The sequence below is a fragment of the Mesorhizobium sp. P2_B5 genome (assembly GCF_056404775.1).
Genome location: NZ_JBFUDJ010000003.1, coordinates 108886 through 165322, shown reverse-complemented (window position 1 = coordinate 165322; position 56437 = coordinate 108886). Strand labels below are relative to the sequence as shown.

Sequence of the window (56437 nt, the reverse complement as noted above, 5' to 3'; positions counted from 1 at the left end):
CGGCGAGCGGTCCTTGGCCTCCAGTCGCCGGGTCTCGATCTTGCTATGCGCCTCACGCTTGTAGCCTTCGACCAGCACGATGTCGCACGGTGCCAGCCGCGACAGGATCGTCTCCAGCGTCGGCTCGTCCTCGCCGCGCAATTCGTGCATCAGCGCCCAGCGCACGCCCGACACCACCGCGACTTCCGTGGCCCCCGCCTGGCGGTGACGAAAGGAGTCGGCGCCCGGCTTGTCGATGTCGAACTCATGATGGGCGTGTTTGACCGTCGACACCGTCCAGCCGCGCCGGACGAGCTCGGTGACCAGCTTCTCGGTCAGTGTGGTCTTGCCGGAATTCTTCCAGCCGGTGATGCCGAAGATGTTCATGGCCCGATGCTCTGCAACAGACGTTCGGCCACTGCAAGATCGTCCGGGTGTTGATGTTGAAGAACGGGTCGATCTCACTGCCGCCAAGAGCGGACAACGGAAACTCCACCTCGACAAAATCATGGCGCTCGACGAAGGCCGAGACCCGCCTGTTGTCCTCGTCGACCAGGAAATGGCGCAAGGCCTGACGCAGCCCGAGCGGCCATAGCGCGAAGGTCGGATGCCGCCTGCCGCTGGAGCTGGCGACAGCGATCGAGCCTGGCCGACCGGCTGCGGCTGCGGCGGCCAGCGTTGCGACCAGATCGGCCGGCAGGAACGGTGTATCGCCGGCGGCGGTCACCAATGCCTCGCACGCGGTGTTTGCCGCCGCCCATTCGAGGCCGGTGAGGATCCCGGCCAGCGGTCCGGCATGGCCTTCAACCGTATCGGCGAGAACCGAAAGCCCGATTGCGGCAAAACGTGCCGGATCGCCATTGGCGCTCAGCGCCAGCGATCCGACCTGTGGCGCCAAACGCGCAACGACATGGCCGAGAAGCGGCCGCCCGCCAAGGGCGAGCAAGGTCTTGTCGCCGCCGCCCATGCGCCGTGACAGGCCTCCGGCCAGGATGATCCCTGCAATGTCTCGGCTCATGGCCCTATATGCCGTCCGGCGCCATGTCGGGTCCAGCGCTTTCGGCCGCGGGCTTCTGCCGGCCGACGACCCGCTCGCGATAGAGCGCGTAGAGGCCGGAGCCGATGATGATGGCGGAGCCGACGATCATCGGCAGGTCTGGGACATCGCCGAAGATGCTGAGGCCAAGCAGGATCGACCATAACAGCGCGGTGTAGCGGAACGGCGCGATGAAGGAGATGTCGCCGGCCCGCATCGCCATGATGATGAACTGGTAGCCGATCAGCACCAGCACCGCCGCCAGCGCCAGCAGCGCCGTGCCTTTGCCCGACATCGGCGTCCAGCCGCCCATCGGCGAAAGCAACACTGCGCCGACAATGGTCATGGCGACCGCGGTTGCTGTCGACACCAGCAATGTCGGAATAGCCTGCGGTATGCGTTTGGTGGCGAGATCGCGCACCGCGCAACAGGCGACGCTGACGAGTGCCCATAGCGAATAGACACTGAACCCTTCGAAGCCCGGTCGCACGATGATCAGCACGCCGCCGAAGCCGACGGCGATCGCCAGCCAGCGCCGCCAGCCGACGCCTTCGCCAAACACAAGGGCCGCGCCCATCGTCACCGCCAGCGGCAGCGCCTGCAGCACTGCCGACACATTGGCGATCGGCAAATGCGCCAACGCGACAAGGAAGGCGACGGTAGCGCCGGCCTCGCCGACGACGCGCAACGCCACCAGCGCCTGCAGCATCGAGCCCGGACGTGCGAGCGCGCCTTGCTGCCAGGCGAGCAGGCCGACGAGCACCGACGCAAAGGCGCCGCGCACCAGCATGACCTGCGCCATGTTCATCGATTCCGACGAGAACTTGGTGATGGCGTCGTTGAGGGTGAAGCCGATCATGGCCACCATCATGAACAGCGCACCGCGAAGATTTGGGGAAAGAGGCAAGGGCGTTACCGGTTTTGCAAAGCAATTCCAGGAAAAGTGTGAAACGGTTTTCCGTCCGGAATTGCGTGAAAACAAAGAATAGAGCGGTTCGACGTTTCGGTGAAACGGTGACCGCTCAAGCCTGTAGCAGTCGGCGACAAGACAGCAACGTCAAAGAAATAGGCCACGGATTTTCACCCGTGGCCTGTAAAATCCCAGCGAGGGCCAATCCGATGACCGGTCGCCTCATTTCGGCGTCAGCACCTCGGTGCCGCTGCCGTTCTTGCCGGCAATCGTCCACAGGCCGTGCAGCGAGCCGTCATCCTCCACCTTGTAGACGACGAGGCCGATCTCTTCGCCCATGACATAGCCCGCGGAGAAGGCATTGTCGTTGCGCATGCAGATGCCGTCCGAGGACGAGCCGCCGGTTTCCCAGTGGATGGTGCAGGTGGTCTCGCTGGTCAGCGTGATGGTTGCTTCGCCGCCATATTTCGAGCCGTCGAAATTGGTGCCGGCGACGGTGTACTTGCCGCCGATCGATTGTGCTGCTGCCGGCGCGGCTGCAAGCCCAACCACAGCAAGTGAAAGTAAGAGTTTGCGCATGCCGTATTCCCCCAGTGAACAAAGAACCGCTACAGGCGGGAAGCTAGGCCTGATCGCGCTTGCGGTAAATCCGCCGGCCGTTTTGCGCAGAAGACTTTTCTGGGATGTGTCCGAAAATGCTCAACGGGCTTTGAGGCTGCCGGCGATGGCGCCGACCAGCGGATCGTATTTCGCTTTCACCGCCGGCGGATAGTCGATCCATATGGTGTGAATGACGCCTTCCTTGCCGAACAGGCGCCGCTCGTAAAAGATCTTTCCATCCTTCAGCCCCGACAGCACCGCCCAGTTCTTGCCTGTCTTGGTGTAGCTGATCTCGTAGCCCGCCTCCTTGCTGGCCTTCTCCTCGGCAACGAAGGTTTTGGGAGTGTCCTCACCGACGTTGAAGATGCCAGAACAGATCAGGCTGGCGCCGTCGGCGCTGAGCCATTGCTGTCCGTCGCCATTGTCCGGCTCGGGCTGGCGGTCTGTGAAGATTTCGTCGGGAAAGGTGCAGACGGTGCCGAAGCGCGCATTGGTGTAGGTGAACGGCGCGGCAGCGGCGCTGCTTGCCGCGATCAATGCTGCCGATACCAAACCTGAGAAAAAACGCTTCATGCCATGCCTCCGGTCAAAAAGTGGAGTCATCCTTCGCACGAGAACGCGGAAAAATCAGCCGCCGGTGACGCTCATATGCCTCGATACCGAGGGGCGGCTGGTGCGTCGGTCGATGATGAAATCATGGCCCTTTGGCTTGCGGCCGATCGCTTCGTCGATTGCGGTGGCGACCAGTTCGTTGCCTTCGGACGCACGCAACGGCGCGCGCAGGTCGGCTGCATCCTCCTGGCCGAGGCACATATAGAGCGTGCCGGTGCAGGTCAGCCGCACGCGGTTGCAGCTTTCGCAGAAATTATGCGTCATCGGCGTGATGAAGCCGAGCCGACCGCCGGTCTCGGCGACATGGACGTAGCGGGCGGGGCCGCCGGTCTTGTAGGGGATGTCGCTCAGCGTGAACTGCCGCTCCAGCGAGGCGCGCAGCAGCGACAGCGGCAGATACTGGTCAGTGCGGTCGGCGTCGATCTCGCCCATCGGCATGGTTTCGATGACGGTGAGGTCCATGCCGCGGCCATGCGCCCAGCGCAGCATCTCAGGTATCTCGGCGTCGTTGAAATCCTTCAGCGCCACCGCGTTGAGCTTGACCTTCAGCCCCGCCGCCTGCGCGGCGTCGATGCCTTGCATGACCTTGTCGAGATGGCCCCAGCGGGTGATGGCGTGGAACTTGTCGGCGTCGAGTGTGTCCAGCGAGACATTGATGCGCTCGACGCCGCAATCGGCGAGCTCGGCGGCAAAACGCGACAGCTGCGAACCATTGGTGGTCAGCGTCAGTTCTTCCAGCGCGCCGCTTTTCAGGTGCCGCGACAGCTGGCGCACCAGATGCATGATGTTCTTGCGCACCAGCGGTTCGCCGCCGGTGAGGCGCAGTTTGCGCACACCCTTTTCGATGAAGACGGTGCAGAGCCGGTCAAGTTCCTCAAGCGACAGCAGATCCTTCTTGGGAAGGAACGCCATGTCCTCGGCCATGCAATAGGTACAGCGGAAATCGCAGCGGTCGGTGACCGACACGCGCAAGTAGCTGATCGTGCGACCGAAAGGATCGATCATGTCCATGCGTCAAGCGTTTCCAATGGCTGCGAGTGGCGCCGTTATATACAGCTATGTGATACGAACCAACCCACCATTCAAGATAGCCGCTCTTGATCTTTGGTAACATTCCCTGGCCGACATCCGATGTCGGCAGGGTCTAAATGACCTTTTCCGGCTGAGCGAAGCAGCGTAGGGAAGGGTGGATTGATGCAGGGTGGACGACAATGACGGCGCCGAAGGAACTCAGGGTCTCGAAGGACAGAAAACTGCTGTCCGTCACCTTTCCCGATCACCAACCGTTCGAACTGCCGGCCGAATTGCTGCGCGTCGCCTCGCCCTCGGCCGAAGTGCAAGGCCACTCGCCGGAGCAGCGGGTGACGGTTCCCGGCAAGCGCAACGTCGCCATCCTCAAGATCGAACCGGTCGGCAATTACGCCGTGCGCATCACCTTCGACGATTTCCACGACACCGGCATCTTCACCTGGAACTATCTGCACACGCTAGGCCACGAGAAGGACGAGCGCTGGAATGCCTATCTTGCGGAACTCCAGGAGAAGGGGCTGAGCCGCGACCGATAGCTCGCCGTGTCGTCAAAACGTCATTGATTGGGAGTAGCGCCGGCAAGGTTCGGAGACGGAAAATGTCTGAGATTACCACGGTTGAACAACTCGAAGCGCTCTATGGCCTGCCCGGCGAAGCGTCGACGGTCAAGGAACTCGACCATGTCATCCCCGAATACGCCGCCTTCATTGAAGCCTCGCCCTTTGTCGCTTTGGCAACGAGTGGGCCGGAGGGCTTAGACTGTTCACCGCGTGGCGATCTCGCCGGTTTCGTGCGGATCCGTGATCCGAAGACGCTGATGATGCCGGACAGGCGCGGCAACAACCGCGCCGATTCGCTGACGAACATCATCAGGGATCCGCGCGTCGGGCTGCTGTTCCTGGTGCCGGGCTCAGGCACGACGCTGCGCGTCAATGGCCGCGCCCGCATCACCACCGACGCCGCGCTGTGCGCCTCCTTCACCGTCGAAGGCAAGCCGGCGCGCTCGGTCACCGTGGTCGATGTCGATTCGGTCTATTTCCAGTGCGCCCGCGCCATCGTCCGCTCCGAGCTGTGGAACCCGGCGAAACACGTCGATCCGAAATCACTGCCGACGCCGGGAAAAATACTGGAAGTCACCAGCCGCAAAAATATCGACGCTGAAACCTACGATAAGGAATGGCCGGAGCGGGCGAAGAAGACGATGTGGTGAGCTCGGCTCTGCCGGAAGCGGAGACTGCGCCGCCGCGCTATTGTCCCAACTTGACGAACAGCACCGTCCCCAGTTTGTCGCCCAATTGCGCGATGATCATGGTGTCGTTCGAAGCCCAGGTGAGCGGCTGCTGGCCGCAACAGACCGTGGGGAAAAATCCGCCGCCGATGAGCAGCCGCGCCGGCTTGCCAGGCGCCTCGGCGAGAAGCAGGCCCCCGGGCATATCGGCGTTGGTTCTGTCGTAGGTGATATAGGCCAGCGCCGAACCGCTCGGCGACCATGCCACCCCGACGACGTTCTGGACACGATCGACCGGCATGATCTCGCCACTGGCAATATCCACTACCTTTGCATCAAGGCCGTCGACAGTTCGCCCGAGCAGCAGCAGGAATTTCCCGTCGGCCGAAAAAGCCAGTCCGCTCGGCTGGCCGGTATCACTCATGGCTGCGACGCGCTTCGGCGTCGCTTCGCCGAGCTTCAGCAAATAGATGCCGGCTTTATCGGCATTGTCCTTATCCGCCACGCTATAGGCGATCTGCTTGCCATCCGCCGACGCCGTCATTGCCCAAATCCGGAACCTGCTCTTGGAGGCAAATTCGAACGCAAGGTGTGGATCGCCGCCGCCAACGCCGATCGTCATCAGGCTCGTCGAAACACCTTGCTTGAAGCCTCCTTCGGGGATCGCGTAACGGATGAAGGCGATGGTGTCGCTATCGATCCAATGGCCGAGAACGTCCAGGTTCGCAGGCCCCTTGCCGCCGAGAAAGCTATCGTCGAAATTGTCCTCGGTCAGGGTCCTGACGGCAAACGTGGTCGGATCGAAAAGCCGGATGTCCGTATCCCGGAAAGCCTCCAATCCGTTGCGATATGTCGGCATCAGCAACTGGCTGCCCGCCGGCGACCAGAACATGTCAGCCGCTTCGCCCGGACGGTTTTCGGGCGTGGATTGCGCGCAGGCGATTTTTGCCCAGGGTCCGATCTGAGCCGGAGCCAGCAGGCAGAATTCGCGGCCGTTGAGATGAAGCACCCGGCTGCCATCCGGCGACAGCAGTGCCGCCTTCTGGCCCGCGCTGGTCCACATATCCTTGATGACCTTGGCGTCGAGGACGCGGTATTTCGCGTAATCCTGTGCAGCCGCTGGGCCGCACAGCGCGGCAACGATGCCAAGCACAGCCACGGAACAATTGCGCAGGGTAGGACGCATATCCATCGGCCCCTCAGACGAAACGCCAGAGCATGATCTATCCCGGGACCATGCCCTGGTTGCTCAGGTATCCTTCAGCACATCGTAGATCTTGCGCATCTGTTCGCCGATCATGTCGCATTGTTCCGGTGTCGACTGGCTCATCGCCTTCTCGATCAGCGCCATATGCACCTTAAGCGCTTTCATAAGTAGCTCCGTGCCGGCCTCGGTAAGCGTCAGCCGCAGCACGCGCTTGTCCTTCTCGTCGCCTTCACGGACGAGCAGGCCGCGCGCCTCGAGTTGCGGCAACAGCATGGTGATGTTGGAGCGGCCGACCAGCAGTTTGCGGGCGAGATCGTGCTGCGACATGCCGGGGTGGCGATAGAGGTTCATCAGCACGTCGAGTTGCGCCGGCTTCAGGTCCAGCGGCGCCAGCTTCACCGCCAGCGCACGCTCCAGCACATGGCAGGCGCGCGCCACCGCGACCCAGTTGCGAAAGCGCGGGTTGTCCCAGGGCAGCTCTTGTTTAATGTTCATGTTTGAACTATTATGTTCATGCTTGAACGGAATGGATGGATCGCCACTATGGCATCATTTGGACTGAAGGTCATCCGGGGCGTGTTCGGCGCCGCCGAGCATGTGGCGCCGCGCCTGAGCGGCCGCGCCGCCTTTGAACTGTTCTGCCGCACGCCGAGCGTGAAGGCGCTGAGCGACGGCGAGCGCCGCGCCGTCGACCGTGCCGCCGGCTTCATGGCCGAGGCGCGCCATCATCGGCTGAAGACCAAAAAAGGCTGCGTCATGGTGCACGAATTCCGGCCGGAGCCGGGCAGGGTGTCCGCCGGCACAGTGCTGGTCATCCATGGTTGGCGCTCGCGCACCGAATATATGCGTGCGCTGATCGAAGGGTTTCGCAATGCCGGCTACAGGGTCGCCTCGCTCGACCTGCCGGGCCACGGCCAGTCGCTGGGCCGTCGTCTCAACATGGTCAATGCGGTCGAGTCGGCCAGGGTGGCCAGCGACTGGTTCGGGCCGTTCAAGGCGATCGTCGGCCATTCCTTCGGCGGCGCCGTCGCCGCCAACGCCATTGCCGGTTCCATCAACGGCATCCAGCCGGTGGCGGCCGAGCGGCTGGTGCTGGTCGCGGCACCCAGCTCCCTGCCGGCGATCTTTGCCGACTTCGGCCGCATGCTCAATGTCGGCCCGCGTTCGCAGGTTTCCATGGCCGATCAGGTGAAGCGGCTGTCCGGCCGGCCGCTCGACGAATTCACCGGCGACCGCCAACTGGCCGAAGCGCCGGTGCCGACACTGGTCATCCACGCGCCCGATGACCGCGAGGTTCCTGCTGACCATGCCAGGCGCTATGCCGGCGCCGGCAGCCATGTGCGGTTGCACTGGGCCGACGGGCTCGGCCACCGCCGCATTCTCGCCGACAAAGGCGTCGTCGAACGTGCAGTCGGCTTTGTGACCGGTCACCAGGACACAGTATCGCTGCACTGACCTGACTGGTTATTTCTTCTTGCCGCCCGGTTCGACCGGCAGTCCCGCCGCCTTCCAGGCGGTGTAGCCGCCGAGGATGTGCTTGACCGGCGACAGCCCCATATCCTGCGCCGTCTTGGTGGCCAGCGCCGAGCGCCAGCCGCCGGCGCAAAAGAAGACGAAGCTCTTGCCCGAGGCGAAGAACGGCTTGTGGTATGGGCTTTCGGGATCGATCCAGAATTCCAGCATGCCGCGCGTGACATGCTTGGCGCCGGGAATTTGGCCGTCCCGCTCCACTTCGCGAGGATCGCGCAGATCGACAAAAATGGTGTCTTCGTCGTCGAGCAGCCCGGCCGCTTCCTCAGGCGACACCACCTCGATCTCGGCATTGGCCTCGTCGAGCAGCTCGCGATAGCCTTTTTTCATGGACAATCCCTCCCGGCGCGTTTCCGCCGCTCACCGGATTTCCAGCACAACGCCAGCGCTTTGTCACGCCGTTCCGGCAAGCCCCTGCCACGCCGCCATCGCTCCGGCCACGGTAGCCATCAGCGCGTCACACGAGGCGCCGTCGCGGGCCTGGATCGACATGCCATGCTGCACCGTCGCATAGAAGGTCGCCGCCGCATCGCTGTCGAAGCCTGGCGGCAATTCGCCTTCCGCCACACCGCGTTCCAGTCGTCTCAGCAAGAGGGTATGGTTTTCGGCGCGCCGGCGGCGCAGATCATCGCAGATCGCGCCGCTGCTTGAGTCCTTGTGCAACGCGCCAAGCGCGATCAGACAGCCCTGCGGTCGGTCGTTCTGCGAATAGGCCCTGGCTGTCTGGCGCAGGAAATTCTCGATCGCCTGGCATGCCGTCGGCGCTTCGTCCAGCGCGGTCCAGATCTCGGTGCCTTCGGTCCTTGTGTAGTAGTCGGTCGCTTCGAGAAACAGCGCCTCCTTGCTGCCGAAGGCGGCATAGAGGCTGGGTGAGCTGATCCCCATCGCCGCGGTCAACTCGGCGATCGAGGTGCCTTCATAGCCTTTGGCCCAAAACAGCTCCATCGCCTGCCGCAAGGCGGCGGTTCGATCGAAGGTGCGGGGACGGCCTCTTTCCAGCATGGCGCTCTTTTCTGTGTTGATCGATACATAATTCAGTTGACCTGGCCGGGCAAGGCTGCCAGATATTTATGTATCGATCGTTACATAAAGGAAAATGACATGTCATCGAACGGATTGAACGGCAAGGCAGCGCTCGTCACCGGCGGCAGCCGCGGTATCGGTGCTGCGATTGCAAAGCGGCTTGCGGCCGATGGCGCCGATGTCGCCATCACCTACGTCAACAGCGAGGCGCCGGCCCAGGCGGTCGTTGCCGAGATCATTGCGGCAGGCGGCCGCGCCATCGCCATCCAGGCAGACAATCGCGACGCCGCGGCAATCGAAGGTTCGGTTGCCGAGGCGGTGAATGCCTTCGGCCGGCTCGACATCCTGGTCAACAGCGCCGGCATCTGGCGTGCCGCGCCCATCGAGCAAATGTCGTTGGCCGACTTCGATGAAACCATGGAGGTTAATCTCAGAGCCCCGTTCGTCGCCTCGAAAGCGGCTGCGGCCCATATGGGCGAGGGCGGCCGCATCATCTCGATCGGCAGCAATCTGGCGGAGCGCGTCACCGACACCAGCCTAAGCGCCTATTCGACCAGCAAGGCGGCTCTGGTTGGCCTGACCAAGGCGCTGGCGCGAGACCTCGGCTCGCGCGGCATCACCGCCAACGTCGTTCACCCCGGTTCGACCGACACCGACATGAACCCGGCCGAAGGCCCGCATGCCGAACACCAGCGGCAGAAGATGGCGACGCCCCGCTTCGGCAAGGCTGACGAGATCGCCGGCATGGTTGCGTGGCTCGCCGGTCCGGAAGGGCGATTCGTCACCGGCGCGGCCCTGACCATCGACGGCGGCGCCAACGCCTGACGCAACAGCCCGCTTTACCGGTCTGGGGCGGCGGCAACGCCGCTCCAGCCGTCACGATGTTGTGAAACCGTTCTGCAACAGGCCCGTCGAAATTTATGGAAGCTTAACGAAATCAGTATGAATCAGTATAGTAGCGCCTTACATCCGCCATGCGGTTGGCAAGATCGTCTAGCGGCGCGGAACGGGAGCCGGCTTGCAGCCGGAGCGGGTGATTAATGAAATTCCTCGGAAATAAAGCCACTGTGATGCCGCTTGCGGTTGCGGCAACGCTGGCCTTCGGTGTACCGCAGGCAGGCGCGCAGGGGCTGTTCGACATGCTGTTCGGCGGCGGCGTCAGGCACGATCCGCAGGGCGAGTTCCCACCACCGCCGAAGCGCAAGCCGAAGCCCGCAGTATCGGGCGGTGGTACCAAAATCAGCAGCCCGAGCTACTACTCCTACAAGGCCGACCGGCTGGTACGCGTCGACTTCACCACATTGGTGGCGGCACCGCCCCAGGTGGCCACAGCTCAGGACGCTGCCTTTGTGCCGTCAGCAACAAGCACCGCCTTCCGCGAAGCGGTTGCAGGCCTCAGCGACTACGAACTTTATGCCGAGCCGGACGTCGCCAAGGCGCTGATCGCTTACTACTCGGCCAATCCGGACTTCATCTGGGTAGCCGACGCGGGCCCCAATGCCCGCGCCAAGGATGCGGTACGGGTGCTGGGCGAAGCGGCAAGCTATGGCCTCACGCCGGCCGACTACTCGGTCGAGGTGCCGGCTGCCAACGCATCGACGGTCGATGCCGACGCGCATCTGAAGGAACTCGTGCGCTTCGAGATGGCACTGTCGGCGCGCGTGTTGCGCTATGCCCATGACGCGCAGAGCGGCCGCGTCGATCCCAACCGCATCACCGGCTACTATGAATTTCCGCCGAAGCCGGTCGACATGGAAGGCGTGCTGAAGACGCTCGCCCACACCCAGCAGGTGCGCACCTATCTCGAATCGCGCCATCCGCAGAATGCGGAATATCAGGCGCTGCGCGTCGAACTGGAATCGTTGCAGGCCAGCGCCGAAAACGAAATCGTCGTCGATCCCAAGCTGTTGCTGAAGCCCGGCGAGACCAGCGCCGAACTGCCGAAGCTGCTGACGCTGATCGCGCGCAATCTCGACGACGAGATGGGCGGCGCCTATGGCGAGATCCTGGCCCGGCTCGGAACCAGCGACGTCTATGTTCCCGAACTGGTGCCGGTCATCAAGGCCGTGCAGGTGAAGGCCGGCATGAAGGGCGATGGCGTCATCGGCCCGCGCACCGTCGCCTCGCTCGCCGGCGCCTCCAAGGCCGACCGGCTCCAGAAGGTGCAGGTAGCACTTGAAGAGCTGCGCTGGATGCCGTCCGATCTCGGCAGTCCGCGCGTCTTCATCAACCAGCCCGCCTTCACCGCCAGCTATATCGACAATGGCGAGGAGAAGCTGAAGACCCGTGTCGTCATCGGCCGGACCACCAACCAGACCGCCTTCTTCTTCAAGGAGATCAAGCAGGTTGATTTCCATCCCTATTGGGGCGTGCCGCAGTCGATCATCGTCAATGAGATGCTGCCCAGGCTGCGCGGCGATCCGGGCTATCTCGACCGTGCCGGCTACGAGGTGACCGATTCGCGCGGCAGGCGGGTTCCCTCGTCCTCCGTCAATTGGGGCGCCTACGGTGCCAACATTCCCTACAGCGTGCGCCAGCAGCCGAGCGAAGCCAATGCGCTCGGCGAGTTGAAGATCCTCTTCCCCAACAAGCACGCCATCTACATGCACGACACACCGCAAAAATCGTTCTTCCAGCGCGACATGCGCGCGCTGAGCCACGGCTGTATTCGCCTGCAGGACCCGCGCGGCATGGCGGCGGCGGTGCTCGGCACCTCGGTCGACGACATCGCCGAGAAGCTGAAGCACGGCCATGCGACCGAAGACGTGACGCGCAAGATTCCCGTCTACGTCGCGTACTTCACAGCCTGGCCGGATCTGTCCGGCAACGTCGAATATTTCAACGACGTCTACGACCGCGACACGCGGCTGATGCAGGCACTGGACGCGACCGAGGCGGTGCGTTCGCCGACGAGCTGACCCCACAATGGTTCCTCGTTCGTCCAAACGAGGAACCATTCCTATCTCTTTGGTTTCTTTAGGGTTTAGTCGATAGACGGTCGCGCGATTCGTGCGATCAGCGCTGGATGAGCGGACGCCGGAAGCCGGCGTCACGGCCGGCGATCAGCCAATAGACGAGACCCGCGACCAGGCCGGCGCCGGCGATGATGCCGATATCGGCCCAACGCTCGACATCCTCCTCGGCGCCTGGCCAGATCAGGAAGAAGCCGGCCGCGGCGGCGGCAGCGCCAAACAGCATGTGGACCAGGAAATTGCGCAGCGCGAAGAATTCGGCAATCAGTGCGAAGATCAGCGTCTGCAGACCGGTCAGTATGATCGTCAGGAAATAGACGAACATGCCGAGCGGCGGCCACAAAAGCACCACGACAGGTGTCACCCCCATGGCGCCGAAATAGTCCGGCGCGTTGGGCAGCGCGGCGAGCGCACTGTAGATCACCACCACCGCGATCAACCCGATCAGCACCGAAACGAAGAAGCCGGCTAACATCATCAGGATGCGCTTCAAAACGTGCTTTACCATCGCCATGCACCCCCGTGCCCTGCAATCGTTGCGCGCACTCAGCCATCAAAGGCGTATTGGCGCAAGAGTGCATCCAGCAGTGCTTTGCGGCGAATCTTCAGGCCCCGCCGCACATATGCTGCGAATCCGGCAGCGCCCACGTGCCGTTGAGGGTCAGGTCCACGCCGTAATAGACCCGGCCGCGGTCGTCGCCCTCCGGGCAGTCGCGCGGGATCGATATCAGGCACATCACGACCGGGTCGCCGACCTTCGAACTGGCGAGGCCAGGCTCACGCTCATAGGAGACGCCAGCACCATCATTGCTGAATCGCGCCAGACTGCCGGCTTCAGGACTGGCGGTTTCCAGCGGGTCGTCGCCGAGCCGCGTCGTTAGCGCCGTGATGTGGGTGAAGGCGCATTGCCCGATCGACGAGGGCAGGGGCTGGTCGGGGCTGCCCGGATGGCGTGCAGCGATGTCGAGCGCCTTCTTGCCGATCAACGCGATGTTGTAGTCCTGCACCCAGGATGGCGCATTGCCGTAGGTCTGCAGGGCGTTATTCTGGGCGCTGACGATGCACGCGGCGTCCTGCCCGCAAGCATTCCTGTCGGCGATCAGCGCTCGTGCGATCTTGCGCTTGTCGCCGCCAAAGGCCGGCTCGAAGCCGACAAAAGCCTTCGCGACCAGCGCATCGATGGCGGAAAGCTGTGGATCGGCACAGATTGCCTTCTCCGCCGGCAGGCTGGCTTTGCGGCAGTCGAAGGAAGGCCCCTCGGCACGTGCTGCGGTCCCGCAGATTATCGCGCAGGCCAAGGCAATGGCGGGCACGAGCCATTTGAAACCCCGGCTGGAAGAAAGCATGACCGCCCCACTCGCGCACCAGTTTGCTCACCACTCTAGGCAAAAAGTCCGCTGTAAAGGAATTGCCGAGGCGGCGCGCCAGCAGCGCTATTTCGGTTCGGCAGTCACGGGATCGAAGGTGATTTCGACTTTCGCCTTGTCTGCCGTGTAATAGGTGACGGTATAGCCGTCCTTGTCCCAGTCGACTTCCTTCACATAGCGGAAGCCGTCGCGCTGTTCGACCTTGGCGATGATTGCCGACAGTTTCTGGGCATTCTGCGGCGGCAATGGCCTGTCATCATCCGCGGCAAAGGCCGTTGAGCCGGCGAGAAGAAGTGCAACGCCGGTCGCCAAAACAAGATTTCGCATGATTGCCCTCATTTCATGTTGGCATGGATCGCACCGGAAACTCGCTCGCAGGCCAATTTGTTCCGCCCACGGCAAGCGAGGCGTGGCTTCCGCAAAGCTCCGGAACCGCAACCCAGAGGGGCGAATTCCCCCCACGCATTTGCGGTAACCGGCGGCTAACCATGGCCGCTGCCGTGACCTGCGCCGGACAACCCGATGGTGGTAGAGCTTTCGCCTAGACCCTGCTAGACTTCTGGTCCTGGCAGGGTGGCATGGCGCGCCAGACCTGCCGGGATCTTCTTCTCTCAGCGCACGGCGAAGCGTTTCAGGAACGGGTCGTCGCCTGTGCTAGACCAGAACCAGAAGGGACCGGGGCTCCAACATGGCTGTACGGAACTACACCCGTCAGCTGGCGACAATCATTTCTATCGATGCCGTCGGGTTCTCGCGGCTGATGGGCATCGACGATGAATCCGCTGTCGCGGCATTCGAGGAACGGCGCGACATCATCGCCGATAGTTGTGGCACGTTTGGCGGCCGCACGTTCGGCGACGCCGGCGACAGCATCATGGCCGAATTCGGCAACCCGATCGAGGCTTTGCGCGCGGCCTTCGATTTCCAGGGCCGCATCGTCGCGCTCAACGCTTCGGTCGCCGACGACATGCGCATGCCGTTTCGTGCCGGCATCAACACCGGCGACGTCATCGTGCGTGGCGGGCAACTGTACGGCGACGACGTCAACATCGCTGCTCGCATTCAGGAGTTCGCGCCGGGTGACGGTCTCGCCGTTTCGGAGACGACCTGGCACCATGTGAAGGACAAGACGGCGGCCGAATTCACCGATCTCGGCGAATTCATGCTGAAGAACATTGCCCTGCCGGTGCGCGTCCTGATCGCCGGGCGCGGCGGCAACGGATCCTCGCCGGCGGCATCGTTCGCAGCCATCCCTCAGGTCAACGCCCCGCAGAAACTGTCGTCCAAAGGGCCGCCAGCGATCGCCGTGCTGCCCTTTCAGGGCAATGGCGGCGAGCACGACATCGGCTATATGGCCGATGGCATTGCCGAGGACATCATCTACGGTCTTTCCAACACCAAGTGGCTCTCGGTCATCGCCAAGGGTTCCAGCTTCCAGTTTCGCGACGATACGCTGGGCACGCGGGTGATCGGCAACGCGCTCGGCGCGCGCTACATCGTCAGTGGCACGCTGATGCGCAATGGTGGTCAGATCCGCCTCAACACCTCATTGGCGGACGCGTCCAACGGGCGGCTGGTCTGGTCGCAGCGCTTCGATCGCGACCTGGTCGACATCTTCAACCTGCGCGACCAGATCGGCGCCGAGATCGTTTCGATCCTCGACAAGGAGGTCGACCGGGCGGAGCAGGCGCGCACTTTCCAGGTGCCCTGGGAAAGCCTGGAGACCTGGCAGCTGGTGCGGCGCGGACGCTGGCACATGAACCGGCGCACCCGCGGCGACACCGAAATGGCGCTGGAATTCTTCCAGAAGGCCTACCGCGAGGACCCCAATTCGAGCGCCGTGCTCAACGAACTGGCGTGGTGGTATTTCTGGCGGGCATGGCTGCGGTTCGGCGACAGCGACGATTTGAACAAGGTCGAGCAGTTTGCCCGCAAGGCCTTGCTGATGGACAGCCTGGATGCGCGTCCGCACGCCCATCTCGGCGCCGTCGACATTATGCGGGGCGAACCGCGATCGGCGGTCGACCATCTCGAGGAAGCGATCCACATCAATCCGAGCTTTGCCTTCGCGCGCTCGGCCATGGGCAGCGCCCAGCTGCTGCTCGGCAATGCCGCATCAGCGATTCCGTTCTTTCTCGACACCGAGCGACTGAGCCCGTTCGACCTCTACCGCTTCCACAATCTGGGGGAACTGACGGCAGCCTACAGTTTCGTCGAGAACTGGCCGGCGGCGATCGCCGCCGCCGACCGCTCGCTCAACCTGTCTCCGGGCTATTTCTATGCCAGGTTCCTGAAAATTGGGGCCCTGATGCGCAGCGGCCGGCCGGAACAGGCACGGCGCGAGATGGCCATTTTCGCCACCCGGCATCCCGATTTTTCCGAAGAGCGCGTGCGCTGGATACCCTTCACCGACAAGGCAGCGAACGAGTTCCTCGTTGCCAATTTCCAACTGGCCAAATGAGCATGGCGTTCAATGCTGGCCGAACACGGATTAACTGTGAAAAAATTCACATACGTACAACCGATGCAAACCTAGGCGTTGAAGGGCCGGCATCGCAATAACGTGGACAGCCGGGGGGCTTGATCGCGCATGACCAAACTGAAGTATTTCGACGGCATTCGTGAGGCCCAGAAAAACCAGCGACCGCTATCGGAAATGCCGCCTTTCGATCTCGGCCGGATCCGCAAAACGGGCCTTTTGGCGCGCATCGCCGAATTTATCGTCGAAGATCACCCGCGCGTGTGGTTGGCGTTCTTGCGGCGCTTCCGCCCGACCGGCAAACTGTTCGGGGTTCTGCTCGTCACCAAGAACGCCGATGTCCGTGACATATTGGAGCGCGGCGACGAATTCCAGACCCCGTACGGCCCGGAAATGACCGAGTTCGCGCGAGGCTCCAATTTCATCCTCGGCATGCAGGACGGCGCCGACTATCGGCGCATGAAATCGTCGGTGCTGAGCGCCTTTCCGCCAGCCGAAGTCGAGGCCGTGGTCAGGCCGATCGCCGCGCGTCATTCGCAAGAGATCATGATGCGCGCCAGCCCCGGTTTCGATGCGATCTCCGGATTGCTGAAGCTCGTTCCGGTGCACATCTGCCGCGATTATTTCGGGATCGAGATCGACGACGAATCGGAATTCGCCGATTGGTCGATCGCGCTCAGCGCGCTGTTCTTTTCGGACCCGGGGGCGAGCCCCGTCATGCGCGAGCTCGCAGTGGTGGCGGGCGATCGTCTTCTCAAAGTCATCGACCGCTCCATCCAGTCGGTCAGGGACCGGGGCTTGAAGACCGAGCAGCCGCTGGCGAGGCTGGTTTCCCAGATGGACCAGGGCCGCTTGTCGCGGGACGACCTCAACTCGATCATGCTGGGCATGATCGCGGGCTTCGTCCCGACCAATGTTCTGGCCAGCGGCAATTGCCTCGACGTGATCCTGTCGCGGTCCGATGCACGGCAAGCCGTCGACGCCGCACTTGCCGAAAACGACACCGGCAAGCTCGACAAGGCCGTCCTTGAAGCCATGCGCTTCAAGCCGATCTGGATCGGCCCGTGGCGCTACACCGCACGCGACGCGATCATCGGCAAGGGCACGCGACGCGAGCGCCTCGTCAAGGCGGGCACCGTGGTGATGCCGGCTACGCTGTCGGCGATGTTCGATGCAGACGCCATGCAGAACCCGGACCAGTTCGATACATCGCGCCCGCATCGCGACTACATGGTCTTCGGCCACGGCATCCATCAGTGCATCGGCGCCGAGATCGCCAGGATCCAGATCGGCGAAAGCCTGCGCGCTCTGTTCCAGAAGCAGAACCTGCGCCGCATGTCGGGCAAGGCTGGGCGGATGACGCGCATCGGCGCTTATCCCGAAACCCTCAAGGTCGATTTCGAATCGGCAGCACTTTGCCGCACCGTCACCCAGTCGATGGTGACGGTGGTTTGCCCGGTCACCCGGTCCGGATCGCTGGACGCTCTCCGCGACAAGATTGCCAGCCTCGGCAACCCGGCCGGCGAAGAGATCCGCACCGCGCTCGACATTGTCGGCACCATCCATTTCACCAGCCTGGCCGTAGTCGGTACGGGCGAGACGGACGCTGATTCCGGGCAGGAAAAAGGAGCTCTGGTTCTCGAGATTTCCGGCGACGGGAGCATCGACGATGTCATCAATGCCGTGACGCACGCCATCGGACACCGGCTGCGGCCGATCTTCAAGGACGTCTGCAACCTTCCCGATGGCGGCGCCTTGAACGATTTCCTGCGCAAGCACAATGTCGACATATCGCCGTCCTTTGGCAGCAATGCCGGACTGGTGTTTTCGGGCACGCCCGGTCATTCGGTCCAGCGCATCATGGCCGAGGCAGAACTTTTCGAAGCTGTGCGCGGCATCGTGGAGCGGCCACGCAAAGGCACCGGCAACGCTCCCGCCGTGCTCGCTGAAGCGCGACAGCATCTTCAGTCATTGGGGACGTTTGCCTGGGCGTTCGAGCCGGCCGAAAGCCTGCTGGAAAAGCCGCCGGGCCATTGGGGCCGTGCCCTGATGACGACCTTGCTGGTACCGCCGGTCTTCGTCACAGTGGCGATCATCTGGGCTGCTTGCTGGTACATGACCTACAGTGTGGTGTTCGGCAGATCAATCGACATCAGTTCCCAGGAAATCTCCTTCACCGCCATAGCCGTAGCAATCACTTCACTTCTGTTGTCGGGACTTGGAGTGTTGGTGGCAGCGGCGCTGCTGGTGTTTTCGTGCTTGCTGGCGCTGCGACGCCGCGAGGACAGCGATCAGCCGGAAAGCACATCGATTGGCATATCTGAATTGAACGCGATAATCGTCAAGGAGGACCACGCGGCGCAGAACCATCTGACCGCGATTTCCACGATGAAGGCTGGCATTTTGCGGCGGCTCGCGCTCAGGTTTTCCTTCTACCTGATCTCGATAGCTGCCCAGAAGGTGTTCAAGCCAGGCTTCCTCAACACCATCAACACCATCCATTTTGCCCGCTGGATACTGCTGCCCGGCTCCAACCGATTGATGTTCTTCTCCAACTACGGGGGCAGCTGGGAAAGCTATCTTGAGGACTTCATCGCCAAGGCATCCGCTGGCCTGACCGGAGTGTGGAGCAACACCGTAGGCTATCCACGTGCACGATGGCTGTTCCTTGACGGCGCGCGCGACGGCGATCGCTTCAAGCGCTGGGCGCGGCGCCAGCAGGTGCCGACACTGTTCTGGTACTCCGCCTATCCCCAAATCAACACAACGCGCATCCGGATCAATTCCCGGATCAGGCGCGGCATTGCTTCCGCCGTCGGCAACGAGGCGCGCGACTGGCTGAGCTTGTTCGGTTCGCTACGGCGCCCAGCGAGCGAAACAACCACCGTTCAAAAGACCACCTCGCTGCTGGCCAATATCAGCTCTGCTTTTCCGGCACCTCTCGAGCAGCAGCTGGAAACCGGCGAGATCCAGTCCATCTTCTTCGGCCCGCTCGGCCCTCTCGGTTATTCGCATATGCTTGCGATCCGGGTGCCGGACAAGTTGCCGGCGCCCAAGCGCAGAGCCTGGCTCGATTTCGTTGTCGAGCAGACGAGTTTCGGCGAAGGCAGGCCCGCCGGGCGAGCCATGATAGTAGCCTTTGGTCCCGATGGCCTGCGGCAGCTTGGGCTCGACGAGAGTGTGGGGGACGATCCACTGGAGACATTTCCGATCGCCTTTCGCCATGGCATGGGCAATCCCGAGCGTGGGCGCATTCTGGACGACCGAGGCCGCGACGGCCCGGACGAATGGGAGTGGGGGTCGTTGGAGAACCCGGTGGACGTGGTCATCGTCTGCTATGCTGAAGAACCGGGAAGGTTGAAGACCGAGATTGCGGCCGTGAAACGAAAGACGACCGGTGCGGGCATGCAGGTCGTCGCCGAACTGCCGCTCGCCGTAAATCGGGGTCCGACCGACACGAATACGAAATCGTCCGACCGGGCGGAACGTGGGCCAGCCTACGAGCATTTCGGTTTCGCGGACGGGATTTCGCAGCCGATTGTCCGCGGCACGACCCGCGCCAGCAGGGGCGCCGCGCCCATGCATCTGGTCGCGCCCGGCGAGTTCCTGTTCGGTTATCGTGACGAGCATGGGTTCTATCCAGCCTCGCCCTCGGTAAGCGCATCGCGCGATCGGACCGGAATCCTTTCGCAGGTGCGCCGTAGCCGGCTGATTCCGGGCCTGCCGCCACCGCCGCGCGATTTCGGCCGCAACGGCTCATTCCTGGTTATTCGCCAGTTCGAACAGCATGTCGACGTCTTCAACGACTACTGCAAAAAGGCTGCAGCCTTGGTCGCGAGCCAACTCGGCAACCAAGCCATCACTCAAGATTGGATTGCCGCCAAGATGCTCGGCCGCTGGCAGAACGGTAGCTCGCTGGTGCGCAACCCTGATCATCCGGGGCGCATCATCGACAACAACTTCGCCACTGGCGCCGAGGATCCGCAAGGCCATCGCTGCCCGCTTGGTGCCCACATACGCCGCTCCAACCCGCGCGATTCGCTGGGCGAGGACCGCGATACGCAGATCAATATCGGCAAGCGCCATCGTATCCTGCGGGTCGGCCGCACCTACCAGAAGCAGGACGGCAAGAATGGCAAGGTCGAAAAGGGATTGCTCTTCATGTGCCTTAACGCCGACATCGAGCGCCAGTACGAATTCATCCAGCAAACCTGGGTTTCGTCGGCCACGTTCCAAGGCCTCGTCGCTGAAAAAGACCCGACGATTGGGTCGCGCGACGGCGATGGCAGGTTCACCATTCCGTCATGGGAAAAGGTAACGACGCTCCGTGACATGCCGCAATTCGTCACCACCAAGGGGGGCGGGTATTTCTTCATGCCCAGCCGCTCGGCGTTGCGCTATCTGATTTCGCAGCTCTGATTCGGCGTCAGTCGTCGTCCTGCGACTCGGCGATGTGGCGCAGCGCGCCGGTGTCGGTGATGCGCAGGCCGCCGCGTTTGATGGCAATGAACGAACGGGCGCGCCAGTCATTGAGGGTCTTGTTGACAGACTCGCGCGTGGCGCCGAGGAACTCTCCGAGCTCCGATTGCGAGATCGGTATCCAGCCGGCGCTATCGGCCATCACCTCGGCCAGGAAGACCAGGCGCTTGGCCAGCCTTGCCTCGATGCCGAAAAAGGCCTGATCGCCGAGCTCGCCGCTGACCCAGCGCAGCCTGGCGCACAGAAGTTCGATCATCGCGCGCGCCAGTGGCGGATTTCTTTCAATTCGATCAAAGAGTTGTGTCCTGCTCAGCGAGACCAGCTCGCACGCGGTAAGACAGATGGCGGTGGCGGTGCGGGGCCGTCCGTCAAGCGCGCCGATCTCTCCGACCAGGCTTCGCGACAGCTCGATATTGGCCACCAGCTTCTGGCCGCCGGGCGAATAGATCGAGATTTCCACCGTGCCGCTCATCACCCCATAGATGCGGTCGGCGGCATCTTCCTGGACGAACAGATGCTGGCCCGCGGCGAAGCGCTCGACCTTGCAACCGCTGAAAAGAATATCGAACAGCTTTGGATCGATGCGCGCCAGGCGCGGCAGATCGTTTCTGTCGTTCGCGCCGCCAAAAGCCATGTTGAACTTCCCAATTGCCGCAATCAGCAAAGTTTACGGCAAGAGTGCACCGCATCAAAGCCCGGTGTTCATCCCTTTGCCATTACGCCTTCTAAAGGCGTGGCGCAGTGGTCGCGCGCAGTAGTGGCTTGCGCCAGGCGGAAAGCCGTCTGCACGCCCGGCGGGAGGAGCCGGAGGCGTGCAGACGGCAACTGATGAAAAGAGTTAGGTGATGAAAATTCCTGGTGCCTGCTAATCCTTGCAGAACTGTCGAAATCGCGAAAAGGCGGTATGAGCCGCAATGCCTGTTTCCGCCGCTGCGATTGGTGGGCGCAAGCAGCGTGAGCGTCTGTGATCGAGATCACATACGGCGGGGCTAAAATAATGCGAGCGTCATACATCGCGAGCGACTGCGGACGAAGAGACATGCCAGCGTCACGCCTCAGTCATATTAGAAGCGCGTTGATTTGTTTCCTTGCGTGCCATCCAGAATTGCGCCAGTCTAAAATGGGGCAATACAGTTCTTTACTATGGCAGAACCTTTGGGCGAGGGGCGACCATGCCGGTCAGCAGAGAGCAGCGTATCCGTCAATATCTCGATCTCGTCACCGGGGGCGAGGGGACGGAATCGGTCCTCGCCAACATGGAGACGATGGCCGGTGACGCCTTGGAATCGCTTGCGCCCACGGACGGCGGCAAGACGGAAGCGGCGTTTGAATCTGCGCGCGCGGGTGCGGAGAATCTGGCGCGAGGGGCCGAAGTCGCGCCCGACCAGCTTTCCGATCTGGAAGCCATAATCATCCCGGAGTTGCGGCCCGTCTACGACATCAAGGACGGCACCTTTACGACGCTGACTTTCGACGGGGCTCCGACACCAGGTCACTCGCTGTGGACGAAGCTGACCAGCGAGGCCGCATTGAAGCAGCGCATCGAAGCCGCCCTGCCGGCGATCGGGCGCATCGAACTGTTGTGGAACACCAACATCCCCTATGGCGGCACCGGCTTTGTCGTCGGGCGCAACCTCTTGATGACCAACCGTCATGTTGCGCAGATCTTCGCCGCAGGCCTCGGTGACCGCAATCTGCAGTTCATCAACGGCCGTGCCGCCGGCATCGACTTCAAGCGCGATTCGGCCGCAGGAAATGTCTTCAAGATCCACAATGTCCGGATGATCCATCCCTATTGGGACATGGCGATCCTCCAAGTCGAGGGCCTGCCCGACAACATCAAGCCGCTGTCGCTCGCCGTCGCCGACGCGCGCGACATGCTGCGTCAGGAAGTTGTCGCCATCGGCTATCCGGCGTTCGACAACCGCAACGCGGTCGATGTCCAGAACGACCTCATGCGCAACCGCTTCCAGGTCAAGCGCCTGCAGCCGGGCATGCTGCAGGGCGGCTTCGGCACCGAGAGTTTCGGCAAGATCGTCAACGCGGCCACACATGATTGTTCGACGACTGGCGGCAACTCCGGTACCGCCATGATCAACCTCGCCACCGGGGAGGTCGTGGCGCTGCATTTCGCCGGCCGCTATCTCGAGCGCAACTACGCCGTGCCCACTGGCGCGCTGGCCAAAGACCAGCGTGTCGTCGACCTCGACCTCAACTTCGCCAGCGCCGCCAGCGGCGGCCCCAACGATTGGGGCGCCTGGTGGAACAAGGCCGACAGCGCCTCGCCGGCCGAGGGAGTAAACCTGATCGAGGTCGGCGGCGTAAAGCGGATCCCGGGCGTCGTCACCCAGGCGCCACTCACCGGCGGAGGCGTCGTGGTTTCGCCCGGCGGCAGTGTCACCTTCGAAGTTCCGTTGCGCATCACCGTCTCGATCGGTGCAACGCCTGCCCATGAGGCGGTTACGGAATCAGTAGAGCTCGAAGCGGCCAAACCGACGCCCCCCGGCGGCGCGTTCGTTCCCAAATCGGTCGCCGACTATGCCGCCTATGAGGGCTACGACGAAAAATTCCTCTCCGGCGGCACCAAGCTCGCGCCGGTCGTGGTGCCGATGCCGGAGGCCACCGACCCTTCCGTTCTGGCGCCGCTCAAGGCCGGCGGCACGCGGCTCGACTACCAGAACTTCTCGCTCAAGATGCATGCCAAGCGGAGGCTGGCCCTGTTCACAGCCTCCAACGTCACCGAGGAGAGCAATCTGCGCGAACCGGAAAAGGGCCGCAACTATTCGCGCGGCGGCCTGTTCAGCGAGCGCTGGTTCCCGGATCTGCGGCTCGACGACAAATACCAGATCCCCGATGTCTTCTACACCCAGGATCAGGGCGCTTTCGACAAGGGCCATATCGTCAGGCGCGATGACGTGGCCTGGGGCAGCACCTTCGAGCTTCTGCTCAGGGGCAATGTCTGCTCTTTCCACGTCACCAACTGCTCGCCCCAGGTCGAGGGCTACAACCGCTCCGACAGCGGCGAGAAGAATTGGGGCGATCTTGAGAACCATGTCCTGTCCGAAGCGGCCAGCGAACGACTTTGCGTCTTCGCCGGCCCGATTCTCGCCGATGATGACCGCATATTCGCCGGCAAAGGTCCCAAAGGCACCAGCCTTCGCGCACCGGTGCCGCGCCGCTTCTGGAAGGTGGTCGTCGCCCGCGTCAGTGACGGGCTTGCCAGCTATGGCTTCGTGCTCGAACAGGACCTTTCCGACACGGAGCTGGAGTTCACTGTCGCCGAAGAATTCATCGGCGCCATGTACCCGCTGACCGAAATCTCCGAAATGACCGGCGTCAGCTTCGACCAGTCGCTGATCGACGCCGACCAGTACGACACGGTGCGCGGCACAGAGATCGCCATGCGGGCCGGGTCACGCAAACGAAAGAAGAAGAGCTAGGGCGTCCGATGACCGAGTGGACGCAACCCGAGCTGACCAGCCTCAACCGGATCCTCGCCAACCTCTACCCGATGATCGGCGACGGCGTGCGTGTCGCCAAAGGGGTTGGGTTGGCCACGTCGCAAATCGCCTTTGACAACAAGGCGATCAACAACTGGTTCGCGATTGTCCAGCGCGCCAAACAGGAAGCCAAGGCCGACGACCTCATCGCCTTCGCGCTGGATGAGAATCCCGGCGACGAGGCATTGCTGCAGGCAAAGCAGCATGCCCCGCCGCCACCGGTCGAAGGGCCCCCTACCACCAAGTGGAGCGGCGCGCCGGGCCAGCTCGAAAAGATCCTCGGTGACAAAAGCACGCTGGTGCCGATCAGCTATCTTGAACTCGGCGTTATCAGGGCGAAATCGGTGGTGCGCATCAAGCGTGCCGATGGCAGTTCCGGCACCGGCTTCATGACCGCCGGCGGGATACTGATCACCAACAACCACGTGTTGCCCGACGATGCTTCCATGGTGGGCGCCGTGGTCCAGTTCAATTATCAGCGGACTGTCGCCGGACTCGACGCGCCATTCGAGGAATTCAGCATCGACACCGCCGTGCCGCTTCGCACCTCCAAGGATAATGACTGGTCGGCCGTTCGTATCAAGGGCGACGCCTCCAAATGGGGCGAGCTGGACATGAAGCCCATGACCGTCAAGGTCGGCGACCGTGTCAACATCATCCAGCACCCCGGCGGCGCGCAAAAACAGATTTCATTCGTCGCCAATGTCGTGGCCTTCGTCGGCGGCGGCCGCGTTCAATATCTGACCGATACGCTGCCGGGCTCGTCGGGCTCGCCAGTTTTCGACACCGACTGGAACCTGATTGCGCTGCATCATAGCGGCGGCTGGCTCACTGAACCCAACGCGGCTACCAAGAGCACGTACTACCGCAATGAGGGCATCGCGATCGACACCATCATCCAGGACCTCGCGGCCAAGCCTGTATAGTGGTGATGTGCGCAGACCGATGGTGTAACGAGATGCGCGACGATTTAAGACTATGCCATGTGAATTCTTTCGGATGTGACGGACCATAAGGCCACACCGAGCGCCAGGGGAGTTCAGAGATCAGCGCCTATTTCGACCTCAGGCTTCAACTGGCTGATCTCTACCCGTTGCCTCCCGATTGGTTGAGGGTGACCAAGGACGCCGGTATTCTCGCCGGAGCGATCAATCTGCAGGGGCCGGCTCTCACAGTCTGGTTCAGTATCCTTGACTATGCCTTGGCCAATCGTCTGTCGAAGCCCCTTATGGACAAGATAGCGGAGCAAAATCCGCAATGCGCGGCCCTGTGCACCGCCTACCTACAGGAACTGACAACAGGGGCGAAGCCGACGCTTGAACTGCCGGGCCTGACCACCGACGACCGCGTCAACACCGCGGTTGCCGGCTTCGACGCCGTCAACCAGCAGCCCAAGGATATCCAGGCGGTCCTCGCCGCCGGCGATGGGCTCACCGCCGTCACCAGCCAGATCGATGTTCTTGCGACTTACAAGAACCTGCATGACGGCTTGCAGAGCTTTCAATATGGCATCGGCAGCTTCCAGAGCCTCATGATCGCCGGGCGGGACATGGGCGCGGATCTGAATCAAGTCCGCGTCCTGCGCAAATTCCTCAACCAGTTGAGACTGTTCTGCGCATCCGCCGGCGACAAGATCACAGTATTGCCCCCCGGACCGGCGCTTCGCGACATCGAGCAGGCATGGCTCGACGATCTCGGGTCGGCCGCGACGAAACTGCAGGGCGCAATCCCCAACACGTCGGCTGACGCCTACGACGCCTTGCTGGATGTGCGGACCGTGCTTCGCGTCGTTCCCTCGCGGCTGAACCAGCAGATCTTCGTCACCGCCAAGAACCTGCCTTTCGGCATCCTGGCCACGGGTCTCGAAACAATAGCCGGCAAACTTCCGGCTGATGAGCCCTCCGTGCCGGCAATAAGAGCCGCGCATGACGCAATCAAGGTACTGTCCTCGACCATCTATGCGCGGGTCGTAGAGCACAAGCTCTGGCAGGACATCGACAACAAGCTGGCAAGCCTCACCGATATGATCGAGCCGATAGAAGGGGGGGCGGCTGTGGACAAGTCGTTGCCGTTCCAGTTCTCGCCGCTGTGGCGAAACCTGGAAGCGAAGGTCAAGGTTCTTGCCGATCTCGATCCCAACGGACAGTGGCGGACAATGCTTGCCGGCTACTCCACCGACGTCAACGACCAGCTGTCGCGCGAGACCGTCGACACCGCCTTCATCCTTGCCTTCGAAGCCTATCGGGACGAGGCCCAGCAACGCTTCGTCCAGGTCGATCTGGCGCTGAAAACGGAATGCGCCTCGATCGTCCGCGTCAGCACGCCTTTGCACAAGATCATTGAGGACCTTGGGTCATGAGCGATGAAACAGCCACAGGCGCCGAAACCGAAACATCGGCCGATTTTGTCTCGCTGAGCGATATCCGCATCGCGCATCTCGAGCTGATGCGCATCGCCAGCGCCAACGAAGCCGGCGACCCCTCGATGAAGCGCAGCGACAAGGCCGGGGCCGAGACGACTGAGGCCAGCATCGACAACACGGTACCCGATGCCCGGACCATCCGCGACTTCCTGGCCAGGGCGCGGCGCGCGGGCAGCACCATCGAACGGGAATCCGACCGCCGCGCGGCGCAGCGCATCCTCGACTATTGGTCGGCAGAACTGGTCACGCGCTCCGGCATCACCTCCGCCGATGTCAGCCCGGCGCGTCTCGCGGCCTTCGCAGGCGGCCTCGAAACGGCCGAACCGGTCGCCGTCGCGGTCGACTCCGAACCCGCATCGCGCGACATCACTGATCCCGGAGCAGTCGCCATTGCCGTTCCTGAATCGGCGGCCGTCGCGACCAAAGACAGTGCCGTATCCGGCGACGGCTTCGCATCGGACGACGAACTGAGTTCGGACGAGCTGACCGAGCGCTTTCGCATCCGCGTGGCCGCCCAGGCGCGGCAATGGAAGAACACCGGCTACGCCGGCTATCTCCTGCGTGGCGAAGCGCTGAAGGAAGCGTCGGAGCTGCCGCAGGGGCCGGATATCGCCGAGTTTGTCGAGGCCAGCGCCAAGGCGGAGACAGACAGCCAGAAGAAGCGCGATCGCAGCAAGAACATACTGATCGCGCTGTTTGGCATTCTCGCCGCGATTCTTGCTGGGACGACCTATTTCGCCTTCCAGCAGAGGAATCAGGCTGTTCTGGAGCGGTCCAGCGCCGATCAGGCGCGGCTCAAGGCCGAAACCACGGCCAACGAGGTCGTGAAGCTCAACAACGAGCTCAGAGTTGCTCTTGACGAAGCAAAGGATGCGCGTTCGAAGGCTGAGGACGCACTTACAGTTGCGAACGAAAATTTTGCTGACGCCGGCAGGAGGCTCGCTGACCAGCAAGCGACCCAAGCCACCTTGCGATCAGCGATTGTGTTCATGGCCGACCAGCTCAAGGCCGGCCGCATGTCGCTGGAGGAGTTGACGCCGGAATTGCAGCAGTCGGTGCTTGTCGAGCTGGCCGGCCGAGTTACAAGCGGCGACGTCAAGCTTGGCGATTTGGCGCTACCGCTGCGGACCGCGCTTGAGCCTCTGCTCGGCAGAAATATCGACAAGCAGCCCGACGCACTTTCGGGATACAAGGTTGACTTCATCGGGGCCACGATCGGCTTGCCCAGGATAACCGGCGATCTGGCCAGCGATGCCGTGGCGCCGCCGCTTGACTATATCAACTACTCGCTGGTCATGGGCCGACGCCACCGCATGGCTATCTACTCGGCGGTCAATCTCGATCGGTTGCAAAGGTTGACCTTACAGGTCACCGGCGCCGGATCGAGATATGACAGCCGGCTGCCGCGCGATTTGCAGCCGGATCGTGACTGGTACCTTAGACCGGACCGGCGCTGGCTGCCCGCGCGACTGGCAAACGCCAGCGACATCGCCTGGGGCCCGGAGTTCGCGATCGATCCGGCAACGGCGGCGCTCAAACTGGCTCGGTATACCTATGTTCTGCCCAACACGATGCCGCAGTCTGGCACATTCTACAAAACCAGGTGGGCGCCGGTCGAAGACTGGGTTCGCACGCAGCACAATCCGCTGGCCAACCAGGTGACCATCTTCAGCGGCACCATCTTCAAGCCCGCCAGCCACCCGATCGATGGCGTGCCCGTCCCCAACGCCTATTGGAAGCTTGCCGTCTCTTCGGTGCCGGCTGCCGTGAAGGGAGCGGCCGGGGATCCGGAATTCGTCGTCGATGCGTTCCTTGTTCCGGGCGACGCTGCCGGCGCGTTCGACGTGGAGCAATATCGGCTTCCGGTTGCCGAACTCGAAAGGCGCACGAACCTGAATTTCGGCACCCTCATCGAATGGACGGACGGGCTGAAAAATCCCGGCCCGAACGGCACCGCGGCCGACCAACTGGCGGCGCGCGCCAAACAGCTCGACGGCCCGAACGAAGCGCTGCGCGGCGAACTGGCCGTGGTTCTGGGCAATCCGTACCTCCCGATATCCGAACGACGCAAGATCGTGGCGGCGCTTGTCGAAATGGCCGGCCTGCAAAGCATGACCGGGCTGACCTCGGCCGGGCGCCGCAACGTGCTTGCGACTTTGCTCGCCGTTCCGCCCGAACTATGGAGCCGCCCGGACTGGCTGCCTGTGTTCGCCGGGGCGCGCCGGGCCGTCGCCGATCTCGAAACATCGGCGGCCGGCGGCCAGACCATTATCGACGATCAGGATCGCGAGGTGCTCGGCGTGTTGAGGGATCGGCTGAGTATGCAGAAGAGTGCGCAGAACGTCTACGTCGAGTTCGCCGGCATGGCGCAGGAGGATGTCCAGGCGCTCTCCGCCAAGTTGCGCGCATTGGGCTGGGCCATGTCCGGCGAAGAACAGGTGAAAAGCGCGGCAGGCAAGAACCAGGTTCTCTACAGGCCCGACCTCGACGCCGCACACGACGCTGCCGAACTTTTGGCCGCCGACCTTGCCGCCGCCGGCCAACCAGTGACCGTCCGGGCATCGCCCTTGATTGGCGGCAGGATGCTGATGATCTTTATCGGGCCATAGGGCAGCGAAAGCCGAACGACGATGGTGCGCAAAAAAGCCGCGATGCGGCTGCTGACTGCGACGGTCGCACTATGCGTTGGTTCATTTCGGGGGTTTTCCATGCGCGCGGGTCACGCCGTCATGCTTGCACGCGCTTTCCATTCCTGCCGTCTCCATCCCGCTGGAGAAGGCGCGGGCTGGAGCCTGAAAAACACGGTCTACTGCGCCGACGACCGCATCGAGGTCTCGTTCTGGGATCTCGAACAGATGAAAGTGCGCCGCGGCTCCGATGTCTGCCAGTTCCAGAGCTATACGAGCTACTCAAGCGCCCTGAATTTCGCCCAGAAGAATTTTGGTGGCGAGGGGCGAGTTGTAGTTGCTGAGGCAGTCCAGACTCAAGCCTCGTGCCGCAGTGATAGATACCGCTTGCGGGATTTTCTCCGATGCTGGAGCGATGAGCCGAGTCACTCGATGCGAGCAGACGCCAGACCAAGTAAATGACGACGAGATATTAAATTTCGAATATCGCTCGTCTTGTACGTCATAGTTAATGGACATGGGCTTATTTAAGTGCTCAAATAGCTCTGTCATCAGCCATTGTACGGGCGCTGGTGCTTGAGAGAGCATAACATTCTCCCGCCCCAGCGGGAGCTATGCAGTGACAAACAGCCAGCCTAACATGTTTTCGGGGATCCCGATCGCGCGCAGGGACGGCACGATCTCAGTCCTTGCTACGCTGCCTCAAATGGCCGACGCTTTGGCGAACGACTGGCCATCCGATGGCCCACTGTTTCTGGCCGCGCTTGCTGCCTTGGTGGGGGAACGGACGGGGTGCTGCAGCACAAGGGACGTTCACCGAGCCTTCATAGCAGCGGCACTTGAAGCCGAATGTCTTCCCGACAGCTACATGAAGAATTGAGCGCGAAATGCCTCTCACCCTCCGGACGACACTTTGCGAAACGAGAGATGCGCTGCACGTGCTGCGAAGGGCCCTGTTTGTCTGCGGCCATACTGCGGCAATGGGAGAGATCGATTCCCTCATCGGCGTTGCCCAAGATAAGGCAGTCCAGGCAATCGGAGCCATTGATCGGGCAGCGGTTCGAAGACCTATCCTCGTGGTGGTGGCAAGTCCGGCGGACCCGGCAGCTATTGTTCTGTCGATCGCTCAGCCCGCAAAGCTTGGCGAGCTTCGCGATCAAGGCATGGGCCTCAGCGTATATTGCGGCAATCCCCGATGCGGTCATCTACGCTCGCTCGATCTCGATGGTCTAATCGAGACCTACGGCACGCACTACGATTTCATCACCGAAAAGCGGCTGGCGTCGAAGCTTGTCTGCAAACGCTGCCAACATGTTGGAGGGAGGCTGGTCGTGGTATCCGACAAAAGGCCCCGGTATTGAGTATCCGTCCCGAGTGGCCGAAGCCGACAACCTCGCCGAAGAGCAAATATGATGCGAATTTCACGAAAAAATGGTGGGCGATGCAGGGATTGAACCTGCGACCCCACCCGTGTGAAGGGTGTGCTCTCCCGCTGAGCTAATCGCCCGCTCGTTGCCCGAAGGCCAAGCGAGCCGCGATATAAGGGAGGCAGGCCGTTGAAGTCAAGGCGATGCGCTGGCCTTCTGTGCCTGAAATAGTGAGGGCAGGGGCAGCCGCGCAATCGCCTGTTTCGCTCAGCCGCTTGCCGCTGCAATCAGCCGTTCCGCCAGGTCGAGCGTCAGCGCGTCGAAATGCGAAATGACGGCCGACGGCTCGAATTCTCTGACATGGCGGTCGGTGTAGCCGAAATCGACGGCGACCACCGGAATGCCGGCGGCCTTGGCGGTGTCGATGTCGGTCTGCGAATCGCCGATCATCAGCGAGCGATGCGGATCGCCGCCGGCCAACCTGATGGTTTCGGTCAGATGCCGCGGGTCGGGCTTGCGGAAGGCGAACGTGTCCTGGCCGGCGATCGCGGCGAAATGCCTTGACAGGCCGAGCGCCTCGATCAGCGCTTTCGAATTGCCCTCATATTTGTTGGTGCAGATGGCAAGCAGGTAGCCGGCCTTCTCGAAGCGGGCGATCGCTTCGACCACGCCGGGGTAGGGGCGCGACTTGCCGGGAATGTTGAGCGTGTAGTGGTCGAGAAACAGCTTCAGCAGCCGGTCGTGCTCTTCCACTGCCAGCGACTTCTGCTGCGCGGTATGCGCGCGCTCGATCATCACCCGCCCGCCATGGCCGACAAAGCGCCGGAAGCCGGCCTCGTCGACAGCGGCAAGCTCGCTGGCGGCAAGGCTGTGGTTGAGGCTGTCGAGCAGGTCCGGCGCCGTGTCGACCAGCGTCCCGTCGAGGTCGAACACGATGATCGGTCTGGTCATGGCCTGTCCTGTGGCGATTGTTTTGTCGGCAGGCGATAGCCGCTGCGGCGCGTCGAGGCAAGCGGGCTGGCAAGCACGTCGAGGCAAGCAGGCGTGGCGAGCCGCCAGAAATGAAAACCCGCCTCGGCGGCGGGTCGTTGACGCAAATCAGCACTCTGAACGGAAATGTAGCATACCTGCCGCCATCGGGCAACGGCATCCAAGAAAATATTCCTACGGAAGGCCCACGCATCTCACCTTGCGCATCGCCAGGCGTTCCGCTGCCGCCAAGGGCTTTGACCAGACTGGCAAAAATGTTAGGAGCCCGAGACACAAGGTTCCGGGGCAGCAGCATGGATGCGAGGCAGTTGAAGGTCGAGGCCGCGCGGGCAGCACTTGCCCATGTCAGCGACGGCATGCGGCTCGGCATCGGCACCGGCACCACGGCGGAAGAGTTCGTGCGGCTGCTGGCCGAGAAGGTCGCCACGGGCATGACCGTCGTCGGTGTGCCGACCTCGGAGCGCACCGCCGCCTTGTGCCGAGAGCTCGGCGTGCCGCTGTCGACGCTGGAGGAAACGCCCGAACTCGACCTGACCGTCGATGGCGCCGACGAGGTCGATCCGGCGCTGACGCTGATCAAGGGTGGTGGCGGCGCGCTGCTGCGCGAGAAGATCGTCGCGGCGGCCTCCGGGCGCATGATCGTCATTGCCGACAAGTCGAAAATGGTCGAGACGCTCGGTCGGTTTCCGCTGCCCATCGAAGTCAATCAGTTCGGCCTGCGCGCCACCGAAATCGCGGTCGCGGCAGCGGCCAAAAGTCTCGGCCTTTCCGGCCCTATTACATTGAGGATGACGGGGGGCCAGCCTTTTGTTACAGACGGCGGCCATTTTATCCTCGATGCATCTTTTGGCCGCATTCCGGATACAAGAGCGCTTTCGAATGCTCTCCATGCCATCCCCGGCGTGGTCGAGCATGGTCTTTTCATCGGGCTGGCGTCAGCGGCCATCATCGCCGGCGGCGACGGCATCCAAACCGTCCATGCCGCCCGAAAACCAGGGAGTTCTACCGACCATGATGTTGCATAAACGGGTTCGCCAATTCTCCGCCATCGTGGCGGCTTCAGCTGTCTTGGCGTTTTCCGCGCCGGCGTTTTCGCAGGATGTCACCGAATCGCATCTGAAGGCGGCGCGCGCCGCGGTCGCCGCCATCCATGCGACCGACCCGTTCGACAACATCCTGCCGCAGGCCGCTGCCTCGCTAGAGCAGCAGCTTATCCAGAAGAACCCCGACATGCAGGAGCTGATTGGCAAGACCATCAGCGAGAAGGCGCTGGCGCTGGCCTCACGCCGTGCCGACCTGGAGAAGGAGGCAGCACTGGCCTATGCCAAGGTGTTCTCCGAAAAGGACCTCACCGACATCGCTGCCTTCTACAATTCCGAGGCCGGCAAGAAGCTGCTCGACAGCGGCCCGACGGTGACGCGCGATTTGGTCAAGGCAGCCGACATCTGGCAGAATGGCCTGGCGCGCGATCTCGCCCAGCAGGTCGGCGAGACGCTGGCAGCCGCCGCGAAGGCCAAGGCGCCCGCGGCACCCGCCGACGGCGCTGCCCCGGCCGACGGCGCCGCACCCGCTGACGGCGACCAGCCGGAAGCCCCGAAGAACTAACCAGCATCCTCGCCGCTGGACCAAGAAAGCCCGGTCCAAACCGGGCTTTTCTTTTGGCCTCATGCAGCCTACCTGTCTCAAACATTTCTGAGGCAAGGAGCGGCGGCATGGCCGATTACGACTACGACCTCTTCGTCATCGGTGGCGGCTCCGGCGGGGTGAGGGCGGCGCGTGTGGCGGCCGCACTCGGCAAGCGCGTCGGCATCGCCGAGGAATACCGCTATGGCGGTACGTGCGTTATCCGCGGCTGCGTGCCGAAAAAGCTCTACGTCTATGCCTCGCAATTTCCCGAGCACTTCACTGATGCCGCCGGCTATGGCTGGACGGTGCCGGAGGCGAGTTTCGACTGGCCGACGCTGGTCGCCAACAAGGATCGCGAGATCGCCCGGCTCGAAGCCATTTACGAGAAAAACGTGAAAGGCGCCGGCGGCGAGACATTCCACTCGCGCGCCATGCTGGTCGACCCGCATGTCGTGCACCTCTTGGGCGACGACCGCACCGTCACCGCCGACCAGATCCTGATCGCCACCGGCGGACGGCCGGCACCGCATCCAGCACTCCCCGGCCATGAGCATTGCATCTTTTCCAACGAGGTCTTCGACCTCAAGCGGCTGCCGAAAGCGATCATGATCGAGGGCGGCGGCTACATCGCCGTCGAATTCGCCAACATCTTCCATGGTTTGGGCGTCGACACCACGCTGGTCTACCGCGGCAAGGAGATCCTGTCGCGCTTCGACATGGATCTGCGGCGCATGCTGCACGAGACCATGGAAAAGAAGGGGATAAAGATCCTCTGCCACGCCGTGTCGGAATGGGTGCGCAAGCGGCCGGATGGGCGGCTGGACGCGCTGGTCACCGGCGGCAAGGTGTTGACGGTCGACCAGGTCATGCTCGCCATCGGCCGCATCCCCAACACCGAGAATATGGGCCTGGAAGGCGTCGGCATCGAGCTCGGCAAGACCGGCGCCATCGTTGTCGACCAGTATTCCCGCACCAACATCGACAACATCTGGGCGATCGGCGACGTCACCAACCGTGTGCAGTTGACGCCGGTGGCGATCCACGAAGCGATGTGCTTCATCGAGACCGCCTTCAAGGGAAACCCGACGGCGCCTGACCACGACACGATCCCGACCGCCGTGTTTTCACAGCCGGAGATCGGCACTGTCGGCCTGTCCGAGGACGATGCCGTCAAGCGCTACTCCGACATCGAGATCTACCGCGCCACGTTCCGGCCGATGCGGCATACGCTGTCGGGCCGCGACGAAAAGATGCTGACGAAGCTGGTGGTCGACGGCGCCACGCGAAAAGTTCTCGGCGCCCACATCCTGGGACCGGACGCCGGCGAGATGGCGCAGCTGCTCGGCATTCCGCTGAAGGCCGGCGTCACCAAGGACGATTTCGACCGCACCATGGCCGTCCACCCGACGGCGGCGGAAGAACTGGTCACCATGTACAAGCCGACCTACCGCGTGAAGGACGGCGTGCGCGTCGATTGACGCCCGTTATCATTCCTCGAGAGCGATCTATGCCCGTAACCGCCGCGCCGCTCGACGACAATTTTGACCGGCGCGTCGATGAGGTTGTCGGCGGATGATGGGCGCTTCCCCCGACGCATTGCGCGACGCCATCTACGGCCGGCAGGCCTGAAGCCTGAGCAAGGCGAACCCGCCGCCGGTCATTGCCGGCGGCAGGATGTTTAGCGGCTGCTACAGCAGGGTGCCGCGCAGGATGACCAGCGCCACTGAGAAATAGATCACCAGGCCGGTGACATCGACCAGTGTCGCGACGAACGGCGCCGAGGCGCTGGCCGGATCGAAGCCGATTCGTTTCAACGCGAACGGCAGCATCGATCCCGACAGCGAGCCGAAGGTGACGATGCCGACCAGCGCCGCTCCCACCGTTGTGGCGATCAGTGGCCAATGCGGTCCATAGTCGTAGAAGCCCATATATTGCCACAGCGCGATGCGGCAGATGCCGACCACGCCGAGCATGGCGCCGAGCACGAGGCCGGTGGGCAGTTCGCGCAACGCCACCCGCCACCAGTCGCGAAGACCGATCTCGCGCAATGCCAGCGCGCGGATGACGAGCGAGGTTGCCTGCGAGCCGGAATTGCCACCCGAGCTCATGATCAGCGGGATGAACAGAGTGAGCACGATCGCCTTCTCCAGCTCGCCCTCATAGCTTTGCATGGCATTGGCGGTCAGCATCTCTGAGATGAACAGCGCGCATAGCCAGCCGCCGCGCTTCTTGATCATGGCGAGGAAGCTCATCTTCATGTAGGGCTCCTCCAGCGCCTCCATGCCGCCGAAACGGTGCACGTCCTCGGTCGTCTCCTCGATCATGGTGTCGATGATGTCGTCGATGGTGACAATGCCGAGGATCTTGCCGTGGTCGACGACGGGAACCGCGAGCAGATCGTATTTGGAGATCGTCTGCGCCAGGGTCTCGCGATCGGTCAGCGGCGTCACCGTCACCGGCACGCGATCCGGCGCCACCGACAGGATCGGATCGTCCGGCTCGCCGGTGATCAGCCGGCGCAGCCCGGTCGAGCGCACCAGCACATGCGTGTCGGGATCAACGATGTAGATGGCGTAGACGGTCTCGCGCGTCCGCTCGACCTTGCGGATGTAGTCCAGCGTGCGGCCGACGGTCCAATCCGAAGGCACGCTGACGAACTCGGTCGTCATGATCGAGGCGGCGCTGCCTTCGGGGTAACCGAGAATGGAAAGCAGCGTCGCCCGCAACGGCGGTGCCAGCCCGCCGAGCAGCTCGGAACGCGCCGGCTCGTCCAGCTCGCGCAGGACATCGGCGGCGCGGTCGACCGACATGGCGGTGAGGAGCTCGCACGCCTTGGCGCGCGGCAGCGCCTCGGCCAGTTCGGACGTGCCGTCGAGTTCCGGTTGGTCGAAGATCTCGACCAGCCGCTCGAACGGCACTTCGCAAAGTAGTTCTATCGCGGTTTCGCGAGGTTCCCGGTTCAGGGCCTCGACGACATCGGCGACGTGATCATTGGCAAGGATACGGGCGATCGCGACGGCATCGTCGCCCGCTACGACGGGGGAAAATTCGTTCATGGCTCACTCCTTGCCGTCCGGCAGGACGTGAGCCATCAGGTCACGTCTAGGCGGACGGCGGTTGCGTTCGACTACTGTCGCCAGGCATGGCGCGGTGACCTTTCTGCTCGCGGGTTCGAGTTGGAAATCTGCGAGCGGGCGCAACATAGGAGCGCATCTTGGCGAGTCAATCGCACAGTGCGCGGAAAATGCGCGCGGCGAGGTCGGATCGCGACACTGTGATCGACGGCCGTCCTTGCCGCACTGTTGCGGCCCGGCAAGAGCTTGGTGTGACTGCTATTTCTGCTTCAGCCGGCGCGAAAAACGCAGCCATTTGTCTTCGACCGGTCGTGGCTGCGCCAGGATGGTGGTGAGTTCGCGCGGCAGGCTCGGAACCAGCGGCTTCTTGGTGGCGACGGCGTCGGCGATCGCGACCACGCTGTGGTAGAATTCGGCTCCCGAGAGCGAACGTGGCGCCACCGCCTCATGCATGACGCTGATCACCGTGACATCGGGACAATTGTCCTTGATCGCCTGGTGGAAAGCAATCTTGCCTTCCGGATCGAGCGCCCCGGTCGCCTCGTCGAGGAACAGCAGCCCCGGCTGCTGCAGCACGATGCGGGCCACCACCAGCTTCTGTTTTTGCCCGCCAGACAAAACCTGATCCCAGACCTTTCCTTCGCGGCTTTCATCGGCCATGTGTTCGATGAAGTCGCCAAGGCCGGCCTTGTGCAGTGCCGACGCCACCTGGGTATCGCCATAGTCCTGCTCGGAGCCGGGCAGGCATACCAGCTGCTTCAGCGACACCTGCTGCAGCTTGACCTCCTGGGCGGCATAGAAGCTCCTGATCCCCTCGGGAAAGACGATGGTGCCGCGGCCATAGGGCCACAGGCCGTTGATCGCCTTGATCAGCGAAGTCTTGCCGGAGCCGGACTCGCCTTTGAGGAATGTCCACTCGCCGCGCCGGAAACGCAGATTGGCCGCACTCAGGAACGGCGTCGCGTCTTCGCCCTGATGCGCCAGTTCGAGCTTCTGGATGGTCAGGCCGAAGACCGGGTTCTGGCTGGCATAGTGGAAGTCGGACTGGCCGGTCTGGCTGTAGAATTCCTGCGGCTGCTGGACGTTCTCGATCGCCTGCGCCAATTCGATGACGCGCTGGCTGTTGGCGCGCAACGTGGCGAGACTCGGCATAACATGGATGAACCACGAACACTTGCTGATCAGCGCGTTGACTTGCTCGGAACCGGTTATGTAACCCTTGAGGTCGACACCGTTGTGGATGAACGGCACCAGACCAGGTCCATAGGCGACAACTTTGGCACCGACAAAGTTATAGACCGATTCGAATCCCGCATAGATGGTGTTGACGATATTGAACTTCGACCAAGTGCTGTCGATGTCGAGATAGAGCCGGCCATGTATCGTCTTCTGCACGTCCTCGCCTTGCGACGCCGCCACATGGAAGCTGCGGCGCAATAACGTGATCAGCTCACTGCGATAGCTGCCTTCGGCCTTCTGCATCCTGATGTTGAGCCACTCCAGCATACCGCCGAGTTTGATCGCGATCCAAGTGTTGAACGGCACGTAAATGACGACTGCCACGAGGGCAAGGGCGGCGCTGCCATAGGCTCCCAGGAACTCGAGACCCGTGACCTCCACCGAGTTTTTCAGCAATGCGCCGCCAACAAAGTAGAACGAGGTGAAGACACCGAATACGCCCATGGCAAGCCCGATGGCGCCGCCTGTCATATCCTTGATCGATTCCTGCACGCGCTGGTCGATGTTGTCGGGCGCTGCCGTACCGGACGAGCCGTGCTGAGCGTGGTAGTGTGAATGGTTGGGGTCGAGCAGCGCCTCGTTGAAGCGGCTGTTTAGCCAGGCGCGCCATTTGCGATGCAATGTCGCCGATACAAACTTGCAGATACCTGTGATGCCCATATCCTTGAGCACGACCAACAGCACAAGCAGGCCGGCATTGGTCAGCACTGATTCAAGCGGTGTGGTATTCGCGGCGTCGTGGAAAAAAGCGATTGAGGCCGCCAGTTCGCCCGCCGCCACGGTGAACCAGACGTCGGCCTGGCTGGAGAGCGCTGTAAATAAGGCTATCACCAGCGTCAGGGTCCAGGCTTCCTTCCACCGGTCCGAGAACCAGTAGGCCCGCATCAGTCCCCAGAAGGTCCGCATCGACGATACTGGCGTCAGGGGCGACAGGCCAGCGGCGGCGTCGCGGTTCCAAAGTGCCGATATTGAACGTCGCGGTCTGTCGACCTGAATCACAATCCCGCCCAAACCTTTTTTAGTTTTGTTACGGATAGTAACACCAATTGATCATTTTCTATTAATTTTATCGCGACGAATGTGAGGCAGCCCACGCGCCGTTGCCTTGAGGCAACAGGTGGTGCGTGGAGACAGTTGTCTCCAGGCCAAATATCCCGTTTGGTTTCAATGTTTTGTGAGAACGCCGAGATGTGCGAAAAGCTTCCCTTGGGGAAGCGGGATTCACGGCATCGTGAACCGATCGACCTTGCCGATTGGCCGGTTTTCCTACCGCGGGCTGACGGGAACACCGGAAATTTGCCGTCTGTGATCACTTCGGGTTTGCCCGAATCATCCTTTCCCGAAGCCGAGAAGTGCCCCGGAAATGGTCTTGGCGGCGGCGTCATAGTTGTCGATCACCGTTTCGCCGCTGGTGAAGCGGACATGCTCGACCAGGCGCGCTTTAGCTGCCGCTCAACAAGATTTGACAATTCATACGCCGCCGGTTGAACCTTGCGCGGCACTGTCGGCACCCATGCATACCCGGTTCTCCAACAAGGAATCTCCCAATGCTTGCACGCGCAGCCGCCCCAGCAATCCTGTCGCTCTTTGCCTTTCTGTCTCTGGCGCATGCCGGCAACCAGACCATTCCCGCGAGCGCCGAGGGCCAAATCGAGTTCAACACGCCCTCCGGCAACATCGGCTGCATTTACACGCCCAAGGGCGGCACCAGCACCTACCAGCCGCAGGATGGCGGTCCGGAACTGAGCTGTTCGCGCGTCGAGCCCAGCTACGTCACCGTGATCCTCGGGCCGAACGGGCCGGCGACATTGATCAAGAATCCGGGTGAGCACGGCTGCTGCAGCGATGTCGCCAAGCTGGCCTATGGCAACAGCTGGAGCAAAGGGCCGTTTACCTGCCAGTCGTCAACCAAGGGACTGACCTGCACGGGCAACAACGGCCATAGCTTCTTCGTCAGCAAGGCCAAGGTGAACGTAAAGTAGGCTTAGCCCACCTTTTCAAGCTCGCCCTTGGCCTTTGCGGCGGCGACCTGGCGGATGGCGTCGGCCAGCGTGTCGGCGTCCTGCGCGCCCATGACGGCGTATTTGCCTTCAAGCAGGAAGCACGGCACGCCGGTGATACCCATTCGCGATGCCGTGGCGATTTCCGTGCGCACCGCCTCGACGTCGGCGTCGGTCGGCAACAGCGTTTCGACCACGGCAGCGTCCATGCCGGCCTCGCGGGCGGCTTCGATCAGCACCGCGTGATCGCCGATATTGACGCCTTCCTCGAAATACAATTGGAACAGCCGGCGCACCAAGCGGTTCTGCACGGCTTCGCCGGCTGCACCGGCCCAGCGGATGACGCGATGCGCGTCCAGCGTGTTGGCTGCGACCTTGATGGCGTCGAAGGCGAAGTTGATCCCCTCGGCTTCGCCGAGCGGCTCGATGCGCGCATGCATCTGGCGGATACGCTCCTCGCTGCCGAATTTGGCTAGCATGTATGCGCGCCGGTCTTTGCCTCCGGGCGGAATGGTCGGATCGAGCTGGAACGGCCGCCAGCGCACATGCACCTCAATGTCGCCGGCAGCGGCGATCGCCTTGTCGAGCCGCTTCTGGCCGATGAAGCACCAGGGGCAAACGGCATCGGAAACCACGTCGACGGTAATGGAATTGTCTTCGCTCATCTCGATCTCCTGCCGCGAACACATCTTTGAGCGATCTCTGGACAAAACGGTTTTCCGTTTGTCCGAGAAAACCGGTAACCACTTTTCGGGATCATACTCAGTTCGCTTTGCGCCACCAGGTCGGCCATTGATAACCGAATATGGGCGTCTTTTTCGGATGGTCCAGATAATTCCAGTAAGCGAGCCATTGCTGCGCGTTGTACTGCATCGGCACCATATAGTTGCCGGAGATGAGCAATCGGTCGAGGACGCGCACCGCAGCGACGTAATCCTCCTTGGTCCGCGCTCTCAGCATCGCATCGATCGCAGCATCCACCGCTGGATCGGCGACGCCGGCCAGGTTGAACGAACCTTCCCTCTTGGCTTCTGAAGAACCCCAGCGAAAACTCTGCTCGATGCCGGGCGACAGCGAGTTGCTGAAACCGCTCGACCCGATCAGCACCTCGAAATCGAAACGCTGCTTGCGCGACTGGATCTGGTCGGCTTCGAGGCTGCGGATGGTCACCGTGATGCCGATCTTCTCCAGCGTGCGCTGATAGATGGCGGCAAAGCGCTCCTCGTCCTGCGAGGCGGTCAGGATTTCGAAACCGAAGGGGCTTCCTTTGGGATCCAGCAGGACGCCGTCCTTGACGGCGTAGCCCTGGCTCTTCAGCAGGTCGAAAGCCACCTTCAGCACCTTCCGGTCCTGGCCCGTGCCGTCATTCACCGGCGGTCGCCAGGTGCCGTCCATGACATCGGCCGGCACGCGTCCGGGGTAGGGCGCCAGCAGCGCCTTCTCCCTGTCGGAGGCGGGATGGCCGAGCGCGGACAGTTCGGAATTCTGCCAATAGCTCATCGTGCGTGTGTATTTGCCGCCAAACAGGTTCTTGTTGGCCCATTCGAAGTCGTAGAGCATGCCGAGCGCGCGCCGCACCACCGGATTGGAAAACTTCTCCAGCCTGGTGTTGAACAGAAACCCGGTCACCACTGGCGGTATGCCAGTGTCGAAGGTCTCGGCAATCACCTCGCCTCGGTGGAACGCGGGAAAATCGATGTCGCGCTCGCGCTTGATCGGATCGCCCTCATCATAGATGGCGCAGATGCCTTTCTTGAACGCTTCCGTCTTGGCATTGGCGTTGAGGAAGTACTCGATGGTGATCTGGTCGTAATTGTCGAAGCCGCGCTTGGAGGGGAGGTTCTTGCCCCAGTAATTCGGGTTGCGCTTGAAGACGATGCGTTGCCCCGGCTGTATCTTGTCGACTGTGTAGGGCCCGCTGCCAATCACCGGCTTCAGCGTCGTCTTGTCGAACGTGTCCTTGTTGAAGGCATGCTTCGGGATGATCGGCGTCAGCGCGATAATCAGCGGCGTCTCGCGGTTGGCCTTGTCATTGAAGGTAAAGCGCACGCTGTGATCGCCGGTCTTTTCGAGCTTGGCGATCAGGCTCATGCGATCCCTGTAAGGCGGGCGGCCCTTGTCGGTAAAGACATCGTAGGTGAACAGCACATCCTCCGGTGTCACCGGCTCGCCATCAGACCATTTTGCGTCAGGGTTGAGATGGAACTCTATCGACTTGCGCTCGGGATCCATGTCGGCGCTGTCGGCGAGCAGGCCATAGAGGCTGAAGGCCTCGTCATAATTGCGCGTCATCAACGGCTCGAAAACCAGGTTGCCGTAGTTGAGATCCATCATGCCGCGTGCCGTGGTGCGCAGGCTCTTCAGAATGAACGGGTTGAGATTGTCGAAGCTGCCGACGACGCAATAGGTGATGTTGCCACCCTTCGGCGCATCGGGATTGGCGTAGTCGAAATGGGTGTAGTCGGCCGGCAGCGCCGGCTCGCCCTGCATGGCGATAGCATGTTTCGGCTCCGACATTGCGGGCTGAAGTGAAAAGGCGAGAAACGAGATCGCGGCGATCAGCCAAACAAGAACGCGGCCCATGACCGTCTCCTTACTGGGCGGCTTGATGATTCGGAGTGCACCCTAGCATGGCGCCGCGGCGCTCCGGCCAGATACGTCAGCCCAAATCGCACGACCCAAATGGCACAGCCAAGAATCGCAGGCGCCGGGCTGGATTCGGCTGCGCATGCGGTGTAACACGCGCTCCGAAGTCATCCTGTTGCCTCAATTCGGCAACAGGTAGCTGGACCACGCGGCGCGAAGAAGCCGGTTCCGGGATCATTTGAGAGGAAGTGCACGACATGACGAGCCTGAACAGCAACGCATACCGCCTTTCGGTCATTGCCGCGGGCGTGGTCGGCTTTCTGGGCGCCGGACTTCTCTCTGCTTCGGCACAACAGCAGCAGCAGATTCCGCAGGGCTGGTTCAAGGCCTGCACCAAGCAGGAAGACGTCGACATCTGCAATGTCCAGAACATCGTCACCGCGGGCAACGGCCAGCTGGTCACCGGCGTCAGCCTGATCGAGCTGAAGGGCAAGGTGAACCGCAAGGTGTTCCAGGTGACGGTTCCGACCGGACGTCTGGTGCCTCCCGGCATCGGCCTGCAGATCGACACCGGCAAGGCGCAGAAGCTCGATTATGTCATCTGCTTCCCTGATCGTTGCGTGGCCGAAGTGCCGCTGACCGACACGCTCGTCGCTTCCTTCAAGAAGGGCCAGGCGATCACGCTCACTTCGGTCAACTTCCAGAACCAGCCGAATCCGATCAAGGTCGCCTTGACCGGCTTCAGCGGCGCCTATGACGGCCCCCCGCTGCAGCAGTCCGATATCGAAGACCGGCAGAAGAAGCTTCAGGACTTCGTTGCCAAGAACAACCAGGATTTTGCCAAGAAGCTCAAGGACGAGCAGGACAAGGCCAAGGCCGCCAACTGATCTCGGGAAAATTCCAAAATACAAAAAGCGGGGCATTGCCCCGCTTTTTTGTTGCCCCGTTCAGGATGCAGTCAATGTCTCGACTGGCGTTTCGGCTCGTAGCGTCCGTCCGGCCGCTTGTCGAACATCTCGCGGATCTGCGGATGCCGGACCGGCTCGCCCGATTGATCCTCGAGCAGGTTCTGTTCGGACACATAGGCGATGTATTCGGTTTCCGAATTCTCGGCGAGCAGATGATAGAACGGCTGGTCCTTGCGCGGTCGCACATCGGCCGGGATCGCCTCGTACCATTCGTCGGTGTTGGCGAATTGCGGATCGACATCGAAAATGATGCCGCGAAACGGAAACAGCCTGTGGCGAACCACCTGTCCGATCGAGAATTTGGCTGTTTTCATCATACTCACCACTAAGCCCTGAAGCGCCCGGCGTCCCCTGGAATGCACGGCACGCGCTCTAAGGCTTTGAATTTACACACGCCGTCACCAAAAATCGAGCCCGACTTTAGGGCTGGTATCCGACACTATCTGGCGCAGACGGTGGTCCAATTCAATGCCGAAGCGCTTGACGCCTTGTGAAGCTACGGGCTAGCCCGGTCCAGGGTTTTCGGGCCAGGGCAAAAATGTCTGACCGGCTGCTCTACATGATCGGGCACGGAATATTACCGCCGGACCTGTTTCCCTAGGCCAGTAAGTGCTGCAAAGCCGCTGCCCGGCCTCAAGCCCTCGCGCATGAAGAAGGCGCGCAGCGGCGCGAAACTGCCGAGCACATTGAGCCCGGCGCTGCGCGCCATCTGCGCCGGCAGCATGTCCGACAGCAGCGACATGTTGAGCAGATTGACTGCCCCGCTGCGCGCCAGAATATCGGGACGGCGCCGGGAATCATAGGCTGCGAGAGCCTTCGCGTCGCCAGGATCGCTGCGATTTTCGCCAGCGATTCCAATCAGATCGTCGATGTCCCTGATGCCGAGGTTGAGGCCTTGGGCACCGATAGGCGGAAACACATGTGCCGCCTCGCCGACCAGCGCCACCCGGTTTTGTGCGAAGCGCCCTGGTGATGCCGCCGACAGCGGGTAGATCTGCCGGCCGGGCTCGACCGACACCCGGCCCAGCATCGACTGCATCTGCTGTTCGACACGCTCGGAAAGTGTCACGTCATCGAGTGCGGCAAGGTCTTTTGCCGTTTCCGGTTTCACCACCCAGACAAGGCTGGAGCGGTTGCCGGGCAGTGGCACCTGGGTGAACGGACCGGTTTCGGTGTGGAATTCTGTCGAGGTGAAGCCGTGTTCGCTGCGGTGGCCGAAATTCAGCACAAGTGCCGCCTGCGGATAGGATCGCACCGACGCGGCTATACCAGCCGCCTCGCGCGCCGGCGACAGGCGCCCATCGGCAGCGACCGCCAGCGATGCGGAAATTTCGCGGCCATCCGCCAGAACGGCATGTGCCCCGCCGGCGTCCAGACGCCAGCTCTCAACCATCACCTTCAGCCATTCGATGCCGGAATGCACGGCGACGGCCCTGGCCAGAGCAGGATTGAGCGCACTGTTGGGCACGTTGAGCCCGAACTGTTCCTCGCCGATCTCCGTGGCGCGAAAGGTGACCACCGGGCTGCGGATCAGCCGGCTTGTAGCATCGACGATGCGCATCACCTTCAGCGGCGCGGCTTTTGGCCTGATGTCGGCCAGCACGCCCAGCCGATCGAGAATCTTGAGGGCAGGGTTCATCAGCGCCGTCGTCCGGCCATCGGGGCCGCCCGCCTCGGGTCCGATGAGAGTCACGGGAAATCCCGCCTCGGCAAAACCGAGCGCCGCGATCAGCCCTGCAGGGCCGCTGCCGGCAACCAGTATCCGTGCTGTCTCGCGATGATCCAAATTGGACTTCCAGTTTGCGATGCAGGTCCATCCTGTCTGTCCATGGATATAGGTCAGACCATGCGGCTTGATCAACGCGGCGATTAGGCTCATTCGATTGCCATGACCGGCCAGCAGGACGATTTCAGCCATCTCGACCGCGCCGGCCGCGCCACGGCAGGCCTTGCCCGCCATCCCCGGCTGACGGTCAACATCGCCATCGGCGGCGGCATTCTGCTCGCATGGTTCATTCTCGGCGCCATGGCGATCCGCGGCGCCGAAGGCCGGCTTCCCGGCGCCGGCGCACCGGGTGATGTGGTGTTGCGCTATCTGCCGCAGCTGCCGCTGCCGGATTTTCTCGACCGCTTCTTCGGCCTGTGCCTGACGCCCGCACCGCTCGATGCCGGCGGCGGCGCACAATTTCTGGCACTGATCGCCATGTGGTTCCTGATGGCCGTGGCGGCGATGCTGCCGTCGGCAGCGCCTATGATCCGCACGTATTGCGAAATCGCCGACACCGCCCGCATCAAGGGCGAACCGGTGGCCCACCCGCTCGCCCTGGTTGCCGGCTACCTCTGTACATGGCTGGTCGCCTCGGCCGGCTTTCCGGTGCTGACGTTGATCGTCCACACATTCGCCTCGTCCGGACGATTGCTCGATCCGGTGACCGGCCTTGCCGCGGCTGCCGCTTTGCTGGTGGCCGGCCTCTACCAGTTCAGCAGCCTCAAGCAGGCCTGCCTGACAAAATGCCGGAATCCCTTCGCTACCCTGTTTTCCAACTGGAGCGCCAAGCCCAGCCGCATTTTCCGGCTCGGGCTGAAGCAGGGCCTGTGGTGCCTGGGCTGCTGCTGGGCGCTGATGCTGGTGATGTTTGCCGTCGGCACGATGAACGTGTTCTGGATGGCGCTGATCGGCCTGTTCACTTTGATCGAAAAACAGACCACCGGCAGGCTTCCTGGCCGGGTGGCCGGTGCGATACTGCTTGTCTGGGCAGTCGCCCTGCTAGTAGTCTCGGCATGACGGGGGAAAATTCAATGGCAGAGCAAGGCTGGGCAATGAAAGGAGAGCTCGTACTCTCCTGTAATTGCACGGTTTTTTGCCCATGTGTGCTGTCGCTTGGCAGCCATCCGCCGACAGAGGGCTATTGCCAGACATGGGCGGGTTTTCGCATCGATGCCGGCCATTTCGGCGAGGTCGACCTGTCCGGTCTCAATCTCGGACTGGTCATGGAAATCCCCGGCTATATGAGCCGCGGCAACTGGACGGCGGGCCTGTTCATCGACAAGCGTGCGTCGGTCTACGCGGTGAAGGCGTTGACCAAAATCTTCACTGGCAAGGCCGGCGGAACCACGTCGCTGCTGTCTATCCTTGTCGGCAAGTTCCTCGGCGTCGAGCAGGTGCCGATCACCTACGAGACGCGTGACAAGACCCGCATTTTCCAGATACCGAAGATCATCGACGGGGCGGTGACACCGATTCCCGGCAAGGATCGCGAGAAGGACACCGTGATCAGCAATTCGGAATACTGGATCGCGCCGGAGATCATCGTGGCCAGGTCCGACAAGAGCAAGATGCGTGCTTTCGGCCGCAACTGGAATTTCGCCGGCCGCTCGGCCGAAATCTGCAAGCTGGATTGGCGGGGCCCGTGAGCAAGAACACAACCGCCAGGAACGCCGCCAAAAAGATCGCCGACCGGATTCCGAGGCCGAAGAAGAAGGTCACCTGGCCGCAGGCGCGCGCGTTCTCGGTGCATCTGCTCACCGCGTCGGGCTCGTTCTTGGCCTTCCTGTCGCTGGTGGCGGCAAGCGAGGAGCGCTGGACAGCGATGTTCTGGTGGCTGGGTCTGGCGCTTTTCGTCGATGGTATCGACGGCCCGATCGCCCGAAAGCTCGAGGTCAAGGAGATACTGCCGACCTGGTCGGGCGAACTCCTCGACAACATCATCGACTATGTCACCTATGTGCTGATCCCGGCCTTCGCGCTCTACCAGCGCGGCTTCATGGGGGAGCGGCTGTCGTTCCTGTCGGCGGCCATCATCGTCGTGTCCAGCGCCATCTATTATGCCGACACCGGCATGAAGACGAAGGAGAACTTCTTCAAAGGGTTTCCGGTGGTCTGGAACATGGTGGTGTTCACGCTGTTCGTCATCGAGCCAGGGCAATGGGTGTCCTTTGGCGTCGTCGTGGCGGCCGGCATCCTGACCTTCGTGCCGATCAATTTCATCCATCCGGTGCGGGTGGTGCGGCTGCGGCCAATCAATCTCGGCATGACGCTACTGTGGTGCGCTTTCGGCGCTCTGGCGCTGGCGCAGGCGGCCCTTGCCGCCTTCTACGACCAGATCGGTGTTCTGGGCGAACAGGTCAGTATCTTCACCAAGGTCGGCATTACCGTCACCGGGCTTTACCTCGCCTGCATCGGCGGTATCATGCAGTTCTTCCCAAAGCTCGGCGCCAAGCCGCCAACAAAAGCGACTGACAGCAAGAAAACCTGACCCGCAGGAAAGCCCAGAAATGTCCAAAGCGATCCGTATCCACGCCCATGGCGGTCCGGAAGTCCTGGCCTATGAGGATGCCGATCCGGGGCAGCCCGGCGCCGGGCAGATCCTGGTCAGGCACACGGCGATTGGCCTCAATTTCATCGATGTCTATCATCGCACCGGCCTCTATCCGCCACCCGGCGGCTTCCCGCTGATCCCGGGCGGCGAAGCGGCCGGCGTCGTGCTGGCGGTTGGCACTGGCGTCGACTGGCTGAAGCCGGGCGATCGCATCGCCTATGCCGTCAATGTCGGCGCCTATGCCGAACAGCGCGTCGTCGCCGCCGACCGCGTGGTCAAGGTGCCGGACGGCATCAGCGACGAGCAGGCCGCCGGCATGATGCTGAAAGGCATGACGGCGGAGTATCTCCTGCGTCGCACCTTCAAGGTGAAAGCGGGCGACACCATCCTGTTCCACGCCGCCGCCGGCGGCGTCGGCCTGATCCTGGGACAATGGGCGAAACATCTCGGCGCGACCGTCATCGGCACGGCGAGCTCGACCGACAAGATCGAGATCGCCAAGGCGCATGGCTTCGACCACGTCATCAACTACAGGGAGCAGGATTTCGTCGCCGGCGTCGCCGCAATCACCGGCGGCAAAAAATGCGACGTCGTCTACGATTCGGTCGGCAACGACACATTCCCCGCTTCGCTCGATTGTTTGCGGCCGCTCGGCATGTTCGTCGCGTTCGGCCAGTCCTCGGGGCCGATCCCGCCATTTTCAATGTCGCTCCTGGCGCAGAAGGGATCGCTGTTCGTCACCAGGCCGACGCTGTTCGTCTACAATGCAAAGCGCGAGGACCTCGAAGTTTCGGCTGCAGCACTCTTCGACGTGGTGCTGAGCGGCGCGGTCAAAATCCAGATCAACCAGCGCTATGCGCTGAAGGATGCCGGCAAGGCGCAGGCCGATCTCGAAGCCCGCAAGACGACTGGCACCACCATTCTGGTCCCCTGAGGGGAATTTGCCCAGTTTTTCAACGCTTTGCCGCGGCGCCGGGCGCTGTTTGCACGAAGAACCGGCCGGATACTTTCTTGCGTGAAACAGACTTATCTTTACCCCTTGAGTTTCCGCTGAAATTCTTGAAGCTCTTTCAAGGTGGGTGCTGCTTTCGCACGAGAGCAGCCAGCGCATACGATGCTTTCGGGAACACAGAACATATCCGGAAACCGGATGGGAGGCACTGTGAGTGCAGATCATGATGGAGCGAACCTGCTTGAGGTTCGTGGCCTGACCAAGATATTCGGCACGTTGACTGCGTGCGATCATATCGACCTCAACATCGCCAAGGGCGAGATACACGCGCTGCTCGGCGAAAACGGCGCCGGCAAGTCGACGCTGGTCAAGATGCTGTTCGGTTCGCTGGAGCCCAATTCCGGCGAGATCTTCTGGAACGGCGAGGCGGTGCGAATCTCCAGCCCGGGCATGGCGAAGAAGCTCGGCATCGGCATGGTGTTCCAGCACTTTTCGCTGTTCGAGGCGCTGACCGCGGCCGAGAACATCGCGCTGTCGCTGGATGACGGCTCGCCGATCAGCTCGATCGCCGCCAAGGCGAGGGCGCTTTCCTTCAGCTACGGGCTGCCGCTCGACCCGGACTCGCTGGTCGGCGATCTCTCGGTCGGCGAACGCCAGCGCATCGAGATCATCCGCTGCCTCTTGCAGACGCCGCAGCTCATCATCCTCGACGAGCCGACCTCGGTGCTGACGCCGCAGGAAGCCGACAAATTGTTCGAGACGCTGGAGCGCCTGCGCTCGGAGGGCAAATCCATTCTCTACATTTCGCACCGGCTGGAAGAGGTCAAGCGCATTTGCGACCGCGCCACCGTACTGCGTCACGGCAAGGTCGTCGGCCACTGCAATCCGCGCGAGGAAACCGCGTCGTCGCTGGCCCGCATGATGGTCGGCAACGAGGTGAAAGCCGTGGTGCGCGCGCCAGCCGAAGGCATCGAGACCGCCGTGCCGCTGCTCGAGATCCGCGCGCTCAGTCGCAAGCCGGCAACGCCGTTCTCGATCCCGCTGAAGAACATCAACCTCAACGTGCGTGCCGGCGAGGTGATCGGCATTGCCGGTGTCGCCGGCAACGGCCAGGGCGAGTTCTTCGAATCCGTCTCCGGCGAGGTGCTGCAGCAGGATGCCGCTTCCGTGCGCATCCGCGGCAAGGATGCCGGCGCGCTGTCGATCACCGGCCGGCGGCTGATGGGGGCAGCCTTCGTGCCGGAAGAACGGCTCGGCCATGGTGCGGCGCCGCGCATGAAGCTTTCTGAGAACCTGCTGCTGTCGCGCCACGCCACCGACGGCAAGGTTTTTGTCGGCGCCGGCGGCGCAGTCAAAAGCGGTGCGGTCTATGCCGCCGCCCAACGCATCATCGTGGCGATGGACGTGCGCAAGAGCGCGCCCGATCCGGAAGCCGCAGCCCTTTCCGGCGGCAATCTGCAGAAATTCATCGTCGGCCGCGAGCTCGACCGCAGCCCGGCTGTCATGGTGGTCAACCAGCCGACATGGGGCGTCGACGCCGGTGCTGCCGCCCATATCCGCCAGGCGCTGATCGAACTTGCGCGCAGCGGCTCGGCGGTTCTGGTCATCAGCCAGGACCTCGACGAGCTGTTCGAGATTTCGGATGCGATCGCGGTCATGCACAATGGCGAGCTGTCAAAGCCGCTGCCAATTGCCGAGGCCACGTTCGAAAAGATTGGCCTTTTGATGGGCGGCGCCGAGCCCGGCCACGCAGAACACACGCTGGAGACGGCATGATGCGCCTCGAACTCGTCAAACGCCCGCAGCGCTCGATGCTGTTTTCGGCGCTGTCGCCCTTCATCGCCTTCGGCCTGACGATGATTGCCGGCGCTATTCTGTTCGCGCTGCTCGGCGTCAACCCGTTGACGGCATTCCGGATCTATTTCATCGAGCCGGTCAGCCAGGTCTGGCAGCTGCATGAGTTGGCGATCAAGGCCGCACCTTTGATCCTGATCGCGGTCGGCCTGTCGGTCTGCTACAAGGCCAACATCTGGAACATCGGCGCCGAAGGCCAGTTTATCCTCGGCGGCATCTTCGGCTCGGCCATCCCGGTGCTGTTCCCTGGCTTCGAAGGCCCGCTCGTGCTGCCGCTGATGCTGTTGTTCGGCATGGTCGGTGGCGCTGCCTACGCAGCGATCCCGGCCCTGCTGAAGACACGCTTCGGCACCAACGAGATCCTGACCAGCCTGATGCTGGTCTATGTCGCCCAGCTCTTCCTCGACTGGCTGGTGCGCGGTCTCTGGCGCGATCCGCAGGGCCACGGTTTCCCGCAGACGATCCAGTTCAACGACTCGGCCGTTTTGCCGGAGCTGATGCCGGATGCCGGCCGCGCCAATTGGGGTTTTGTCTTCGCGCTTGTCGCCGCCGTGCTGATCTGGGTGCTGATGAGCCGCCTGCTCAAGGGTTTTGAGGTCCGCGTGCTCGGCTCCAGCCCGCGGGCAGGGCGCTTCGCCGGCTTCGGCCTCAACCGCATGGTCTTCTTCGCCTTCCTGCTGTCAGGGGCGCTGGCCGGGCTTGCCGGCATTTCTGAAGTCTCCGGCGCCATCGGCCAGCTGCAGCCGGTGATTTCGCCCGGCTACGGCTTCACCGCCATCATCGTCGCCTTCCTTGGCCGGCTGAACCCACTCGGCATTGTTGCCGCCGGCCTGGTGCTGGCGCTGACCTATCTCGGCGGCGAGGCGGTGCAGAGCGCGCTCGGCATCTCCGACAAGGTGGCGCGTGTGTTCCAGGGCATGCTTTTGTTCTTCGTCCTCGGTTGCGACACCCTCATCCACTACCGCATTCGTCTCGTCGGCATGGCGCTGGCGAAGGGCGCTGCAAAACTCGATGCTGCGCCGAAGTTGAAGGAAGCCCGCTGATGGACATCACCGTCAACATCCTTTTGACCATCGCCACGGCGGCAACGCCGTTGCTGATCGCGGCCATCGGCGAACTGGTGGTCGAGCGCTCCGGCGTCCTCAACCTCGGCGTCGAAGGCATGATGATCATGGGCGCCGTCGGCGGCTTCGGCGCCGGCTATCTCACCGGATCGCCCTGGATCGGCCTGCTCGCGGCAATCGCCATGGGCGCGGTATTCTCGCTGCTGTTTGCGGTCATGACGCTGTCGCTCGCCACCAACCAGGTGGCGACGGGCCTGTCGCTGACGCTGCTCGGCCTTGGCCTCTCCGGCATGATGGGGACCAGCTTTGTCGGCCAGCCCGGCGAGCGACTGCCGAACCTCTACATCCCGGTCCTCACCGACATTCCTGTGGTGGGCAGGCTGCTGTTCGGCCAGGATCCGATCTTCTACATCTCGATCGCACTGACGGCTGCCGTCATGTGGTTCCTGTTCAAGACCCGCACCGGTCTGACACTGCGCTCGATCGGCGACAGCCACACATCGGCGCATGCGCTCGGCATCAAGGTTATCCGCTACCGTTATCTCGCCGTCATCTTCGGCGGCGCCTGCGCCGGCCTTGCCGGCGGTCACCTGTCGCTGGTCTACACGCCGCAATGGGTGGAGAACATGACCGCCGGCCGCGGCTGGATCGCGCTGGCGCTGGTCGTGTTCGCCTCCTGGCGGCCGTGGCGGGTGCTGGCCGGCGCCTACATCTTCGGCGCGGTGTGGATCGGCCAGCTTCATGCACAGGCTTTTGGCATTCCGGTGCCTTCGCAGCTGCTTTCTTCTCTGCCCTATCTGGCAACCGTCGTGGTTCTCGTTCTAATCTCGCGCAACAAGCGTCTGACGATGATGAACACGCCGGCTTCCTTGGGGCAGCCATTCGTTCCGGATCGTTGACAACAAAAACAAACGGGAAAGCTCCAAGGCTAAACTCAGAGAGGTAACACAATGAAAAAACTGCTTATTGCGTTGATGACCACGACCGCCGCCATGTCACTGGCGGCGTCGGCGCAAGCTGCCGACAAGCTGAAAGCGTGCTGGGTCTACACCGGCCCGATCGGCGATTTCGGCTATTCCTACCAGCATGACCAGGGCCGTCTCGAGGTGGAAAAGGCGCTCGGCGACAAGGTCGAAACCGCTTACCTCGAAAACGTCTCGGAAGGCCCCGACGCCGACCGCGCTTTCGAGCGTCTGGCGCGCGAGGGCTGCAAGATCATCTTCGGCACCTCCTTCGGCTTCATGGACCCGGAAGTGAAGGTTGCCAAGAAATTCCCGAAGGTGATGTTCGAGCACGCCACCGGCTACAAGACCGGCGACAATCTCGGCATCTACAATGCGCGCTTCTATGAAGGCCGCTATGTGCTCGGCCAGATCGCCGCCAAGGAATCGAAGGCGGGGGTTGCCGGCTACATTGTTTCCTTCCCGATCCCCGAAGTGGTGATGGGCATCAACTCCTTCATGCTCGGCGCCCAGTCGATCAACCCGAACTTCAAGGCCAAGATCGTCTGGGTGAACTCCTGGTTCGATCCGGGCAAGGAAGCCGACGCCGCCAAGGCGCTGTTTGACCAGGGCGCCGACATCATCGTCCAGCACACCGATTCCACCGCTGCCTTGCAGGTGGCCGAGGAGCGTAAGCTGCACGGCTTCGGCCAGTCCTCCGACATGATCAAGTTCGCGCCGAACGCGCAGCTGACCTCGCTCACCGACGAATGGGGCCCGTACTACATCAGCCGCGTGCAGGCGGCGTTGGACGGCACCTGGAAGCCGGGCAATGTCTGGCTGGGCATCAAGGATGGCGCCGTCAAGCTGGCGCCCTTCACCAACATGCCGGACGATGTGAAGGCGATGGCCGAGGCAACCACCAAGAAGATCGCCGAAGGCTGGAACCCCTTCACCGGACCGGTCGCCAAGCAGGACGGCACGCCCTGGCTCAAGGACGGCGAAGTCGCCGACGACGGCACGCTGCTCGGCATGAACTTCTATGTGAAGGGCGTCGACGACAAACTGCCGCAGTAAGCCCAGGAAACGCAAAGCAAAAAGGGCGCCCTCTGGCGCCCTTTCTCATTTCGCGGGCTGTGCGCTCCTGCCGCGAAACCGAGCCAGCGCGGTATCGAGCGCGCCGCCGATCCAGGCATTCACCCTGCGCTGGGCCGGCCGTTCGAAATACTGCCAGATCACCCAGGAAAGCAGAACCATGAGCGCGACACAGCCTAGCGCTGCAGCCCATTTGCCGACCAAAGGTGCGGCGGTATTGATGGCGATATAGCCGATTTTCTGGTGCAGGAGATAAAGCGGGTAGGTCAGCCCGCCCAGCGCCAGCGTCAGTGCGGACGGCACGACATAGCTGCGCAGCAGGATCGCGCCGATCAGCACGGAATGCATGACGATGTTGGCGATCACCAGATGCGGCTGCGAAACGGCAATGCCGTATTCTCTGAGCATCCACAGCTGCGTCACCGACAACGTGCTGCAGGACAGAAGGAAGGCCGCACCAAGCAGCAGCAGGGCTGCCAGGGAGCGACCATGCGCATGGATGTGGTGGACGAGTACGCCGGCGGCAAAGAACGGACCGAATTCGGTGATGAACAGCAGCCTTGCCGCACGGCTTTCGATGAAGAACTCGTTCGACGCCGAGATCGCCAGCCAGACGAAGATCAGCCCAAGCTTCCATTTCTGGAAAACGCCACCGAGCAGAGCGAGCGTCACCCAGCCGTAGAACACCAGTTCAAGCAGGATCGACCAGTAGACGCCGTCCATGAATGGCTGGCCGAGCGCCGGCGCAAACATCGACAGGTTGGCAGCGTATTGACCGAGAGAAGTTGAAAACAGCGGTGCGCCGAAAGCCATGACGATGACGAAGGTGATCGTCATGCACAGGAGGTAGCCGGGGTAGAGGCGCACGAAACGTGCGATCGCAAACTCTTGCCAGAAGCGGCCTTCCGCCGACCAGGCAATGACGAAACCGCTGATCAGGAAGAACAGGTTGACGCCGAGATAGCCGTAGAGGGCGAACGGCGCCACGCTCGGATAGCCCTCGGCCAGCGCGCCCTCGGCAGCCGCGCCGCGAAAGAAGTAATGGAAGAACACCACAGCCAACGCCGCCGCCAGCCTCAACAGGTCTAGTGTCGCGATATGATCCTGTCGGGCAGGTCTGGCATCCATGCGAAGTCTCGGCGTCTACGGCCCGGAAACCATAACGCAGATCTCGACGAAACAGGGTAAACAGCGGCAAATATCGCGAAATTTGGTAAATGGCGGCGGAAGCATCCGACGGGACACAATTGTCTGCGACACCGTTCCGTGACCCCCTTCACAGACGAAGTTGCTTTTTACTTGCATTCTCATCTTGCGGCCTGACGAAACCGGCCGACGTTACTAATTTGAGCAGGAGAATGTCTTATGCAATTGAGCAAGAAACTCTTAGCCATTATCGGTAAACGCATTCCAGCCATTTATGACGTCATCCCGCGCGGACCACAGGGGCGGCTCGCGCAAATCGCACTCAATCCTCAGCCGCTCCCGCCTCACGAACTGGGCGCCGCGATCGCGGACGAATTCGTCCGATCCGCCTGGTCCGCCGAGCGAGGCGGGCTCGATAGCAAGGCGTTGATGAGCGACCTCGACGATTGGTGCCCGACGCGACCGAAGATACCGAAGCTGCCCCCGTGGTGGCCGCCGATTCCGGAACCCGAGCCGCATCCCGAATGGTTCGTAGACTATCATCTGGGATTTGCTGCACGGCTGTCCGTGGTCGCGGCCGGCTCGGCGGGCACGCGGCTGGACAAGACCCTCAATCAGGCGATCGATCGATCGCTGGCTGCAATGGAATCGGTGAAGCTCTGACCAAGGGTGCGCCAAAATTGGAGGGCGCCGGGGAGGCGCCCTTTCGGCGGTTTTCTAGACCGCTGAACCGTAAAGATCGTAGGCGTCGGCGCGGTCGATCTTGACGGTGACGATGTCGCCTTGGCGCAGCGGGCGGCGCGACTGGATGTGCACCGAACCGTCGATCTCCGGCGCGTCGTATTTGGTGCGGCCCTTGGCCGAGGTGCCATGTGCCTCGTCGATCAGCACCGGCAGGCGCTTGCCGACCTTCTTGGCCAGCTGCGTCGCCGAGATCTTCTGCTGGCGCTGCATGAAGCGATGCCAGCGCGCTTCCTTGATCTCCTGCGGCACCTGTTCCAGGCCGAGATCGTTGGAGCGGGCGCCCCGGACCGGCTCGTATTTGAAACAGCCGGCGCGGTCGATCTTGGCCTCGTCCAGCCAGTCGAGCAGCATCTCGAAATCCTCGTCGGTCTCGCCGGGAAAGCCGACAATGAAGGTCGAGCGTATCGCGAGGTCCGGGCACACGTCGCGCCAGCCGCGAATGCGCTCCAGCGTCTTTTCGCCGTGGGCGGGACGACGCATGTTCTTCAGCACCTGCGGCGAGGCGTGCTGGAAGGGGATGTCGAGATAGGGAAGGATCTTGCCCTCGGCCATCAGCGGGATGACGTCGGCGACATGCGGGTAGGGATAGACATAGTGCATGCGCACCCAGATGCCGAGCTTGCCCAGTTCCTCCGACAGGTCGAGGAACTTTGCCCGCACTTCGCGGTCGCCGAACATCGAGGTCTGGTACTTGATGTCAATGCCGTAGGCGCTGGTGTCCTGCGAGATAACCAGCAATTCCTTGACGCCGGCCTTGGCCAGTTTCTCGGCCTCGCGCAGCACATCGGCCGCCGGCCGCGAGACGAGGTCACCGCGCAGTGCGGGAATGATGCAGAAGGTGCAGCGGTTGTTGCAGCCTTCCGAAATCTTCAGATAGGCGTAGTGGCGCGGCGTCAGCTTCACGCCTTGCGGCGGCAACAGGTCGATATAGGGATCGTGGCTCGGCGGTGCCGCCTCATGCACCGCCGCCATCACGCTTTCATAGGCCTGCGGTCCGGTGATGGCGAGCACATTGGGGTGCTTTTCGCGGATGACATCCGGCTCGGCGCCAAGGCAGCCGGTGACGATGACCCTACCGTTTTCCGAAAGCGCCGAACCAATGGCGTTGAGCGACTCGTCGCGCGCCGAATCGAGGAAACCGCAGGTGTTGACGACGACGAGGTCGGCGCCGTCATGCTTGCGCGCGATCTCATAGCCTTCGGCGCGCAGGCGCGTGATGATGCGCTCGGAATCCACAAGGGCTTTCGGGCATCCAAGGCTGACGAAACTGACGCGAGGGGCAGACATGAAACAACTTCCGGGTTTTTCGGGATCGGCGGCCAGTACCACACTTATTGCGGCATTGGTATGGGCAGCGGCTGCGGCGAACGCGACCGCGGCCTCCAGCTGACTACTGGGCGGTAACAGGAGCTATACGACCGGCAGCGTCAGCTCACCGCAGGACTGACATGTGGCCAGACCTCGACAACGCC

The 56437-nt window shown here is 62.4% G+C and carries 51 protein-coding genes, 1 tRNA gene and 1 pseudogene (2 of these 53 running past the window's edge); 28 read left to right on the top strand and 25 right to left on the bottom strand.

Annotated elements, in window-relative coordinates; genetic code table 11:
• From mobB to AC1D1N_RS13495, 3 genes and pseudogenes are all read right to left on the bottom strand, one after another.
• Positions 1 to 366 carry the 5' portion of a molybdopterin-guanine dinucleotide biosynthesis protein B gene (gene mobB / locus AC1D1N_RS13505; RefSeq protein ID WP_477349058.1) on the bottom strand. The gene continues 138 nt to the left of window position 1, outside the view, so 366 of the gene's 504 nt are visible here — the first part of the coding sequence; it begins with the start codon at positions 364 to 366; the stop codon falls past the left edge of the window.
• A pseudogene (mobA, locus tag AC1D1N_RS13500) lies at positions 363 to 997 on the bottom strand (molybdenum cofactor guanylyltransferase MobA). The gene mobB and the pseudogene mobA overlap by 4 nt, the downstream one beginning before the upstream one ends.
• A 4-nt stretch (positions 998 to 1001) precedes the next feature.
• Entirely contained in the window at positions 1002 to 1922 is a 921-nt protein-coding gene (locus tag AC1D1N_RS13495; RefSeq protein WP_477349056.1) for a DMT family transporter, read from the bottom strand.
• On the opposite strand from AC1D1N_RS13495, the gene AC1D1N_RS13490 reads away from it, so the two are divergent.
• A complete protein-coding gene (locus tag AC1D1N_RS13490) occupies positions 1873 to 2004 on the top strand; it encodes a hypothetical protein (RefSeq protein WP_436262098.1) in 132 nt (43 codons plus the stop codon). The genes AC1D1N_RS13495 and AC1D1N_RS13490 overlap by 50 nt on opposite strands.
• Before the next feature lie 143 nt (positions 2005 to 2147).
• Here AC1D1N_RS13490 and AC1D1N_RS13485 read toward each other — a convergent pair whose 3' ends face one another.
• The 3 genes from AC1D1N_RS13485 to moaA form a co-directional block, all read right to left on the bottom strand.
• Positions 2148 to 2504, bottom strand: coding sequence for a hypothetical protein (locus tag AC1D1N_RS13485; protein WP_112561697.1), 357 nt, complete (start codon positions 2502 to 2504; stop codon positions 2148 to 2150).
• Positions 2505 to 2624: 120 nt separating this feature from the next.
• Positions 2625 to 3098, bottom strand: a complete 474-nt coding sequence (locus AC1D1N_RS13480) for a hypothetical protein (RefSeq protein WP_477349054.1) — start codon at positions 3096 to 3098, stop codon at positions 2625 to 2627.
• Between the two features lie 54 nt (positions 3099 to 3152).
• Positions 3153 to 4148, bottom strand: a complete 996-nt coding sequence (gene moaA / locus AC1D1N_RS13475; RefSeq protein WP_112561699.1) for a GTP 3',8-cyclase MoaA — start codon at positions 4146 to 4148, stop codon at positions 3153 to 3155.
• Positions 4149 to 4348: 200 nt separating this feature from the next.
• On the opposite strand from moaA, the gene AC1D1N_RS13470 reads away from it, so the two are divergent.
• Positions 4349 to 4702, top strand: a complete 354-nt coding sequence (locus AC1D1N_RS13470; RefSeq protein WP_477349051.1) for a gamma-butyrobetaine hydroxylase family protein — start codon at positions 4349 to 4351, stop codon at positions 4700 to 4702.
• A gap of 62 nt (positions 4703 to 4764) precedes the next feature.
• Positions 4765 to 5376, top strand: a complete 612-nt coding sequence (locus AC1D1N_RS13465; RefSeq protein WP_477349049.1) for a pyridoxamine 5'-phosphate oxidase family protein — start codon at positions 4765 to 4767, stop codon at positions 5374 to 5376.
• A 37-nt stretch (positions 5377 to 5413) separates the two neighbouring features.
• Here the strand turns inward: AC1D1N_RS13465 and AC1D1N_RS13460 are convergent, their stop codons facing one another.
• Positions 5414 to 6286 carry a TolB family protein gene (locus tag AC1D1N_RS13460; protein WP_477349047.1) on the bottom strand — a complete coding sequence of 291 codons (873 nt, stop codon included), beginning with the start codon at positions 6284 to 6286 and terminating at the stop codon, positions 5414 to 5416.
• 357 nt (positions 6287 to 6643) lie between these two features.
• A complete protein-coding gene (locus AC1D1N_RS13455) occupies positions 6644 to 7096 on the bottom strand; it encodes a MarR family winged helix-turn-helix transcriptional regulator (RefSeq protein WP_112561703.1) in 453 nt (150 codons plus the stop codon).
• A gap of 48 nt (positions 7097 to 7144) precedes the next feature.
• Here AC1D1N_RS13455 and AC1D1N_RS13450 point away from each other — a divergent pair, with 48 nt between their 5' ends.
• Positions 7145 to 8056, top strand: coding sequence for an alpha/beta hydrolase (locus tag AC1D1N_RS13450; RefSeq protein WP_477349045.1), 912 nt, complete (start codon positions 7145 to 7147; stop codon positions 8054 to 8056).
• A 9-nt stretch (positions 8057 to 8065) separates the two neighbouring features.
• Here the strand turns inward: AC1D1N_RS13450 and AC1D1N_RS13445 are convergent, their stop codons facing one another.
• Positions 8066 to 8461 (bottom strand): rhodanese-like domain-containing protein, encoded by a 396-nt coding sequence (locus tag AC1D1N_RS13445; protein ID WP_192254046.1) that lies wholly within the window; start codon positions 8459 to 8461, stop codon positions 8066 to 8068.
• Positions 8462 to 8524: 63 nt separating this feature from the next.
• Positions 8525 to 9133: a TetR/AcrR family transcriptional regulator gene (locus AC1D1N_RS13440; protein ID WP_477349043.1), complete on the bottom strand. Its 609-nt coding sequence runs from the start codon at positions 9131 to 9133 to the stop codon at positions 8525 to 8527.
• Positions 9134 to 9232: 99 nt separating this feature from the next.
• Here AC1D1N_RS13440 and AC1D1N_RS13435 point away from each other — a divergent pair, with 99 nt between their 5' ends.
• Positions 9233 to 9979, top strand: a complete 747-nt coding sequence (locus AC1D1N_RS13435; protein WP_477349041.1) for a 3-oxoacyl-ACP reductase family protein — start codon at positions 9233 to 9235, stop codon at positions 9977 to 9979.
• Positions 9980 to 10194: 215 nt separating this feature from the next.
• Positions 10195 to 12072 (top strand): L,D-transpeptidase family protein, encoded by a 1878-nt coding sequence (locus AC1D1N_RS13430; RefSeq protein ID WP_477349039.1) that lies wholly within the window; start codon positions 10195 to 10197, stop codon positions 12070 to 12072.
• Positions 12073 to 12169: 97 nt separating this feature from the next.
• On the opposite strand, the gene AC1D1N_RS13425 is transcribed toward AC1D1N_RS13430, so the two are convergent.
• The 3 genes from AC1D1N_RS13425 to AC1D1N_RS13415 all read right to left on the bottom strand — a co-directional run bounded on the left by AC1D1N_RS13425 (position 12170) and on the right by AC1D1N_RS13415 (position 13820).
• Positions 12170 to 12640, bottom strand: coding sequence for a hypothetical protein (locus tag AC1D1N_RS13425; protein WP_112561709.1), 471 nt, complete (start codon positions 12638 to 12640; stop codon positions 12170 to 12172).
• A 91-nt stretch (positions 12641 to 12731) separates the two neighbouring features.
• Positions 12732 to 13472 (bottom strand): lysozyme inhibitor LprI family protein, encoded by a 741-nt coding sequence (locus tag AC1D1N_RS13420; protein WP_477349037.1) that lies wholly within the window; start codon positions 13470 to 13472, stop codon positions 12732 to 12734.
• A gap of 87 nt (positions 13473 to 13559) precedes the next feature.
• Positions 13560 to 13820: a PepSY domain-containing protein gene (locus tag AC1D1N_RS13415; RefSeq protein WP_477349035.1), complete on the bottom strand. Its 261-nt coding sequence runs from the start codon at positions 13818 to 13820 to the stop codon at positions 13560 to 13562.
• A 361-nt stretch (positions 13821 to 14181) separates the two neighbouring features.
• Between AC1D1N_RS13415 and AC1D1N_RS13410 the strand changes: the two genes are divergently transcribed.
• Both AC1D1N_RS13410 and AC1D1N_RS13405 read left to right on the top strand, forming a co-directional pair.
• Positions 14182 to 15954, top strand: coding sequence for an adenylate/guanylate cyclase domain-containing protein (locus tag AC1D1N_RS13410; RefSeq protein ID WP_477349033.1), 1773 nt, complete (start codon positions 14182 to 14184; stop codon positions 15952 to 15954).
• A 129-nt stretch (positions 15955 to 16083) separates the two neighbouring features.
• Positions 16084 to 20391, top strand: coding sequence for a cytochrome P450 (locus AC1D1N_RS13405; RefSeq protein ID WP_477349030.1), 4308 nt, complete (start codon positions 16084 to 16086; stop codon positions 20389 to 20391).
• Positions 20392 to 20398: 7 nt separating this feature from the next.
• On the opposite strand, the gene AC1D1N_RS13400 is transcribed toward AC1D1N_RS13405, so the two are convergent.
• Positions 20399 to 21085 (bottom strand): Crp/Fnr family transcriptional regulator, encoded by a 687-nt coding sequence (locus tag AC1D1N_RS13400; protein WP_436259984.1) that lies wholly within the window; start codon positions 21083 to 21085, stop codon positions 20399 to 20401.
• A gap of 538 nt (positions 21086 to 21623) precedes the next feature.
• Between AC1D1N_RS13400 and AC1D1N_RS13395 the strand changes: the two genes are divergently transcribed.
• The 6 genes from AC1D1N_RS13395 to AC1D1N_RS13370 all read left to right on the top strand — a co-directional run bounded on the left by AC1D1N_RS13395 (position 21624) and on the right by AC1D1N_RS13370 (position 30361).
• Positions 21624 to 23891, top strand: a complete 2268-nt coding sequence (locus tag AC1D1N_RS13395) for a DNA/RNA non-specific endonuclease (RefSeq protein WP_477349028.1) — start codon at positions 21624 to 21626, stop codon at positions 23889 to 23891.
• 8 nt (positions 23892 to 23899) lie between these two features.
• A complete protein-coding gene (locus AC1D1N_RS13390; protein ID WP_436259986.1) occupies positions 23900 to 24877 on the top strand; it encodes a trypsin-like peptidase domain-containing protein in 978 nt (325 codons plus the stop codon).
• A gap of 302 nt (positions 24878 to 25179) precedes the next feature.
• Positions 25180 to 26310, top strand: a complete 1131-nt coding sequence (locus AC1D1N_RS13385; RefSeq protein ID WP_477349025.1) for a hypothetical protein — start codon at positions 25180 to 25182, stop codon at positions 26308 to 26310.
• Positions 26307 to 28982 (top strand): DNA/RNA non-specific endonuclease, encoded by a 2676-nt coding sequence (locus AC1D1N_RS13380; protein ID WP_477349023.1) that lies wholly within the window; start codon positions 26307 to 26309, stop codon positions 28980 to 28982. The genes AC1D1N_RS13385 and AC1D1N_RS13380 overlap by 4 nt, the downstream gene beginning before the upstream one ends.
• Positions 28983 to 29003: 21 nt before the next feature.
• Positions 29004 to 29462 carry a hypothetical protein gene (locus AC1D1N_RS13375; RefSeq protein WP_477349021.1) on the top strand — a complete coding sequence of 153 codons (459 nt, stop codon included), beginning with the start codon at positions 29004 to 29006 and terminating at the stop codon, positions 29460 to 29462.
• Positions 29463 to 29887: 425 nt separating this feature from the next.
• Positions 29888 to 30361 (top strand): hypothetical protein, encoded by a 474-nt coding sequence (locus AC1D1N_RS13370; RefSeq protein WP_477349019.1) that lies wholly within the window; start codon positions 29888 to 29890, stop codon positions 30359 to 30361.
• A gap of 71 nt (positions 30362 to 30432) precedes the next feature.
• Here the strand turns inward: AC1D1N_RS13370 and AC1D1N_RS13365 are convergent.
• A tRNA-Val gene (locus AC1D1N_RS13365) sits at positions 30433 to 30507 on the bottom strand.
• 127 nt (positions 30508 to 30634) lie between these two features.
• The gene (locus tag AC1D1N_RS13360) at positions 30635 to 31318 is read right to left on the bottom strand and encodes a phosphoglycolate phosphatase (protein WP_477349017.1); all 684 of its coding nucleotides are present in this window, start codon (positions 31316 to 31318) and stop codon (positions 30635 to 30637) included.
• 332 nt (positions 31319 to 31650) lie between these two features.
• On the opposite strand from AC1D1N_RS13360, the gene rpiA reads away from it, so the two are divergent.
• The 3 genes from rpiA (at position 31651) to gor (ending at position 34461) form a co-directional block, all read left to right on the top strand.
• Positions 31651 to 32382: a ribose-5-phosphate isomerase RpiA gene (gene rpiA / locus AC1D1N_RS13355; protein ID WP_477349015.1), complete on the top strand. Its 732-nt coding sequence runs from the start codon at positions 31651 to 31653 to the stop codon at positions 32380 to 32382.
• Positions 32369 to 32962, top strand: coding sequence for a DUF2059 domain-containing protein (locus AC1D1N_RS13350; RefSeq protein ID WP_436259992.1), 594 nt, complete (start codon positions 32369 to 32371; stop codon positions 32960 to 32962). The genes rpiA and AC1D1N_RS13350 overlap by 14 nt, the downstream gene beginning before the upstream one ends.
• A 107-nt stretch (positions 32963 to 33069) precedes the next feature.
• On the top strand, positions 33070 to 34461 hold the full coding sequence (gor, locus tag AC1D1N_RS13345) for a glutathione-disulfide reductase (protein ID WP_477349013.1): 1392 nt from the start codon (positions 33070 to 33072) through the stop codon (positions 34459 to 34461).
• 210 nt (positions 34462 to 34671) lie between these two features.
• On the opposite strand, the gene mgtE is transcribed toward gor, so the two are convergent.
• Together mgtE and AC1D1N_RS13335 are read right to left on the bottom strand one after the other, a co-directional pair.
• Positions 34672 to 36039, bottom strand: coding sequence for a magnesium transporter (gene mgtE, locus AC1D1N_RS13340; RefSeq protein WP_477349011.1), 1368 nt, complete (start codon positions 36037 to 36039; stop codon positions 34672 to 34674).
• A gap of 276 nt (positions 36040 to 36315) precedes the next feature.
• Positions 36316 to 38202: an ABC transporter ATP-binding protein/permease gene (locus AC1D1N_RS13335; RefSeq protein WP_436259995.1), complete on the bottom strand. Its 1887-nt coding sequence runs from the start codon at positions 38200 to 38202 to the stop codon at positions 36316 to 36318.
• A 641-nt stretch (positions 38203 to 38843) separates the two neighbouring features.
• Between AC1D1N_RS13335 and AC1D1N_RS13330 the strand changes: the two genes are divergently transcribed.
• A complete protein-coding gene (locus AC1D1N_RS13330; RefSeq protein WP_436259996.1) occupies positions 38844 to 39278 on the top strand; it encodes a hypothetical protein in 435 nt (144 codons plus the stop codon).
• Positions 39279 to 39280: 2 nt separating this feature from the next.
• Here AC1D1N_RS13330 and AC1D1N_RS13325 read toward each other — a convergent pair whose 3' ends face one another.
• The gene (locus tag AC1D1N_RS13325) at positions 39281 to 39961 is read right to left on the bottom strand and encodes a DsbA family oxidoreductase (RefSeq protein ID WP_477349009.1); all 681 of its coding nucleotides are present in this window, start codon (positions 39959 to 39961) and stop codon (positions 39281 to 39283) included.
• Between the two features lie 97 nt (positions 39962 to 40058).
• A complete protein-coding gene (locus AC1D1N_RS13320) occupies positions 40059 to 41879 on the bottom strand; it encodes an extracellular solute-binding protein (protein WP_436259998.1) in 1821 nt (606 codons plus the stop codon).
• Between the two features lie 260 nt (positions 41880 to 42139).
• Between AC1D1N_RS13320 and AC1D1N_RS13315 the strand changes: the two genes are divergently transcribed.
• Positions 42140 to 42769, top strand: a complete 630-nt coding sequence (locus tag AC1D1N_RS13315) for an invasion associated locus B family protein (RefSeq protein WP_112561729.1) — start codon at positions 42140 to 42142, stop codon at positions 42767 to 42769.
• Positions 42770 to 42840: 71 nt separating this feature from the next.
• Here the strand turns inward: AC1D1N_RS13315 and hspQ are convergent, their stop codons facing one another.
• A complete protein-coding gene (gene hspQ, locus AC1D1N_RS13310) occupies positions 42841 to 43164 on the bottom strand; it encodes a heat shock protein HspQ (protein WP_352558988.1) in 324 nt (107 codons plus the stop codon).
• A 263-nt stretch (positions 43165 to 43427) separates the two neighbouring features.
• Positions 43428 to 44636: a UbiH/UbiF family hydroxylase gene (locus AC1D1N_RS13305; RefSeq protein ID WP_477349503.1), complete on the bottom strand. Its 1209-nt coding sequence runs from the start codon at positions 44634 to 44636 to the stop codon at positions 43428 to 43430.
• Positions 44637 to 44738: 102 nt separating this feature from the next.
• On the opposite strand from AC1D1N_RS13305, the gene AC1D1N_RS13300 reads away from it, so the two are divergent.
• The 8 genes from AC1D1N_RS13300 (at position 44739) to AC1D1N_RS13265 (ending at position 53057) form a co-directional block, all read left to right on the top strand.
• Entirely contained in the window at positions 44739 to 45635 is an 897-nt protein-coding gene (locus tag AC1D1N_RS13300) for a DUF2182 domain-containing protein (protein ID WP_477349006.1), read from the top strand.
• Positions 45636 to 45649: 14 nt separating this feature from the next.
• Entirely contained in the window at positions 45650 to 46264 is a 615-nt protein-coding gene (locus tag AC1D1N_RS13295) for a DUF1326 domain-containing protein (protein ID WP_142865660.1), read from the top strand.
• Positions 46261 to 47106, top strand: a complete 846-nt coding sequence (pcsA, locus tag AC1D1N_RS13290; RefSeq protein WP_352558982.1) for a phosphatidylcholine synthase — start codon at positions 46261 to 46263, stop codon at positions 47104 to 47106. Before AC1D1N_RS13295 ends, pcsA begins: the two co-directional genes overlap by 4 nt.
• A gap of 19 nt (positions 47107 to 47125) precedes the next feature.
• Positions 47126 to 48103, top strand: a complete 978-nt coding sequence (locus tag AC1D1N_RS13285) for a quinone oxidoreductase family protein (RefSeq protein ID WP_477349004.1) — start codon at positions 47126 to 47128, stop codon at positions 48101 to 48103.
• Positions 48104 to 48319: 216 nt separating this feature from the next.
• Positions 48320 to 49897, top strand: a complete 1578-nt coding sequence (locus AC1D1N_RS13280) for an ABC transporter ATP-binding protein (RefSeq protein ID WP_477349002.1) — start codon at positions 48320 to 48322, stop codon at positions 49895 to 49897.
• Positions 49894 to 51018, top strand: coding sequence for an ABC transporter permease (locus AC1D1N_RS13275; protein ID WP_477349000.1), 1125 nt, complete (start codon positions 49894 to 49896; stop codon positions 51016 to 51018). The genes AC1D1N_RS13280 and AC1D1N_RS13275 overlap by 4 nt, the downstream gene beginning before the upstream one ends.
• Positions 51018 to 51938: an ABC transporter permease gene (locus tag AC1D1N_RS13270; RefSeq protein WP_142865655.1), complete on the top strand. Its 921-nt coding sequence runs from the start codon at positions 51018 to 51020 to the stop codon at positions 51936 to 51938. The genes AC1D1N_RS13275 and AC1D1N_RS13270 overlap by 1 nt, the downstream gene beginning before the upstream one ends.
• A 51-nt stretch (positions 51939 to 51989) precedes the next feature.
• Complete coding sequence (locus AC1D1N_RS13265; RefSeq protein WP_477348998.1) at positions 51990 to 53057, top strand: BMP family ABC transporter substrate-binding protein; 1068 nt, start codon at positions 51990 to 51992, stop codon at positions 53055 to 53057.
• 45 nt (positions 53058 to 53102) lie between these two features.
• On the opposite strand, the gene AC1D1N_RS13260 is transcribed toward AC1D1N_RS13265, so the two are convergent.
• A complete protein-coding gene (locus tag AC1D1N_RS13260; RefSeq protein ID WP_477348996.1) occupies positions 53103 to 54203 on the bottom strand; it encodes an acyltransferase family protein in 1101 nt (366 codons plus the stop codon).
• A gap of 237 nt (positions 54204 to 54440) precedes the next feature.
• Between AC1D1N_RS13260 and AC1D1N_RS13255 the strand changes: the two genes are divergently transcribed.
• Positions 54441 to 54884 (top strand): hypothetical protein, encoded by a 444-nt coding sequence (locus AC1D1N_RS13255; RefSeq protein WP_112561741.1) that lies wholly within the window; start codon positions 54441 to 54443, stop codon positions 54882 to 54884.
• 54 nt (positions 54885 to 54938) lie between these two features.
• On the opposite strand, the gene rimO is transcribed toward AC1D1N_RS13255, so the two are convergent.
• Positions 54939 to 56252, bottom strand: coding sequence for a 30S ribosomal protein S12 methylthiotransferase RimO (rimO, locus tag AC1D1N_RS13250; RefSeq protein ID WP_096445932.1), 1314 nt, complete (start codon positions 56250 to 56252; stop codon positions 54939 to 54941).
• A 140-nt stretch (positions 56253 to 56392) separates the two neighbouring features.
• A protein-coding gene (locus AC1D1N_RS13245; protein WP_112561742.1) for a TerC family protein crosses the window boundary here: on the bottom strand, positions 56393 to 56437 show its 3' portion. The gene runs 615 nt beyond the window's last position; 45 of the gene's 660 nt are visible here — the last part of the coding sequence; its start codon lies beyond the right edge, outside the window; its stop codon occupies positions 56393 to 56395.

Excerpts from the sequence above, each read along its gene's own strand:
- AC1D1N_RS13490 (WP_436262098.1), top strand. The coding sequence starts at position 1,873 with ATGGCCACCATCATGAACAGCGCACCGCGAAGATTTGGGGAAAGAGGC.
- AC1D1N_RS13485 (WP_112561697.1), bottom strand. The coding sequence starts at position 2,504 with ATGCGCAAACTCTTACTTTCACTTGCTGTGGTTGGGCTTGCAGCCGCG.
- AC1D1N_RS13480 (WP_477349054.1), bottom strand. The coding sequence starts at position 3,098 with ATGAAGCGTTTTTTCTCAGGTTTGGTATCGGCAGCATTGATCGCGGCA.
- moaA (WP_112561699.1), bottom strand. The coding sequence starts at position 4,148 with ATGGACATGATCGATCCTTTCGGTCGCACGATCAGCTACTTGCGCGTG.
- AC1D1N_RS13470 (WP_477349051.1), top strand. The coding sequence starts at position 4,349 with ATGACGGCGCCGAAGGAACTCAGGGTCTCGAAGGACAGAAAACTGCTG.
- AC1D1N_RS13465 (WP_477349049.1), top strand. The coding sequence starts at position 4,765 with ATGTCTGAGATTACCACGGTTGAACAACTCGAAGCGCTCTATGGCCTG.
- AC1D1N_RS13460 (WP_477349047.1), bottom strand. The coding sequence starts at position 6,286 with ATGTTCTGGTCGCCGGCGGGCAGCCAGTTGCTGATGCCGACATATCGC.
- AC1D1N_RS13455 (WP_112561703.1), bottom strand. The coding sequence starts at position 7,096 with ATGAACATTAAACAAGAGCTGCCCTGGGACAACCCGCGCTTTCGCAAC.
- AC1D1N_RS13450 (WP_477349045.1), top strand. The coding sequence starts at position 7,145 with ATGGCATCATTTGGACTGAAGGTCATCCGGGGCGTGTTCGGCGCCGCC.
- AC1D1N_RS13445 (WP_192254046.1), bottom strand. The coding sequence starts at position 8,461 with ATGAAAAAAGGCTATCGCGAGCTGCTCGACGAGGCCAATGCCGAGATC.
- AC1D1N_RS13440 (WP_477349043.1), bottom strand. The coding sequence starts at position 9,133 with ATGCTGGAAAGAGGCCGTCCCCGCACCTTCGATCGAACCGCCGCCTTG.
- AC1D1N_RS13435 (WP_477349041.1), top strand. The coding sequence starts at position 9,233 with ATGTCATCGAACGGATTGAACGGCAAGGCAGCGCTCGTCACCGGCGGC.
- AC1D1N_RS13430 (WP_477349039.1), top strand. The coding sequence starts at position 10,195 with ATGAAATTCCTCGGAAATAAAGCCACTGTGATGCCGCTTGCGGTTGCG.
- AC1D1N_RS13425 (WP_112561709.1), bottom strand. The coding sequence starts at position 12,640 with ATGGCGATGGTAAAGCACGTTTTGAAGCGCATCCTGATGATGTTAGCC.
- AC1D1N_RS13420 (WP_477349037.1), bottom strand. The coding sequence starts at position 13,472 with ATGCTTTCTTCCAGCCGGGGTTTCAAATGGCTCGTGCCCGCCATTGCC.
- AC1D1N_RS13415 (WP_477349035.1), bottom strand. The coding sequence starts at position 13,820 with ATGCGAAATCTTGTTTTGGCGACCGGCGTTGCACTTCTTCTCGCCGGC.
- AC1D1N_RS13410 (WP_477349033.1), top strand. The coding sequence starts at position 14,182 with ATGGCTGTACGGAACTACACCCGTCAGCTGGCGACAATCATTTCTATC.
- AC1D1N_RS13405 (WP_477349030.1), top strand. The coding sequence starts at position 16,084 with ATGACCAAACTGAAGTATTTCGACGGCATTCGTGAGGCCCAGAAAAAC.
- AC1D1N_RS13400 (WP_436259984.1), bottom strand. The coding sequence starts at position 21,085 with ATGGCTTTTGGCGGCGCGAACGACAGAAACGATCTGCCGCGCCTGGCG.
- AC1D1N_RS13395 (WP_477349028.1), top strand. The coding sequence starts at position 21,624 with ATGCCGGTCAGCAGAGAGCAGCGTATCCGTCAATATCTCGATCTCGTC.
- AC1D1N_RS13390 (WP_436259986.1), top strand. The coding sequence starts at position 23,900 with ATGACCGAGTGGACGCAACCCGAGCTGACCAGCCTCAACCGGATCCTC.
- AC1D1N_RS13385 (WP_477349025.1), top strand. The coding sequence starts at position 25,180 with ATGGACAAGATAGCGGAGCAAAATCCGCAATGCGCGGCCCTGTGCACC.
- AC1D1N_RS13380 (WP_477349023.1), top strand. The coding sequence starts at position 26,307 with ATGAGCGATGAAACAGCCACAGGCGCCGAAACCGAAACATCGGCCGAT.
- AC1D1N_RS13375 (WP_477349021.1), top strand. The coding sequence starts at position 29,004 with ATGGTGCGCAAAAAAGCCGCGATGCGGCTGCTGACTGCGACGGTCGCA.
- AC1D1N_RS13370 (WP_477349019.1), top strand. The coding sequence starts at position 29,888 with ATGCCTCTCACCCTCCGGACGACACTTTGCGAAACGAGAGATGCGCTG.
- AC1D1N_RS13360 (WP_477349017.1), bottom strand. The coding sequence starts at position 31,318 with ATGACCAGACCGATCATCGTGTTCGACCTCGACGGGACGCTGGTCGAC.
- rpiA (WP_477349015.1), top strand. The coding sequence starts at position 31,651 with ATGGATGCGAGGCAGTTGAAGGTCGAGGCCGCGCGGGCAGCACTTGCC.
- AC1D1N_RS13350 (WP_436259992.1), top strand. The coding sequence starts at position 32,369 with ATGATGTTGCATAAACGGGTTCGCCAATTCTCCGCCATCGTGGCGGCT.
- gor (WP_477349013.1), top strand. The coding sequence starts at position 33,070 with ATGGCCGATTACGACTACGACCTCTTCGTCATCGGTGGCGGCTCCGGC.
- mgtE (WP_477349011.1), bottom strand. The coding sequence starts at position 36,039 with ATGAACGAATTTTCCCCCGTCGTAGCGGGCGACGATGCCGTCGCGATC.
- AC1D1N_RS13335 (WP_436259995.1), bottom strand. The coding sequence starts at position 38,202 with ATGCGGACCTTCTGGGGACTGATGCGGGCCTACTGGTTCTCGGACCGG.
- AC1D1N_RS13330 (WP_436259996.1), top strand. The coding sequence starts at position 38,844 with ATGCTTGCACGCGCAGCCGCCCCAGCAATCCTGTCGCTCTTTGCCTTT.
- AC1D1N_RS13325 (WP_477349009.1), bottom strand. The coding sequence starts at position 39,961 with ATGAGCGAAGACAATTCCATTACCGTCGACGTGGTTTCCGATGCCGTT.
- AC1D1N_RS13320 (WP_436259998.1), bottom strand. The coding sequence starts at position 41,879 with ATGGGCCGCGTTCTTGTTTGGCTGATCGCCGCGATCTCGTTTCTCGCC.
- AC1D1N_RS13315 (WP_112561729.1), top strand. The coding sequence starts at position 42,140 with ATGACGAGCCTGAACAGCAACGCATACCGCCTTTCGGTCATTGCCGCG.
- hspQ (WP_352558988.1), bottom strand. The coding sequence starts at position 43,164 with ATGAAAACAGCCAAATTCTCGATCGGACAGGTGGTTCGCCACAGGCTG.
- AC1D1N_RS13300 (WP_477349006.1), top strand. The coding sequence starts at position 44,739 with ATGACCGGCCAGCAGGACGATTTCAGCCATCTCGACCGCGCCGGCCGC.
- AC1D1N_RS13295 (WP_142865660.1), top strand. The coding sequence starts at position 45,650 with ATGGCAGAGCAAGGCTGGGCAATGAAAGGAGAGCTCGTACTCTCCTGT.
- AC1D1N_RS13285 (WP_477349004.1), top strand. The coding sequence starts at position 47,126 with ATGTCCAAAGCGATCCGTATCCACGCCCATGGCGGTCCGGAAGTCCTG.
- AC1D1N_RS13280 (WP_477349002.1), top strand. The coding sequence starts at position 48,320 with ATGGGAGGCACTGTGAGTGCAGATCATGATGGAGCGAACCTGCTTGAG.
- AC1D1N_RS13275 (WP_477349000.1), top strand. The coding sequence starts at position 49,894 with ATGATGCGCCTCGAACTCGTCAAACGCCCGCAGCGCTCGATGCTGTTT.
- AC1D1N_RS13270 (WP_142865655.1), top strand. The coding sequence starts at position 51,018 with ATGGACATCACCGTCAACATCCTTTTGACCATCGCCACGGCGGCAACG.
- AC1D1N_RS13265 (WP_477348998.1), top strand. The coding sequence starts at position 51,990 with ATGAAAAAACTGCTTATTGCGTTGATGACCACGACCGCCGCCATGTCA.
- AC1D1N_RS13260 (WP_477348996.1), bottom strand. The coding sequence starts at position 54,203 with ATGGATGCCAGACCTGCCCGACAGGATCATATCGCGACACTAGACCTG.
- AC1D1N_RS13255 (WP_112561741.1), top strand. The coding sequence starts at position 54,441 with ATGCAATTGAGCAAGAAACTCTTAGCCATTATCGGTAAACGCATTCCA.
- rimO (WP_096445932.1), bottom strand. The coding sequence starts at position 56,252 with ATGTCTGCCCCTCGCGTCAGTTTCGTCAGCCTTGGATGCCCGAAAGCC.